The following is a 45,150-nucleotide window of genomic DNA, read 5'->3' as shown; positions in this document are numbered from 1 at the left end:
AGCGGCCGGCGGGGTCGGGGCACTCGATGAAGACGACGGAGTCGAGGTCGGCGGCCAGGCGGGCGGTGACGGGGGCGGGCTCGGCGTAGACGACGGCGCCGGCGAACATGCCGATCTTGCTCATGGCGACGAGCCGGGACGCCCAGTCGGGGTCGGAGGCGGGTCGACGAGCAGCACGGCCATGTCGGACTCCCGGGCGGCCTGCTCGGCGCCGAGGAGCACGCGGGCGAAGTACGGGTTGCGCACGTCGGGCACGGCCAGGGCGAGGACCTGGGGCCGGCCGCCGCGGAGGACGCGGGCGGGCCCGGAGGGCACGTAGCCGAGGGTGGCGGCGGTCTGCTCGACGAGGGCCCGGGTGCGCTCGGACACCCGCCCGGCGGCCCGGCCGGAGAACACGAGCGACACCGTGGTCTGCGAGACGCCGGCGGCCCGGGCCACGTCGACGCTGGTCACGGACCTGCGCCTGGTCATTGGCCAACCCTCCCTTGACGACTCGTGCTAGCTTGCCGCGTACTACGTAGTACCCATGATAACGCACACACAGTGTGAGGACCCGCCATGACGGCCACCCGGATCGACTGGACGCGAGAGCACTGCCGGCTGCTGCAAGGGATTCGGGAGGAGTTCGAGCGGACCTGCCCGTTCGAGCGGCTGGTGATCGGCACTGGCATCCACATCGAGGCCAAGACCGTCGCCCTGCTGACGACCCTGCGCGCGGGCGGCGCGGAGGTGGTGGCCACCGGCAATCTGAACAGCACCCAGCCCGAGGCGGTGGAGGTCTTGCGGACCGAGGGTGTCACGGTGATCGGCGAGCCGACCAAGGACCAGCACGAGCACCGTGGCTACCAGCGGCAGATCCTGGCCGCCCGGCCCGACCTGATCCTGGACAACGGCGGCGACTTGTTCGCCCAGTACCTCGACGACCCGTACCCGGGCCTGCTGGGCGGCACCGAAGAGACCACGTCGGGGCGTATGCGGCTGAACCCGGTGCGGCAGCGGCTGAACCGGCCGATCCTGGTGATCAACGACAGCCCGATCAAGCAGTTCGCCGAGAACGAGCACGCGGTCGGCCAGAGCACGCTGGAATCGTTGCTACGCCTGACGAATCGCGCCACCAACGGCCAACGGGTGACGGTTTTCGGCTATGGCGCCTGCGGCCGCGGCGTGGCGGACAACTTCCGGGGCGCGCACGCCAAAGTCTCCGTGGTCGAGATCGACCCGGTTACGCGGCTGCGGGCGCACCTGGACGGCTTCGACACGCCACCCCGCGACCAGGCCGTCGCCGACGCCGACGTGATCATCACCGTCACGGGTGCCCGGCACCTGATCACCGCCGCCGATCTGCCGCTGCTGCGTGACGGCGTGATCCTGGCCAACGCCGGGCACTTCCCGGTCGAGATCGACGCCGACGGGCTCCTCCGGGCGGCCACCACCGTCCGCGAGTACCAGGACGACCTGGCGACGATCAAGCTCGCGGACGGCCGTCGGATCCACCTCGTCGCCCGCGGCCACATGTTCAACCTCGCGGGCCCGCGTGCCCTCGGCAACTCCATCGAGTCGATGGACCTCGGCTTCGCCCTGCAAGCCCGCTGCCTCGAAGCCGTGGCCACCGGCCGGGTCGACGCCGCGAGCTGCGTGGTGCCGGTGCCCGACGACATCGACGCCCAGGTGGCAAACGCTTACCTCGACGGCCGGTATCAGCCGCGGAACGCTCGACGGTAGGCGCCGGGGGAAGTACCGACCAGGGCCCGGAAACGGCGGCGCAGGTTGACCGCCGAGACGAGACCGACGCGAGCCGCGATCACCTCCACCGACAGGTCCGTGTCCTCCAGCAGGGCGCGGGCGGCGGCGACCCGGCGGGACAGCAGCCACGCGCCCGGGCTCGTGCCCAGTTGCTCGGCGAAGCGCCGGGCCAGCGTGCGTGGCGAGACGCTGAGGTACGCGGCCAGATCGCCGACGGACAACGAAGTCCCGAGACGCGCGCCGGCCCAGTCGACCAAGCCGTCCAACGCGTCTTCGGGTGGTACGGGTGGCGCGTACTGAACCTGACCGCCGTCACGGTGGGGCGGCATCACCATGTGCCGCGCGAGAAGGGCAGCGTATCCGGCACCATGATCCTTGCGTACGAGGTGCAGACACAGATCGATGCCCGCCCCCGCCCCGGCGCTGGTGGCCACGTCGCCGTGGTCCACGTACAGCGCGTCCGATTCCACCTGCACCAGGGGGAACTCCCGTTGCAACTGCTCGGCCCGTGCCCAATGCGTGGTGGCCGAGCGGCCATCCAACAAACCGGTACGGGCCAACGCGAACACGCCGGAGCAGATAGTGACCAGCCGAGCCCCGCGATCATGGGCCCGCAGCAGCGCGCGGCGCACTCGCGCCGACAGCGGAGCCTCCACCGGCGCCCAACCGGGGATGACGACGGTGTCCGCGGACGTGAGCGCCGACAGGCCCAGCGACACGGACATCGCGTACCCGGCCGATGTCGGCACGAGGCCGGGGTTCTCGGTGCAGACGTCGAACTCGTAGTGCTGTGGCACCCCGGCTCGGGCCGTGCCGAAGACCTCGGCGGCGCAGCCGAGTTCGAACGTCGACTGCACCGGCCGCGCCAGGGCCACCACGCGATGCATGGCAGAAAAGTACCCCATGGTGTCTTTCTCGACACTGGTCCGCCCCGGCCCCGGGCGGCACCGTGGACGTATGCATCCCGAGATCCTCGCCCAGGAGGGCTACTTCGCCGTCGACGTCAAGGAATCCCCCGCCCGCGAGCTCTTCCCCGGCATCCGGCTGCGTCCACTGTGGACGGGGCCGACCGGCGCGCACGCGAATGTGCTGGAGATGGACCCCGGCACGTCGTGGCCCCGCAGAGACGTCCACGAGCCCGGCCCGGAGGAGGTCTTCGTGGTCGCCGGCACGTTCAACGACGGGGCACGGGACTACCCGGCCGGGACGTTCCTGCATGCCCCGGCCGGATCGTGGCACGTGCCCTCGACCGCCACCGGCTGCACGCTGTTCCTGTTCTACCCGGCGGGTTAGTAGCGCACGTCCGAGGCCAACAGCGGCGGGTACACAGTGGACTCGACACCGTCCACAGTGGTACCGGCGAACTGGAGCATGGCCTGCGGGGCGCCGTGCATGGGGGCCGGGTAGTCGAGCACCGGCTCGGAAACCTCGTCCAGCGCACGGAGTTGCTCCGGCGACAGGGCGATGTCCAGCCCGGCCAGGTTGTCGGTGAGGTGCTCCAGCCGCCGCGCGCCGATGATCGGCACGACGGTGCCACGACGGGCACGGAGCCAGGCCAGCGACACGGCGGCGGACGTGGTGTCGAGGTCCTCGGCCACCGCGCGGACGGCCTCGATGACGTCGAACTCCTCGTCGGTGGGACCGTCGATGTAGGCGATGCGCTCGGAGTCGGCGACCATGGCCCCACGCCGGTACTTCCCGGACAGGAAGCCGTTCTTCAGCGGGCTCCACGGCGTCAGCGCCATGCCCTGGTCCAGGGCCAGCGGCGCCAGCTCGCCCTCGACGGTCCGGGCCAGCAGGGAGTACTCGACCTGCAACGCGATGATCGGCGACCACGCGCGCAGCAGCGCCATGGTCTGCGCCTGGGCGGTGACCCAGGCCGGTGTGTTGGAGAAGCCGATGTACCGGATCTTGCCGGCGGCCACGAGGTCGTCCAGCGCGCGCATGGTCTCCTCGATCGGCGTGTGCCGGTCCCAGTTGTGCATCCAGTACAGGTCGAGGTAGTCGGTGTTCAGCCGCCGCAGGCTCTCGTGCAGCTGCGCGATGATCGACGCCCGGCCGGCCCCGCCGCCGTTGGGGTCGCCGGGATACATGTTGCCGAAGAACTTCGAGGCCAGCACGACGCGCTGGCGACGGCCAGGGCGGGCCGCGAAGTAGTCGCCGAGGATCTTCTCGGAGTGGCCGTTGGCGTAGAAGTTGGCGGTGTCGATGAAGTTCCCGCCGTGCTCCAGGTAGGTGGACAGGATCTTCTCGGCCTCGTCGACGTCGCAGCCGGACGAGCCGGGATCGGTGCCGAAGGTCATCGCGCCCAGGGCGAAGGGGCTGACCCGCAGCCCGGAGCGGCCGAGGGTGACGTAGTGGTCGAGCGGCATGTGAGGCTCCCGATGGATCGCTGCTGTGACCGTTCCATCTCAACTCCCGACGACCCCCGGGCGGTAGGCCGATCCGACCCGGCTCTTGCCCGATCCTGCCGACTTCGCCTCGATCGGGTTGCCACCGCGGGCCGGGAATGCTGCCATGGTGGCATGGCGATTGACGAGATCCGGGACTTGATCGCCCGGCATGCCCGGCCGGACATGGAAAGCCCGATCCCCGGGCTGCGGGTGTCCAGTGTGGACAGCACCGAGGAGCACCACTCCCTGACCGAGCCGCTGCTGGTCGTGCTGGCGCAGGGAGGCAAGCGCCTGCTGCTCGGCGAGGAGGTGCACGAGTACCGCACGGGCGACTGCCTGGTGGTCAGCGCCGAGGTGCCGGTCAGCGGGCACTTCTTCGACATCAGCAAGGACAGGCCGGCCCTGGGCGTCGGCCTGACGCTGCGGCCGGAGGTCATCGCCCCGCTGCTGCTCACCGCCCCGGCCGACCGTCGTCCCGCGCCGGCCATCACCACCGGCAAGGCGGAACCGACGCTGCTCGACGCCGTGCTGAGAATGCTGCGGCTGCTCGACAGTCCGGCCGACGCGCGGGTGCTGGCCCCGCTGTACGAGCAGGAGATCCTCTGGCGGCTGCTGACCGGCCCGCACGGCCCGCTGATCCGGCAGATCGGGCTGGCCGACAGCGGGCTCTCCCTTGTCGGGCGGGCCATCCGCTGGATCCGGGAGAACTACGCCGAGCCGATCCGGGTCGCCGACCTGGCCCGGCTGGCCGGCATGAGCGAGTCGGCGTTCCACCGGCACTTCCGGTCCGTGACGACGATGAGCCCGATCCAGTACCGCAAGATCATCCGTCTCCAGGAGGCCCGGGCGCTGTTGGTCGCGCGGCCCGGCGACGTCGCCGGCGTCGGGCACCTCGTCGGCTACGACAGCCCGACCCAGTTCAGCCGCGAGTACCGGGAGCTGTTCGGCGCCCCGCCCGGCCAGGACGCGGCCCGGCTGCGGGCCGACACCGGCGCGTTCGGGCGACCGCAGCTGCCCTGACGGGTTAATCGGTGGACGGGGCCGGAATTGCCGGTTTCACTGGCCCGATGCGACTTCCCGACGGCTATCGGACCGAACGACCCACGGTGGCCGAGGTCGACGAGATCCTGGACCTGGTGCACGCCACCGAGGACGTCTACCTCGGCCACCGGGACTACGAGCGCAGCGAGGTCGTCGAGGCGCTGACCGGGCCCGGCATCGACCCGAACGCCGACTCGTGGCTGGTGCGCAACTCCGACGGGCGGCTGGTCGGCTGGGGGCAGCTCTACCCGTCGGGACCGTTCTGCGACGCCTACGCCCGGCCCGGCGAAGGCCCGGCGGTGCAGGCTTTTCTGATCGACCTGCTGCTGGACCGGGTGGTCGAGCGGGCCAACGGCAAGACGGTGGCCAAGGCCGGCGCGTTGCAGACCGAGGAGCAGTACATCGGCGTGCTCACCGACGCCGGCTTCGAGTTCGATCACCTCCAGGCGCGCATGGCCCGGCCGCTGGACGGCGACGAGCAGCCGCCCGGCCCGGTGCCCGGCTACACCGTGCGCCCGATGCGGCCCGAGGAGCTGGCGGCCGGCGGTGACGTGCTGCGCGCGGCCTTCGGCGACAAGCACGACTACGCCGCGACCCCCAGCCTGGTCCTCGCGGAATGCCTTGTGGCAGAAGCAAAATCCGGTGAGCTGGGCGGCGTGCTGTTGGGGTCGGAGCCGTCCGAGATCACGGGCGAGGGCTGGGTGAAGTGGCTCGGCGTCCACCCCGACCACCGCCGTCACGGACTGGCGGCGGCGCTGCTGGCCACCGCGATTGCCGCCAATGTCCGGCTGGGGCGGAAATCCGTCGGGCTCGGCGTGAACACGAACAGCCCGACCAAGGCCTTCGCCCTGTACGAGCGGCTGGGCTTCACCGTCGTGTACCAGGCCAACATCTACCGCAAGGACCTCGCGTCGCGCATGGCCGGAGCATGATAAAGGACCCCCCTGTCACGGCTCAGGAGAAGGTGAAGAAGTCCAGGTTCGCCACGCCCGGCGAGGAGCCGAGCGCCACCAGGTAGACGTCATGCTTGCCGGCGGTGGGGGCGATGGGGACGGACTGGTCGGTGTAGGTGTCGAAACCGCCGGTGTTCATGACGGTGATGGTGCCGAGCACCGGCCCGGTGAGGCTGTCCAGCCGGATCTGGAACTGGCGGCCGGCGTAGTTCGGGTCCTCGCCGACGCTGCCGTGGAACCAGGTGCGGCCCTGGCCGAAGTCGACGGCGGTGTACGTGGGCCCCCTTTGATTAAAGATGAAGCGAACTGACTTTCGATTTTGGCTATAGAGCCAAAGAGGCCGAGCGCTCACGCCTCTCAGGCACTGTTATATAGACAAGGGTGTGCAAGTGACCCTCTGATCGGCTTCGGTGAAGCGCCGCAGCTCAAAAGAAGGTCACTCGTGCCTATCTTAAAGCTGTATGAAACCGCCGAGGACAACACCGGTGCCGGCGGAATGCCGTGACACGCCGCTGTTGTTGGCGTAGCGCTCGGCCTGGACGGTGGTCTGGTCGCCGCCGGCCCCCGCCGACCACTTCGGAGCGCCGTACTGGTAGGCGCCGGCGCTGGGCTTGCGGTCGCGGTAGCCGTCGGTGGCCGGCGGCCGGACCACACCGGCGTTACGGGCCGGGGACCCGGCCTGGAGCGAGTAGTCATGGGCGGAAGCGTTGGTGAACAACGGATCCGTGGAGTACGGGATGTTGTTGGACTCGGTGATGCCGGCGTGCGCGTCGACGTCGCCGATGTTGTTGGCGAACTCGCTGTCGGAGTAGGTGCCGCCGAACAGGGAGATCACCTTCGGGTCGGTGCCCTCGGTGTTGTTGAAGACCTTGTTGCCCGTGGACGAGTCCCCGTTGAACAGGACGACGCCGTAGTTGTTGTTCCAGGCCACGTTGTCCAGCACGGTCGCGTTGTACGCGCCGTTGTCCAGGTAGATGCCGGGCGTCAGGTTGTTGTTGGGCGTGATCGCCGGGTCGTGCAGCAGGTTGTGGTCGATCACCGTGGTGGCCAGATTGTTGTGGCAGCACACGTAGATCGCGCCGCCGTCGTTGACCAGGTTGTTCCAGTCGGACAGGTCGTTGTACGAGATCTGCTCGCCGGGCACGGTCTGGCTGGCCATCTTGTCGTCGATGTTGACCGGGGTGCGGCCGACACCGGCCACCGTGTTGTGCGTGACCGTCTCATGTGGACCGGTGATGTTGATGCCGGAGGCGTAGCTGCCCATGTAGTCGGTGTGCAGGATGGTGTTGCCGGTGACGGTGTTGTGCGAGCCGCCGACCACCACCCCGTTGCCGGCGCTCCAGTCGATCATGCTGTTGCGCATGGTGTTGTCGGTGCCCATGAGCATCACGCCGGAGGTGCTCTCGCCGGCGGTCAGGAAGGCGCAGTCATCGGGGTTCTCCACCATGTTCGGGTCCGGCGCGATGTCGTCGTACGCCGACAGGTAGCGGCCGGTCAGGCCGTCGATGACGTCATGGGTGGAGGTGGCCGAGGTCTGCACAGCGGTGCCGCGCACGCCGAGGTTCTTCAGCGTGGTGTAGGACTTGCCGGACAGGTCGAAGCCCAGGTTGCGCTGCTTGGCCTCCACCGCGTGGCCGGTCGGGGAGTCGCCGTCCAGGGTCCACAGGTAGAGGGAACCGTTGCTGTAGAACCATTCGCCGGAGTGGCCGAGCAGTTCCAGGCGGCCGCTGAGCGAGTACGTCTCGACGCCGTTGGGGGCGAGGCCGACGCAACCGTGCCAGCCGGCGGCGGTGACGCTGCCGGGCGACGAGGCCGTGACGGTCTCGGTCTCGGTGATGAACCAGTTGCGGGCGGTCAGCCGTGCGCCGATCCAGTAGCCGTCGGGCTGGGTGAGGGCGCTGTCGGAGATGCTGTTGCTGGTGCCGCCCTGGGCCGTGCCCATGATCGGCCGCATGGGGTTGTTGCCCGGGTAGACCAGCGCCGCCTGGGCGCTCAGCGCGCCGTCGACGAAGACCTGGTTGCCGGGCAGTTTCGGGTCGAGCGTGACCGGCGCCCGGTAGATGTGGCCGGCGTTGACGCCCGAGGCGAAGGGGGAGCCGGGGAGGTGGCCGTCGGTGGCGGCCAGCGTGGCCAGGTCGGCCGGGGTGACCTGGGTCCAGCCGGTGACCGGGTCGGTGCCGTCGACGGTGACGGTCGCGCCGGGGGCGGCGGTGTAGGTGACGGGGGCGTTGGCGGTGCCGCTGTTGGCCGGGGTCACGGTCTCTCGGTACGTGCCGGCGGCGACCACGCAGGTGTCGCCGGCGGTCAGCACGGTGGCGCACTTCTGGATGTGCTGGAAGGGCTTGGCCGAGCTGCCGGCGTTGCTGTCCGCGCCGGTGGTGCTCACGTAGAAGGTGCGGCCGTGCTGGGCCGGCGCCGCGACGGCGGTCGCGCCGCCGAGCAGCAGGGTGGCGGCGACCAGGGACACCAGTCCCGACCTCGAGGGCGTCATTGCCGATCCAATCGGTAATCGATTAGTGGGCGGACCCTAACCAGGGCCGGTGGCCGCCGTCAATGCTCGGCCGCCGGACTCTGCCCAGGTAGACCGCCGTGGCGGGGTCCGGCCGGTCGCTATCGGTTATCGTTTGATCTCGTACCGACGATCAGGGGGAGGCGAGATGGCCTCGATGCCCGACGAGGCGCTGCCGCGGGTGCTGCTGTCCGACCAGGCCTACGAGGTGGTGCGCCGGTCGATCCTGGACGGCACGCTCGCGCCGGGAGACCGCATCGTCGAGTCCGAGATCGCCCGCCGCCTCGGGGTCAGCCAGGCGCCGGTTCGCGAGGCGGTGAAACGCCTGGCCCACGAGGGTCTGATCACCTCGATGCCGCGCCGCGGCAGCTACGTCACGCAGATCTCCACCGACGACGTCGACGACGCCCGCGAGGTGCGCGCGATGCTGGAGGAGGCGGCGGCCCGCGAGGCCGTGACCCACTTCGACGCGGCCGCCCGGCGGCGGCTGGAGGGCTTCGTCGACGGCATGCGCAAGGCGGCCGAATCCGAGGACTTAGCGGCGTTCCGGGCCGCCGACATGGGCTTTCACCGCACGGTGGTCGAGCTGTCGGGCAACGTCTACCTGCCCCGCCTGTGGGACGTGATGGAGTCGCGGCTGCTGAGCCTGCGGGTGGTCGGCGACCCCGGTTTCACCGGCAGCTGGGCCGAGATGGCCGAGTCCCACCAGGACCTCATCGAGCTGCTGGCCAGCGGGAACCGGGGCCGCGCGGCGGCGGCGTTCCATGATCACGCGGCCGGCATGGAGCGGCCGGGCCGTCCCAACCAGGACGGCTGAGCGCGGGTAACGGCTCCGTCACGGGGGCTTGACGGGCGGCGCTCACCGTCTTTCGATGGGGCATCGCTAATCGATAGACGATTGAAGGTGTCCCATGAGACGCACACACCGCGGTGTGCCGGCGGTCGCCACCCTGCTGTCGATCGTCCTGGTCGGGGCGGGCGCGTGCGGCGGCGGCTTCCAGCAGTCGGGCGAGTCCGGCTCCACCACCTCGGCCAAGCTGCGGGTGCTGGTCAACATCTCGCCGGTGCTGACCAAGCAGTTCTACGCGAACCTCGTGGCCCCGTACGAGAAGGCGCATCCGGGCGTCACCGTGACGATCGAGGCCCCGACCGCCGCCGACGTCAGCGCGACGCTCCAGCAGGAGCTGGCCGCCGGCTCCGCGCCCGACCTCGTCACCGGCAGCCTGTCCACGGCGATCGTGCCGCAGCTGAGCGAGCTGCCGGACGACTCGTGGGTCACCGACGCGCCCTACGCCGTGCAGTCCAAGGTCGGCGGCAAGATCTGGCAGGCCGGCAGCGGCACCCAGGTGCAGTCCGTCGTCTTCTACAACAAGACCGCGTTCGGCAAGGCCGGCATCTCCGCGCCGCCCAGGACGTTCGACGAGTTCACCGCCGACCTGGTCAAGCTCAAGGCCGCCGGCTACGTGCCGACGCAGACCGCGGGCGACTGGGTCACCGGGGCGCAGGTGCAGATGATGGCCAACCCCAACGTGCTCAACACGAAGCCGGACTGGTTCGCCCAGCGGGACAAGAAGTCCGTCACCTTCGCCGACAGCAACTGGACCAAGGTGCTGGACGTGTACCAGGGCTGGGTCACCCAGGGGCTGACGCCGGCCAACGCCATGGGCCTGAAGTACCAGGACTCCATCGACCAGTTCGTGGCCGGCAAGTCCGGCACGTACATCATGGGCAGCTGGCTCGTGCCCACTCTGGACAGTGCGAAGCTTCCTTTTGACGCCGACGTGTTCCCGATGCCGACCTTCGACGGCTCGCCCGCGCCGCTGGCCGGCGGCCCGTCGATCCCGTGGTCGATCCTGAAGTCCTCGAAGAACCAGGCGGCCGCGCTGGACCTGGTGAAGTACCTGGTCAGCGACAAGACCGCGGTCACGGCCGAGCTGGCCGCCGAGGGCAACTTCCGCACCGGCTTCGACTACCAGGCCTCGGCGCTGAACAAGGAGATCGGCAAGATCGTGGCCGACGCCAAGACCACCGTGGTGGCCTCGGCCGGGCAGGGCGACAACTCCGCGCCCACCGGTTTCGGCGACGAGGTCAACAAGCTGGTGCAGGGCCTGTACGTGGGGGAGACGTCGCCGAAGGTGATCTCCGCCCTGGACGACTGGTACACCGCCAATGCGAAGTAGCGCGCAGCGGGCGTTGATGCTGGCGCCGGCGTTGGCGCTGCTGTCGGTGTTCATGCTGGTGCCCATCGCCATCGCTGGCTACCTCAGCTTCACCGACTGGGACGGGCTCAGCCCCACTCCCGGTCCGGTGGGCTGGGCCAACTACGAGCGGCTGCTGTCTGATGTGGACGTTCAGCACGCCGCCGTGGTGACCGCCGTGATCACCGTCGTCGGCACCGTCGGCTGCAACGCCGCCGGCCTCGGGTTGGCGCTGTTGCTCAACCGCCGCAACCGTTTCACCAGCCTGTTGCGGGCCGTGGTGTTCTACCCGTACGTGGTCGGGCCGATCATCATCGGCTTCCTGTGGTCGGCCATCCTCGGCGCCGACGGGGCCATCGCCAACGCGCTGATCCCGTTGCCGTTCCTGTCCGACCCCGCGTGGGCGGTCGGCAGCATCACGTTCGTCGTGGTGTGGTCCCAGTTCGGTGTGAACGTGGTGCTGTATCTGGCCGGCTTGCAGACCGTGCCGGCCAGTCTGCTCGAAGCGGCCACTGTGGACGGTGCGAGCCGGTGGCAGACCTTCCGGGCCGTGACCTGGCCCGTGCTGGCGCCGTCGGTGACCGTGAACATCGTGCTGGTGCTGGTGGGGCTGCTCAGGGTGTACGAGATCGTGTTGGCGCTGACCGGCGGCGGCCCGGCCGGGCGGACCAGCACCTTCGCGTTCCTGATCCTGTCGAGTTCCTTCCGTAGCAACCAGTTGGGTTACGGGGCGGCGCAGGCGATCACGCTGATGGTGGTGATCGGGGCGCTGGCCCTGGGCGTGACCGCGTTGCGGCAGCGCGCGGAGCGGGCGGTGGCGGCATGAACCTCACCCGTCGCCTCGTGCTCCTGCCCGTGGTGTTCCTGATGGTGGTGCCGGCGTACCTGCTGGTGGTCAACTCCTTCAAGTCGCAGCAGGACATCACCCAGGACCCGTTCGGCATCCCGCTGCCGCGGCTGTCGGTCGAGTACCTGGTCAACGCGCTGAACTCGCCGGACTTCTCGCTCATCAAGGCCTACACCGTGACGGCGTTGTTCGCGGTGGGCGTGAACCTGCTCTCGCTGCTGGTGAGCGGACCGGCGGCGTACGTGATCGCCCGGGGTACGAAGGTCGGGCACCGGGCGCTGCTGGTGCTGTTCCTGGTCGGCATGTTCATTCCGGGGCAGGTGCTGGTGATTCCGGTGATCTACGTGCTCAAGACGCTGGGCTTGATGGGCACGGTGCCGGGATTCCTGCTGTTCGAGACCACGCTGACGCTGCCGATCTCGATGTTCCTCTACGTGTCGTACATCAAGACGGTGCCGCGGGAGTTGGACGAGGCGGCGCGGATGGACGGCGCGGGGCCGCTCACCACGTTCTGGCGCATCATCTTCCCGCTGATGAAGCCGGCGGTGGTGACGGCGATCGTGCTGCACACCATCGGCGTGTGGACCGACTTCGTGAACCCGCAGATCATCCTCGGGCCGGCGTCGAGCCTCTACACCGTGACGACCAGCGTGTACGCGGCGATCGGCAAGTACTCCACCGACTTCACCGTGGTGTACCCGAACCTGCTGGTGGCGGTGGTGCCGGTGATGGCGTTCTTCGTGTTCCTGCAACGGAACATCGTCTCCGGCCTGACGACGGGAGCGACGAAGGGATGAGCGCCACCACCGTGACGGCGACGACGCCGGTGGTCCAGCCGCCGCGCTGGGCGCTGTTGCAGCGCGAGCTGTTCGCGCTGATGGACGAGGGCTGGCGGCGGTTCGAGCAGCTGTACTGCGCGCCCGACGGCTCGCTGGTCTACGCCGGGCGGACCTTCGGCCGTGACGGCGTTGACGATTTCTACGAACCGTTCTTCAACTGGCCCATGCTCTATCTGCTCGGCGGGGCCGACGACCTGCTCGACGCGTGCAAGCGGCACTGGCACGGCGTGACCGCGCAGCTGACCGACCGCGGGCTGCTGACCAACGAGTTCGAGGACGGCTACGACTGGTTCCACCAGGGCGAGTCGCTGCTGTTCTTCTACACGCTGTGCGCGGCCGATCCGGAGTACTTCCGGTCGCGGGCCCTGCGGTTCGCCGACCTGTTCCTGCCGGACTCGCCGGTGCACAACTACGACGGGCAGCGGCGGATGATGCGCGCGCCGCACGTGGGGGCCCTCGGCCCGCGCCCTGGGCTCGGCGAGGACCGGCCGTTCTCGGCCGCCAACACCGGAATGCGCAAGTACGGCCTGCCGCTGCGGGACGTTCGCGGCATCCTCGACTGGGCCGACCTCGCGCAACCCCTGCTGGCGCAACGCATGGCCGACGCCATGAACGAGCGCCTCGGCGTCGGCGACGTGCCGCTGAACCTGGCCAGCACCTCGCTGGTCACCAATGCCTGGCTGTACGACCATGATCTCCGCTACTCCACCTTCGTCAAGTCCTATGTAGACGCCTGGTCCGAGCGGACCGTCGACGGCCTGCTGGCCGACAACGTCGGCCCCGGCGGCGCCGTCGGCGAGATGCACGACGGCCGGTGGTACGGCGGCCACTACGGCTGGACCTGGCCGCACGGCCTGTACAGCGTGCTGGCGCCGGCCCTCATCGGGGCGGCCAACGCGGTCGTGGTCAGCGGCAAGGACGCCCCGCTTTCCCTGCCGCGCAACATGATCCACAAGATCTTGGGTCATGCTCGGCGGGCGGCCATGGATCCCGGCGATGCCACCTTCCTCGACCACTGGCGGGATCGGCTGGGCGACGGCGTTGACGAGCGCCTGCTGCTGGTGCCGTACCGGCGGGACGACAGCGGGTGGTTCGACTTTCAGCCGTTGCCGCCGGCTTACCCGGCCTGGCTGTGGTGGCTGACCCGCAGCGCCGAGGACCGCAGCCTGATCGACTACCTCGTAGCCGACTCCGGCTACGACTGGGAGACCGTTAGGGATTTCCGTGAGAAGGAGGAAGGCGGCCATGAGCCGCCGTGGCTGACCTACCTGCTCGGCGACAACCCGGACTGGCCGGAGGAAGCCCTGGAGATGGCGCTTCGTCAAGTGCGCCACCAACTCCGGCTCATGGAGGAACACCCGACGCCGCCGCCGGACGACGACATCCACTGGTGGCAGGGCCTCAATCCTGTTGTCACCGAGGTGCTGACCCAGCTCGTCGCCGGGGCGCCGCAGATGCTGTACAACGGCGGCCTCCCGTACACCCAACTCCGCTGGGACGACCACCTCCGCGACCGGCCCGGCCTGCCCGACGGCGTCGCCGTGCTGGTCGAGCACCTCGACGGCTCGACCGTCACCGTGCAGGTGGTCAATCTCGGCGCCATGCAACAACTTCTGCGCCTCACCGGCGGCGGCTACGGCGAACACCCGTTGACCGAGCTGTCGGCCGACGGCGTCACCGTGCCCGTCGACGAATCCCTGCTGGTGGACCTGCCGCCGCGCACCCGTATCCGCATGCGGTTGCGGTTTAAGCGATTCGGCCGGCGGCCCCGCCATCAAACGAGAGGACTGCAATGAGCTGGCCCCTGCCGGTGCGCGGCCCCGGCTACCACCGCGCCGACCCCGAGGTCATGGCCGCCCTCGCGCCCGTGAGCAGCGCGACCGCCTGCGCCCAGCTGCACAAGGACGGCATCACCCGCACCTTCGTCCAGGGCCCCAAGCCCTTGAGCCCCGGACAGCGGATCGTCGGTTCCAGCGTGACACTCCAGTTCATGCCCCAGCGGGAGGACATCGCCAGCGGCGTCGCCCAGGAGTACGTCGAGCGGACCACCGCGCTGTGGGCCGTGCTGGAAACCGTGCAGCCCGGCGATGTCCTTGTCGTGCAGGCCTACGGCTCCGCGTACACCGGCTGCCTCGGCGACATGCTCGTCCGCTACTTCAAACGCCGCGGCGGCGCCGGCATCATCGTCGACGGCCGCATCCGCGACGCCCCTCGCGTGCGCAAGCTCGGCGTGCCCATCTGGTGCACCGGCGTGACCCCGCACTACGCCTCGCAGTCCGAGCTCTTCCCTTGGGCCTACGACGTTCCCGTCGCCGTCGGCGGCGTCCTGTGCCTGCCCGGCGACGTCGTCGTCGCCGATGACGACGGCGCCGTCGTCGTGCCCCAGCGCAGCGCCGAGGGCCTCGCCCGGCACGCCGGCGACCACGAGGAGTGGGAGGTGTTCAGCCGCATGAGGATCGACCAGGGGGCGACCCTCAGCGACTACTACCCCCTCACCTCCGACAGCCGCGCCGAGTACGAGGCGTGGCGGGACAGCCGTGACACCATGGAGCAATGACGCCGCGCCCCCAGCAACGCGAGTCACGCTCTCGGGCGGGCGAGTCCCGTCCTCGGGCCCACCCACTCACGCAACCACGCTGGTAAATGCCCGAGGGCGGAACTCGCCCCGGTGCCCGAGAGCGTGACTCGCGGGGGTTCCCCGCCGGCCCCAGGATCCCTTGCACGCAGAGGAGATCCATGGCGTCAGCGGCCTCGACGGTCCCGACTTCCCGCCGCCCACCGTCGACGTCGACCCCCGGACGGCGCTCCGGTTGGCGTCGGACGTGCTCCGGGAACCGACCACGATCATCGCCACCGGCCCGCTCACCAACGGTTTTGATCGTTAAAACACTACAACCATTCTTTAGAAGTGCTGTGTGCAAGTTGACGGTTGGAGATACATTGAGAATGTAATGGACCGTAGTGACGTACCTCCTGCCGCTCCGAACCATAGCCTCAACCATTGTCATCATAAAAGAGCCCGGAATTTTCCCTCCTATTATGTCAGCGAGTAGGAATGCCCTTTCCTTAAACGCACCGGTTAACTCGCAGCCCCTCCGTGGGAATCGCGGTGAGGCAATTATCAAACGAACCGTCGGACACATGCCGCTTCTTAGCACAGCGAAAAACGAAGTCATCGTTTCCCTACCTCCACTTGCTCACGCTTCACGCGGCATCAATGGGCGGCTCCACCGGCCGCGGCAACATGGCCCCGCTGGCCGAGTTCAACATCCTCGCCGACCCCGAGGCCGCCGACCTCGTCTTCCGCTCCGGGCTGCCCATCACCATGTGCGGCCTCGACGTCACCCACCAAGCCCTGGCCACGCCTCAGATCCTGCGGCGCATCACCGAGATCGGCACCCCGCTGGCCCAGATCTGCCACGACTTGCTGACCTACTTCACCGACACCTACCGCGTGCACTTCGGCTTCGAGGCCCCGCCCGTGCACGACCCCGTCGCCGTCGCCGCCGTCATCGACCCCACGCTCATCTCCGCCCGCCCGCTCAACGTCGAGATCGAGCTCACCGGCACCCACACGCGTGGCGCCACTGTCGTCGACCTCGACCGCGTGACCGGCCGCAAGCCCAATGCCCTGGTGGCGACCGGCCTGGACGTGGACCGCTTCTGGGACCTGATGATCGGCGCTGTCAGGCGGTAGCCAGAAGGCCCGAGAGCGGGACTCACGGGAGTTCCCCGCCCACCCCACTCCCGGCCCGCACCCCTGCCCGAAACCGTGTTTCGGTGTGCCCGAGAGCGTGACTCGCGGGGGTTATTCGCTGAGCAGGCCCTTGCGGAGGTCGACGAGGGTGCGGGCCAGCAGCCGGGAGACGTGCATCTGGGAGATGCCGATGCGGTCGGCGATCTGGGTCTGGGTGAGGTTGCCGAAGAAGCGGAGCAGGATGATGGTGCGCTCCCGCTCGGGCAGCTGCTGCAGAAGGGGTTGCAGGGCCTCACGGTTCTCGACGCCCATGAGCTCGGGGTCGTCGTCGCCGAGGGCGTCGCCCAGGGACACGGACTTGTCGGTGCCGACGAGGAGCTCGTCGAGGGAGGAGCTGCGGTAGGCGTTGGACGCCTCCAGGCCCTCGTACACCTCGTCCTTGCTGATGCCGAGATGGGTGGCGAGCTCGCTGGGTGTGGGGGCGCGGCCCAGGTGCTGGGAGAGCTCGTTGGTGGCGCCGGTGATGGCCAGGTGCAGCTCCTTGAGCCGCCGGGGCACGCGCACTGACCAGCTGGTGTCACGGAAGTGCCGGCGCACCTCGCCCATGATCGTGGGCACGGCGAAGGACAGGAAGTCGCTGCCGCGTGTGGGGTCGAAGCGGTCGATGGCGCTGATCAGGCCGACGGTGGCGACCTGAACGAGGTCGTCGTGCGGCTCGCCGCGCTGCCCGAAGCGGCGGGCGATGTGCTGGGCCACCGGCAGGAACTCGGTGACCAGGCGGTCGCGCAGCTCGGTCCGACGGGGGTCGCCGACGGGTGTCTCGGCCAGTTCGACCAACACCGGATCCAGGTGCGCGTAGTCACTGGACGCGCGTTCTGAGGACTGGGTCACAGGCCCACCTCGCTGGCGTTCGGCGGGTCTGCGACCCAGGTCCCTGTGTTGAATGGTTCCCTCGCAAGCTCGGTCACAGGCCCACCACGTCGTCGGCTCGCTTCTTCAACAGATCGAACCGCAGCACGTGGGCGCCGTCGGGGCCGGGCACGACCCAGGTGTTGACGGCGTCGGTGAGCGCGGTCAGCACCCGCCAGCCGAAGCTCTCCCGGCTGGGCGGCTGGGTGGAGCCGGTGCGGGACTCGGCGGAGAAGTGGATCTGGTCGGACTCGACGGCGAAGCGGCAGACCAGCTCCCCGTCGGGCACGGAGCGGGAGATCAGCTCCGAGCAGGCCTCGTCCACGGCCATCTTGAGATCGGAGATCGCGTCCAACGTGAAGTCGGCGCGCATCGCCAGGTCGGCGGCGACCGCCCGGACGACCGAGAGGTGCGCGGGCGATGCGGCGATGCGCACCTCCACGTCGGCCCCGGACGCGGGCTTCTCGCTGGTGGTGGTGCTGGGCTCGTGCTCGCTCCTGTCACCTCGGTGCGGTCGACGTCTACCTCGGCCATTCTTCCCCCTGTTTTGCTAGCCGGGCGCGCCGACCGCGTCGTCCCGGCTGGGAAACGTGGTCAACACCTCAGTGAGCCCGGTGATCTCCAACGGCCGTCGCACCGACCGGCCGCCCGCGACGAGGCGCAGCTCCACCTGTCGCCGCTGGGCCTCGTGCGAGGTCTCGACCAGCACGGCCAGCCCGGCCGAGCCGAGGAAGCCGACCCCGGACAGGTCGATCACCAACACGTGGCATTCGTCGAGCTCCGCCATCACCACGCCGCGCAGGGCCGGCGCGGTGAGCATGTCCACCTCCCCGCTGACGGTGGCCACGACCACGCCCTCGGCGGGCCGGTCCACCACCACCTCGATGGGGAGCGCGCTGCTGTTCTCGGTCACGGTCAGGCCACTGTCCTCACGTCCACGGAATGGGAGCTGCCGGGGCATCGTCACCGACGAAGACGCGGCGGCTGGCTGCTCAACCGCTGCGCTGGACACCGTACGGAGCGGCCGAGAGCCGCACAAGCCGGGATCGTCGATGATCATCCGAGAGCCTGCCACGTCAGCCGGGCGGCCCGCACAGCGGGCGGCGGCGGCACCGTGGTCGGGCCCGCGTTCGGCTCCTGGTCGCCGACGGGCGCGCCGCCGACCACCTCGACCAGCCCGGCGGCAAGATCGCGTAGCTTGACGTTGAAGTGCTGGCTGGCCCGCACCAGCGTGCGGAACGCCGCCCCGGCGTCGCCGCCGACCCGGCCCATGACCAAACCCTTGGCCTGCTCGATGAGCCGACGGGTCTGCACCATCTGCACCATCTGGTCGGCGCGCAGCACCTCGTCCGCGCAGAACTCGACGACGGCCGCGGCGGTGGCCAGCAGGGGCTCGACCTGGTCGATGACCCGGAGGTCGTCCTCCTTGGGCTCGTGGTCGGTGTACACCGACAGCACCGAAGGTCCGTCGTGGGTCCAGCTGCCCGGCACGGCGGTGACCCACGTGATGCCGTCCGGTAGCGCCTCGACCACGGTCTCCTCGCCGCTCGCGGCGGCCACGACCGGGCCTTCGCCGCGCTGCCACTGCTCGCCGTCGTGGTCAACGGCCGAGCCCAGGGCGCGCAGGCTGCGCGAGTTGGTGCTCACCCCGGCTCCGTCGCAGCCGGGCACGCACTCGACCAGGTGTCTGAGCAGCCGGTCGAGCAGTTCGGGGCCGAATCTCACCTCGTCCACGGGCCCCGGATACCCGGTCGGGGGAGATCGTCAAACCCGGGGTTTGGGTAGGCGGCGTTCGGGTACCAGATGGCGGACGACAAATACGTACTCAGCAGGAGGCGCACATGGCCGACGTGCACCGGCTACCCATCCCGGTCTCGGAGAACTGGGACTGGCAGCGTCTCGGCGCCTGCCGCGGCGCCAACAGCTCCGTCTTCTTCCATCCGGACAGCGAGCGGGGCTCCGCGCGGCAGGCCCGTGAGGCCACGGCCAAGCGTATCTGCCATTCGTGCCCCGTGCGCGCCGAGTGCCTCCGGCATGCCATCCAGGTGCAGGAGCCCTACGGCATCTGGGGCGGCATGGGCGAGAACGAACGCCGCGCCGTCATCTCGGCCACCCGCAGGCGCATCAAGACCCGCGCCAGCTAGGCCACCACTGTCACCGATTCGGGCGCACCCGGGGACTTCGAGCTGAACAGCACGGTTCCCGGGGCGTCCACGTGTGTGCTGCCGAGGTTGCAGACGACCCGCAGGCCGCCGCGGTGCAGGGTGACGACCCGGCGGTCCTCGTCGAGGTCGACGGCGAACTGGTGCAGCCGGGGGTCCGACAGCTCGGGGTGCTTGCGCCGCAAGGCGATCAGGGCCCGGTAGGTGGCCAGCACCTCGCTGTCGGCGGCCTCCTCCCAGCGCAGCTTGGACCGCTCGAAGGTGGCCGGATCCATCGGGTCCGGCACGTCCTGCGCCGCCCAGCCGTGGTCGGCGAACTCCTTGCGGCGGCCGGTGCGCACGGCGTCGGCCAGCTTCGGGTCCGGGAACGAGGCGAAGAACTGCCACGGCGTCGACGCCGCCCACTCCTCGCCCATGAAGATCATCGGCGTGTACGGGGAGCAGAGCACGATCGCCACCCCGCAGGCCAGCAGGCCGGGGGAGACGGTGGCGGACAACCGGTCGCCGGTGGCGCGATTGCCGATCTGGTCGTGGTTCTGGAGGTAGCCGAGGAACCGGTGGCCCTGCGTGGTGAGCGTGTTCACCGGCCGGCCGTGGTGGCGGCCGCGGAACTCCGACCAGGTGCCGGCATGCAGGAAAACCCCGGTCAGCGTGGCCGCAAGCGCTTGCAGCGAGCCGAAGTCCCCGTAGTAGCCGGTGGTCTCCCCGGTCAGCGTGGAGTGCAGGCAGTGGTGCAGGTCGTCGCTCCACTGGGCGTGCAGGCCGTAGCCGCCGGCCTCTCGGGGGGTGACGAGCTTGGGGTCGTTCAGGTCCGACTCGGCGATGAGCGTGAGCGGACGGCGCACGTGGGCGGAGAGAGCGTCCACTTCGGACGACAGCTCCTCCAGCAGGTGCGTGGCCCGGCGGTCGGACAGCGCGTGCACGGCGTCGAGGCGCAGGCCGTCGACGTGGAAGTCGCGCAACCAGCTCAGGGCGTTGTCCAGCACGTACCGGCGCACCTCGTCGGACTGCGGGCCGTCGAGGTTGAGGGTCGGACCCCAGATCGTCTCGCCGGCGAAGTACGGCCCGAAGCGGTCGAGGTAGGCGCCGGACGGCCCGAGGTGGTTGTAGACCACGTCCAGCAGCACGGCCAGACCCCGGTTGTGGCAGGCGTCGACGAACCGCTTGAAGCCGTCCGGGCCGCCGTACGGGTCGTGGGTCGCGTACCAGAGCACGCCGTCGTAGCCCCAGCCGTGCGGGCCGTCGAAAGCGTTGACCGGCAACACTTCCACGAAGTCGACGCCGAGGTCGACGAGGTGGTCGAGCTTGCCGACGGCCGCGTCGAAGGTGCCCTCGGGCGTGAACGTGCCGATGTGCAGCTCGTACACGATGCCGCCGGGCAGCTGCCGGCCCGTCCACGCGGAATCCGTCCACTCGAACGCCGAGTGGTCGTAGCGCCGGGATCGGGCGTGCACGCCGTCGGGCTGCCAGCGGGAACGGGGATCGGGCAGCTCGTCGTCCGAGTCGTCGAGCTGGAAGGCGTAGTCCGGCGCGGCGTCGGGCACCTCGGCCCGCCACCAGCCGTCGTCGGCCCGGGTCATCTCGTGGACGGACGGTCCATTGTGGACGCGAACGCGGGAGCGGTCCGGGGCCCACACGGAGAACTCGGTCACGAACGCACCACCAAGGCAACCGGATACTGCGACAACAGGTCGGACAGCAGGGGAGCTTCGCTCGTGGATCGGCCGGTGATCACGTCGGTCCACTCCCCGGCGGGCAACGGAAGCACGGTATCGCGCCAACCCCCGGCCGACGCCAGGCCGATCGGCAGTCTCGTGCACACTGCGACAAGTCGGTCGCCACGGGAGAACGCCAGCGCGTGCTCGGCCGCCGGGCCCTGGGCCGGCACCGGCCGGTAGCCCTGGAACAGCTCGGGCCGTTCCCGCCGCAGTCGCAGCACTCGCGTCGTGACCAGGAGTTTCGCCGCGCCGGACGCGTCGATCTCCGGGAGCCAGCCGTCGTCGATCCGGGCCAGCAGCGCCGCCCGCTGCTCGAAGTCCACCGGCCGCCGGTTGTCCGGGTCAACCAGCGAGAAGTCCCACAGCTCGGTGCCCTGGTACACGTCCGGCACGCCCGGGCCGGCCAGTTGAACCAGCTTCTGCCCCAAGGAGTTCGACCAACCGGCCGGCGTGATCGTGTCGACCAGCGCGGTCACCTCGGCCATCAGCGCCGCGTCGCCCAACACGTCGTCCGGCCAGGCCGCGATGGCCTTGTCGACCTCGGGGTTGCCGTCCACCCAGGACGTGGCGATCTTGGCTTCCTTGGCCGCCTTGGCCAGGTAGTCCCGCAGCCGGTCGGCGCTGATCGGATACGCGCCGACCAGCGTCTGCCACGCCAGGCGGGTCAGCGAACGCTCGGGCAGCGGCCGCTTCTCCGACCACCGGGCGAACGCGGTCTCGAACTCCACCTCGGACAGCACCGCCAGCCGGGCGCGGACGTCCTCGGCCCGTTTGGTGTCGTGAGTGGACAGCGCCGTCATCGTCTCCGGCGACCCGGCCTCGCGCGCCTGCATCGCCACGTGGAACTCGGTCGGCGGCACGCCGAACCGGGACGGGTCGCTGCCGACCTCGTTCAGGGCCACGAAACGGTTGTAGCGGTAGAAAGCCGTGTCCTCGACGCCCTTGGCCATCACCATGCCGGACGTCTGCTGCACGCGGGTGGCCAGCTCGCCGTGCGGGTCGGCCATCATCAGCCGGGCGATCTCCGCGCACCGCGGATTCCCCGAGGCGGCCTGCTCCAGCGAGGCCCGGCCCGCCGGCAGATAGCTGCGGTAGACCGGGAACATGGACAGCAGCTCGATGACGGCTTCCTCGTCGTCGAAGGGCAGCAACGCGTTGATGCGCCGCACCTCCGCGCGCAGCAGCGTCCTCGCCGCCGTCGTCTTGCACCGGTTTTCCAGGAACTGCAGCGATCCCGCGTTCGGCGGCTCGCCGCTCGGATCGATGAACAGGCCGCAGATCTCGCGCATGGCGTCGTACCCGGTGGTGCCGGCGACCGGCCACGACACCGGCAGCGACTCGCCGACGGCCAGGATCTTCTCGGCCACGATCCACGTGTCCGGGGCCGCGTCCCGCAGCCGGCGCAGGTAGCCGCCGGGGTCGGACAGGCCGTCCGGGTGGTCGATGCGCAGGCCGTCGACGCCCCAGCTCAGCACGTGGGCGTGGGTGGCCTCGAACACCTCGGGGTCCTCGACCCGCACCGCGGTCAGGGTGTTGATGTCGAAGAACCGCCGGTAGTTCAGGTCGGTGTTGGCCGTCCGCCAGTGCACCAGGCGGTAGTGCTGGCGCTCGTGCACCTCCTGCGGCGTGCCGCCCTCGGTGCCCGGCGCGATCGGGAACATCTGCTCGTAGTAGACGAGCCGTTCCCCGTCCAGGCGCAGCTCTTCGAGGCCGTGCTCGTCGCCGAGCACCGGCACCAGGATCGGCCCGTGCGACCAGTCGATGTCGAACTTGGCGGCGTGTTCGGATTCCTGGCCGTAGCGCAGGACGTCCCACCACCACGGGTTGGCCTGCGGCACCGAGATGCCCACATGGTTGGGCACGATGTCGACGACGAAGCCCAGGCCCAGCTCGCGCAGCCGGTCGTGCAGCGCCTGCCGCCCCACCTCGCCGCCGAGCCCGGCCGACGTCGACGTGGGATCGGTGACGTCGTAGCCGTGCGTGGAGCCGGGCGTGGCCTGGAGCAGCGGGGAGGCGTACAGGGCGCCGACACCGAGCCGTCGCAGGTAGCCGGCGACCTGCATGGCCTGCGCGAAACCCATGCCGGGCCCGAACTGGATCCGGTACGTGGACGAGGGAATCATTCGGCACTCCGTTGCAGGACGACCAGCGACCGGGCCGGGATGGGCAACGTGGCGCCGCCCTCCAACTCGGTGCTCGGCGGCTCGTGCGCCCCGACGGACGTGTCCACCACGACCCGCCAGTTGCTGCCGTAGTCGCCGCCCGGGATCCGGAAGTCGACGGCCTCGTGCCAGGCGTTGAAGCACAGCAGGAACGAGTCGTCGGTGACCCACTCGCCGCGCCGGTCCAGCTCGTCCATGGCGTCGCCGTTGAGGAAGACGCCGACCGCCCGGCCGAAGTCGGTGTCCCAGTCGGCCTCGGTCATCTCCTCGCCGTCCGGGTTGAACCAGGCGATGTCGCGGCGGTCGTCGCCCTTGCGCAGCGGGCGGCCCTGGAAGAACTTGCGTCGCCGGAACACCGGGTGCTCGGCCCGCAGCGCCGCCATCCGGCCGGTGAACTCGACCAGGTCGGCGTTGTCCTTGGCCAGCGACCAGTCGATCCAGGAGGTCTCGTTGTCCTGGCAGTACACGTTGTTGTTGCCCTGCTGGGTCCGGCCCAGCTCGTCGCCGTGCAACAGCATCGGCACGCCCTGCGACAGGAACAGGGTGGCGATGAAGTTGCGCCGCTGCTTGGCTCGCAGCGCCAGCACCCCGGGATCCTCGGTCGGGCCCTCGGCCCCGCAGTTCCAGGACCGGTTGTCTCCTGCCCCGTCGTTGCCGTCCTCGCCGTTGGCCTCGTTGTGCTTGTCGTTGTACGATACCAGGTCGTTGAGTGTGAAGCCGTCGTGCGCGGTGACGAAGTTGATCGAGGCGAACGGCCGGCGGCCGTCGTCCTGGTACAGGTCGGAGGAACCGGTGATGCGAGAGGCGAACTCGCCCAGCGTGCCGGCCTCGCCGCGCCAGAAGTCCCTCACGGTGTCCCGGTACTTGCCGTTCCACTCCGTCCACAGTGGAGGGAAGTTCCCCACCTGGTAGCCACCGGGGCCGACGTCCCACGGCTCGGCGATCAGCTTGACCTGGCTCACCACCGGGTCCTGCTGCACGATGTCGAAGAACGCCGACAGCCGGTCCACGTCGTAGAACTCACGGGCCAGGGTGGCCGCCAGGTCGAAGCGGAAACCGTCCACGTGCATTTCGGTCACCCAGTACCGCAGCGAGTCCATGATCAGCTGCAGCGTGTGCGGATTGCGGGCGTTGAGCGAGTTCCCGGTGCCGGTGTAGTCCATGTAGTACTGGGGGTCGTCGTCGACCAGCCGGTAGTAGGCGGCGTTGTCGATGCCCCGCATGGACAGCGTCGGGCCCATCTGGTTGCCCTCGGCCGTGTGGTTGTAGACCACGTCCAGGACGACCTCGATGCCGGCGTCGTGCAGCGAGCGCACCATCGCCTTGAACTCCTGTACCTGGTTGCCCAGCGCGCCCTGCGAGGCGTAGCGGTTGTGCGGGGCCAGGAAGGCGATCGTGTTGTAGCCCCAGTAGTTGGTCAGGCCACGCTGCGTGAGGTGGTGGTCGTCGATGAACTGGTGCACCGGCATCAGCTCGACCGCCGTCACCCCGAGCCGCGTGAAGTGCTCGATCATCACCGGGTGGGCCAGCCCCGAGTAGGTGCCGCGCAGGTCCTCGGGGATGAACGGGTGGTTGATCGTGGTGCCGCGGACGTGCGCCTCGTAGATCACCGTCTCGTGGTACGGCGTGCGCGGGCGGCGGTCCTCGGCCCAGTCGAAGAACGGGTTGATCACCACCGACTTGGGCAGGTGCGGCGCCGAGTCGGCGTCGTTGCGCTCGTCCGGGCGGTCGAAGCGGTAGCCGAACAGCGACTCGTCCCAGTCCACGACGCCGTCCAGCGCCTTGGCGTACGGGTCGATCAGCAGCTTGTTCGGGTTGCAGCGCAGGCCGTTGGCCGGCTCGTACGGGCCGTGCACGCGGTAGCCGTAGCGCTGGCCGGGGCCGATGCCCGGCAGGTAGCCGTGGTGCACGAAGCCGTCGACCTCGGGCAGACGCACCACCGTCTCCGTGCCGTCCGCCTCGAACAGACACAGGTCGACGTACTCGGCCACCTCCGAGAACAGCGCGAAGTTCGTGCCGGCGCCGTCGTAGGAGGCGCCGAGCGGGTAGGAAGTGCCCGGCCACGGACGCATTGCCGCTCCTTCCAGCGTGTGCCGGACGATCAAATCATCCGGGCGGTGACCGGGCTACTGAACCACGAAAGTGGAAGTGTGGGTCGGGTGGGTGACGACACGGCGCGGTACGACCATCTGGCCGGTGAGTGGTGGCGGCCCGATGGCGCCTTCGCCATGCTGCACTGGCTCGCGGCGGCCCGGGGAGCGCTGGTGCCACTCGCGGGGCGACCTGGGGCGTTGCTCGTCGATCTCGGCTGCGGCGGCGGCCTGCTCGCGCCCCACATCGCCGGCCTCGGCTACACCCATGTCGGCGTGGACATGGCCGCCAGCGCCCTGCGCCAGGCCCGGGCACACGGCGTTGTGCCGATCAAGGGTGATGTGCTTCACCTACCTTTGGGTGACGGGTGCGCCGACGTCGTCGTGGCGGGGGAGATCCTGGAGCACGTCACCGACCTGGACGCCGCCGTGACGGAGGCCTGCCGAGTGCTGCGGCCGGGTGGGCTCCTCGTCCTGGACACCCTGGCCGACACGGCGATCGCCCGGTTCCTGGCCATCACCGTGGCGGAGCGGGTGCCCGGGGTGCCGCGGGGCATCCACGACCCGGCGCTGTTCGTGAACCGGCGGCGGCTGGTGCTGCTGTGCGCCCGGGCCGGTGTGCCGCTCTCGTTACGGGGTATTCGTCCGTCCGTGCCGCAGCTGGTCCGGTGGCTGCCGCGTCGGAGGGGCAGAGTGGAGATCGTGCCGTCGGCGTCGACGGCAGTCCTGTTCCAGGGCCGTGGGATTAAGGAGGCGGGATGACCGCCGTATCGATCGCCGGCATGGGCCGGGCGCTGCCGGCCGCCGTGTCGCAGCAGGAGCTGTGGGACGGCTACTTCCGTGGCCACGTCGACTCGCCCGGCTTCGGGTCCCGCATCTTCTCCAACTCGGGCGTGGTGCGGCGGCATGCCGTGGTGAATCCGCTGGTCGAGGACGTGTCCGGGTGGTCGACGGGGCAGCGGATGCGCCGCTACGCCCTGGAGGCCGTGCCGTTGGGCTCCCTGGCCGTCTCCGCGGCGCTGGCCGACGCCGGCGCGGCGGCCTCGGAGGTCGGCCTGTTCGCCGTCGCCTCGTGCACCGGCTACGCCAGCCCCGGCGTGGACGTGCACGTGGCCGCCGAGCTGGGGATGCCCTCCGACCTGCGGCGACTCGTGTTCGGGCACATGGGCTGCTACGCCGCCATCCCCGCCCTGGGCGCGGTGGCCGACTACGTTGCCGCCCACTCTCGTCCGGCGGTGCTGCTCAACGTGGAGCTCACCTCGCTGCACGTCCAACCCGACCTGTCCCGGGACCAGGTCGTGGCTCACGCCCTGTTCAGCGACGCCGCCGTGGCCACCGTGCTCACTCCGGGCAGCGGGCTGGAGGTCGTGGACCTGGTGGCCGTGACCGATCCGGGAACGTCCGACCACATGACCTGGGACGTCACCGACCTCGGCTTTCGCATGGGCCTGTCGCCCAAGGTGCCCGATGTGCTGGCCGTGCACCTGCGGCCCGCGGTCGAGGAGCTGCTCCGGCGCAACGGCGTCACCTCCGTCGCCGGCTGGGCCGTGCATCCCGGCGGTCCGCGGATCCTGGAGACCGTCGAGGAGGTGTTGCGGCTGCCTTCCGACGCCCTCGACGCCTCCCGGGCCGTGCTGGCCGAGCACGGCAACTGCTCCTCGGCCACCGTGCTGCTGGTGTTGCAGCGGTTGCTGCCCGCCGACGGGCACGTCGTGCTGTTGGCCTTCGGCCCCGGGCTGACCCTCTACGCCATGCTGCTGCGGGGCAGGCTCCACCAGTAGCGGCCGACGATCAGCTCCTCGAGCTGGACAAGGTGGCCGGCGACCGTCTCCGGCTCTTCGGCCAGGGCGATGCGGAGATCGGAGACGACGAAGTTCGCCTCCCGCAGCTCGCATCCGGCCCGCAGCACGTCCTTCGACAGCGCCGTCCGATCGGCGACGAGGTCGAGCACGTCCGTCGCGTGCCGGCCGCTGAAGCGGATCAGGAAGAACCAGTCGTCCAGCGGCTCGCCGAAGCGGGCCCACTCGAAGTCCAGCAGCGCCGTGACGGCGTCGCCGTCGGCCAACCAGTTGTCCCAGAAGCAATCCGCGTGCACGGGGACCGTGGTCATGGCCCGCGCCGGGGCGTTCTCGGCGATGGCGTTCAGGCCGTCCAGCACGTGACGTGGCACGGCGTCCTTGACGCGGTCGATCTCTTGCTCGAAGGCCTCCCTGGTGGTGAAGCCGCCGTGGTCAAGCGTTTCGCTCAGCGTGGGCACCACCTCGGCCGGCGGCGTCCAGTCGTGCAACTGCTCCAGCCGCTGGATGGCCTGCCCGGCCAGCCCGCGCGCGGTCCTGGCGTCGATGGCCTCCATGCTGGGCGATGTCCCCGGCATCCGGGCGTAACAGGCGTAGTCGACGTTGTCGTGCACGCCGCTGACCAGCAGCGGGGCCGCGACACCGGCCGGCAGGTGCCGGGTGAGCGTGGCCTCCCGGCTCAGCCTGGTGTGGCGGTCGCAGAGCTTCACCACGACGTCTGAGCCCAGAAAGACCAGATTGGACAGGCTCCTGGCCTTGATCAGCGAGCCGGGGTCGCGGCCGAGCGCGGCGGCCGCGATGGTGCGGGGATCCAGGTTCATCCGAAGCTTTCGTTGAAGGCGGCCAGGTTCGGTGCCCCCAGGACCGCGAAGACGATGTGCTCGAAGTGCCTATTCTCGTCCATCGCGGCCCGGAACGCCTGCGAAACGGTGATCGGGTCGTTGGCGAAGACCCCGCATCCCCAGGCCCCCAGCACGAGGCGCGTGTGGCCGTTGGCCGCCGCGACCTGGAGCACGCGCGCCGCCCGGCGGTGCAGGATCGCCGGGATTTCCTTGGCCCGTCGGGGTTGGTTGCGCACGACGGCCCCTCGGTTCGGCGCCGCGGCCGTGAGGAAGGAGGCCGTGTACGGCTCGATGAGGTCGCCCTGGTCGTCGCGGAAGACCGGCACGTCGGGGGAGTGGATCACCCGGTCGCTGTAGGCGAGGTCCTCGTGGGCGCGGTGGTGGGCGTAGAAGTCGCCGGCCTTGAGCAAATACGGGTACAGCGCCGAGCTGCGGGCGATGCCCTCCTCCTGCGCCCGCGCCCCGTTCAGGAAGCCGCCGCCCGGATTCCGGGCCGACGCGAACACCAGCGCCGCCGGATTCTCCAGCCGCCGGGCCGCTTCCAGCGTCGACTCGCCCGTGACCTCGACGCGGGGAAGTTCTTGCCGCTGCGGCGGCAGGTTCAGGGGCTCGTCCGGCTCGTACAGTGTGGTCTGTTCGGGTACGACCCGGATCTCGGTGCGGCCGGTCTTGGTCTCGTACCAGCCCCGGTCGCAGATGGCGACGGTGTCGCGGGCGATCGCCCTCAGTCTCTCGTTCATGTCCCGATCAGTGTGAAGGCCCGGCGCAAGCGGGTATCCGCCCGCGCCGGGCCCCGCCGGGTCAGCCCACGACCTGCCAGTGGTTGTACTGGTTGACCATCTTGTAGGTGCGGCTGGAGCACTTGTAGGCCGCGTCGCCCGAGTCGAAGCGGGTGTCCGAGTTGCCGGGGGCCGCCGCCGTCCAGGTGCTGCCCAGCCTCACCTGGATGTTGTTGGCCGAGAACGTCTTGCCGGCCATGTCCGCGCAGGCGTAGCTCTGGCCGTTGCTCTGCAGCTCCGAGTACAGCTCGTTGACGTCCCAGCCGGTCGTGCCGGCCTGGGTGCTGCCCGAGGACGTGTAGAGCTTGTCGTAGGCCTTGGTGCTGTAGTTGTAGAGGTAGGCCACCCAGGTGCTGCCCGTCGTCTTCACGATCTGCGTGGTGTACGCGCCGCCGCTCGTGTACTTGCTCACGAACGACGCGTTGATCGCCACCGAGGCCTCGAAGTCGATGTGGTTGCACCAGTCCCACGCCTCGACCGCCTGCGTGGAATTGGTGTACACCGTCGTCACCTCGATGCACGAGCCGCCCGCCGGGTACAGCGTCGGCGTGTAGATCGTGGTGCCGCCGTTGGTCGGCTTCACCGCCGTGCTCACGCTCTGCGCCGCCGACGCGCCCTGGTTGTTGCCCGTGTTGATGAACGCCGTGCCCGCCGACGGGTGGATCGTCGCCGGCGCCGCCACCGCGTGCCCGCTCAGCCGCCGGCCCAGCAGGCCTTCGTGCGCCGTCAGGAACGACTCCTTCTGCTGCGCCGTCGCCTGCCGCACCGCGTCTCCGCGCTGCACGCCCGCCACGTCCGCCTGTGCCGTCCGGCTTGTTGCCGCGCCGGCCATCGGCGCCATCAGCGCCACCGCCGTGCACGCCACCAGACCGGCGCCGATGCGCCGGAAAATACTCGCTCGCATAGATGATGTCCGCTCGTCGCAGGGTTACGAGTGGCACCCGACGCTACCGACGCTTTTTCCGATGCGAACCGGCCGGAAGTCCTGTCCGCCGGCCAGAAAATCAACAGTGAACGGGCATCTCGGACTACCGTGCCGCTCATGACCACCAAGCGGGACACCGCCGCCGCCGTGCTGGCCGCCAAGGCCCGGCTGGGCCTCACCTGGCAGCAGCTCGCCAATGCCCTCGACGCGCCCTTGGCCTGGGTCACCTCGGCCCTGCTCGGGCAGCATCCGTTGAGCGCCGAGCAGGCCGAGACCGTCGCCCAGATCCTCGAACTCGGCCCCGAGGACGTCGCCGCCCTCGTCGCCCAGCCCACTCGCGGCGCCCTGGACACGCCCGTGCCCACCGACCCCACCATCTACCGCTTCTACGAGGTGCTCCAGGTCTACGGGCCGACCATCAAGGAGCTGATCCACGAGAAGTTCGGCGACGGCATCATGAGCGCCATCAACTTCAAGATCGACGTCGACCGCCGCGAGGACCCGGGCGGCGAGCGGGTCGTCGTCACCCTCGACGGCAAGTTCCTCAAGTACCAGTGGGGCTACCAATGGGACTGAGGCTCGGTCAGGACCACGGTCCCGGAACCGGTCCGGCTGCTCCCGGGACCGTCACCGGTCAGAGCCGACGACCCTGCTCGGTTCGTCCAGCCACCACCACTGTCCGTCCGGCGTCACCGTGAGACCGAGGCGCTCCCAGCCCGGTTCGCCCCAGTCGCGCCACGTCCGGTAGGCCCGCTCGACTTCCGCCCAGAGCGGCGTCGGGCCGGCCTCCCGCACACCGCCGTCCCCCACCTCACACCACGAGCCGTCCGGCGCCCGCAGCATCGACGCCGTCGGCTCTCGCGTGGCCGGGTCCAGCACGTAGCCGTACCGGATTTCCTTCGGCAGCCCCAGGCCGGCCAGGAACCAGACCTCTCGATGGTCGTCCCACGGCCGCCGCGGTGCCGTCGTCGTCCGCTGCCGTTCGCCCGCCGCCTTCGGGCTCTCGACCGTCTTGACGGTCTGGACGTCGTGCCGCATCCCCATGAACGCCGCCCACCGCTTCGTGAACCGGCCTTCCAGGCGGTCTTCGTGCCTGGTCAGGAGCACCAGGTTGCCCGCCCCGGTATTGACCTTCACGTCCACCAGCACCTTGCCGCCCTCGGCCACCTGCCCGATCCAGGCGCTCGGAACGCTCGGCACCGCGCACGTGGCGATGATCCGGTCGTACGCCCGTGCTCCGGCCATCCCCCGATGCCGTCCTTCGCCGCCAGCCGCGGTCGACACCCGAACTCCGCCAGCCTCTTCTCGGCCGTCGCGACCAGCCTCGGGTCCACGTCCACCGAGTACACCCGCTCATCCCCGAGCCTGTTGGCCAGCAGCGCCGCGTTGTACCCCGTGCCCGTGCCGATCTCCAGCACCCGGTGCCCGTCCCGGACGTCCAGCTCCTCCAGCATCCGCACCATCAGATCCGGCTTCGTGCTCGACGACACCGGCCGGCCGTCCCCGTCCAGCTCCGTCACCAGCGTTGTCGTCGAGTACGCCAGCCCGCTCTCCACCGTGTCGACCTCTTCCCAGCCGCCGTCCTCGCGCTGCCGGTACGCCCTCGGCACCAGCACATGCCTCGGCGTCCCCGCCACCGCCGCCGCCCAGGCCGCATCCGTCAGATCCCCCGCTTCCCCCAGCCGCCCCGCCAGCCCCGCCGCTTCCCGCCGCCAGTCCACGTCCATCACCGGCCCGCCCCCGCCAGCAGGTCTGCGAGCTGAGCCGTCAACGGCGCACCAGTGGCGTTCTCCACGAACCCATACTGGCCGGTGGGATTGATCTCCAACAGCACCCACTCACCGGATGGTGTGATGACGAAGTCCAGCGCCCCGTACACCAGTCCGAACTCGGCCATCAGCAGCCGGGTCGCCGACACCACCTCAGCCGGCGGCGTTACCGGCGCGTACGACAGGGCCGAATAGTCGATTCGATAGTCGACGTGCGTGGCCGCAGTGCCGGCCGTGATCGCCGCTGCGGAGATGTGCTCGCCGATCACGATCACCCGCGCTTCGCGGGCCTTGGGCACCCACCGCTGGAACAAGTGCGTGGTGTGTTCGATGCCGCGCAGGTCCGCGAGGTCCGCCTCGGTCACTCGACTGGTGTACACGTTCTTGCGGACGCCCTCCTCGTCAATGGCCATGCCTCCGACCAGCTTGGTCACGGTCGCACCGCTTCGGGTGAACGTTCTCGCGGGGACCGGGTCGTTGGTGATCACCGTCCGCGGTACGGCGAGACCGCAACGCGCCGCGCGGACGAGTTGGACCGGCTTGTACGCGGCGTCCGCCACGCGGCTCGGATGGTTGCACCACAACGCCGGAAGCGATGCCAACACACCGCCGGAAGCGATGCCAACACACCGCCGAGTCCGTATTTGGCCTCGACGCGGGCGTGCTGAGCCTCAGCAGCGGTCAGCTGCGTCGGCATGCGGTACGCCTCCGGCGAGCGATACCAGACGGCATGCACCGCTTCCAGCTCGAGACATCCGTGTGGCGTGTGCACGACGCCACGCCACCGACCGTCGTCCAGCTCAGCGGCAACCCTGACTTGGCCAGGGAACCAAGCGGTGTTGAGACGGAAGACCTCCGCTCCACGTTCTTCCAGCGCGCCAACCATTCGATCCGCGGTCGGGTCGAAGTCCCGCGCCAAGATGAGGACGGTCATGCCGCCGTCCCGGGCTCGTCGGGACAGAAGTCGTAGCGCCAGTCCTCCGACTTGCCTTCGTCGCCGTCCAGGTCGGACACGGATTCCGCGCTCGGGTCGGCCGCCAGCACGTCGGTCAGCCGTCGTCCGTCCCCGAGTACCGCGACCTGGAGGCGGTGGTCGTACCGCCAGACGCCGACACGAACGCCGGGAGAACCAGCCGTCGCCGCGCGTAGGTTCCACGGCCGGACGCCGATCGCCGACGGTGCGTGGCGCGCGACCGGCAGGCCGGCGGCCCGGCCCAGCCCGAACTGTGCGGAGTGCGAGGCGATCGGGTCGTCGGCGAACCCCTTCGGGTACATGAGATCCCTCCATCGGTCAGGTGATCAGGTACGAGACTGAGCAGACCAGCGGTAGGGGGCGTGCGACTAGTAGATTGTCGCGGCTAACTCTTGGGGTATAGGTGGCGGAGTTTGACGCGTGCGTCGTCGGTGGTGAACTGCCAGCGGACCTGGCGTTGCTCGGTGTTGATGGCGTGTTGCCAGGCGGCGAGTTCGGCGTTGAGCGTGTCGAGGTCGTTGATGCGGCGGTCGAGGCATTGCCGCGACAGCGTGGACAACTCGATCTCGGCGATGTTGAGCCAGGACCCGTGTTTGGGGGTGTGGTGAATCTCCAGGCGCTGGGCCAGGGCGAAGGCCTCGTCGGGTGCGAAGGCCTCGTAGAGCGAGGCGATGCCGTGGGTGTTGAGATTGTCCATGACCAGCACCACGGTCTCGGCGTCGGGATAGTCGACGGTCAGTAGTTGTTTGAGCTGCTCAGCCCAATCGATCTTGGTCCGCCGGGCCAGGGCGTGGACACGGCGCCACCCTTGCAGGGGCTCGACCCACACGAAGATCGAGCAGGTGCCACAGCGGACGTATTCGCTGTCCTCGCAAGCGTTCTGGCCTGGCCGGGCGGGGAGCGGGTCGCGGACGTGGCCAAGTAGCTGGAAGGGTTTCTCGTCCATGCACACGACCGGGCGGGCGGGGTCGTGCGGCCGGGCGTAGACCGCCAGCACGTCCTCCATGCGGGCGGCGAACTCCGCGTTCGCCCGTGGCGGGATGTTCCAGCACTTCCTCAGATGAGGGCGCAGTTCCGTTTTTTTAGGACCCGGCCGATGGTGGAGTGATCCAGGTTCGGGATGTCCTCGGTGAGTTCGACGTGTTTTTCCAGCAGCCGCAACGACCACCGGGCATGCCCCGCGGGCGGCTGGGAGCACGCCAGGGCAATCAGCCGGGCCTCCACCTCGCCGGTCACCGGGGACGGCACCGGTGGAAGGTCACGCTTCTTCCGCGAGATCGTGGCAAGGACATCGCCACCGGTCTCAGCGAACCGCCTGGCAACCAGCCGCAGCATCTCGCCCGAGACCCCGAGTCGGGCCGCGATCACGTCCTTCGGATCGGGCTCGCCCACCGAGGTGTCCAGCGCGAGCAGCACCCGTGCCCGCCTGATCGTCGATGCCGGATGCACACCCGTGGTGGTCAGCCGGCTCAACTCTTCACGATCCCGCGCCGACAACGTGACCGGCCGCTTCATCAGTGAGGCCATGGCAAAGTCCTTGTCCGGCAGGGAAAGGGACCTGCCGGACAACAGCCTCCCAGTCACAGGCACCACAACTAAGCAGCGACACGCTACTAGGCTGAGCGTTTGCTCACGGTGGGTTCACGCCCGCTCACGAATCGGGGGGCACCAGGTGCCGGTCGACGGCGACAAGGCTGACGGGTTCGCGGTGGAACTCGCCCGCTGGCGTGATGTGCGTGGGCTGTCCCGGACCGCGCTGGCCAGGCAGATGGGCTACGACCGGTCGTACGTGTCCAAGGTCGAGTCGGGCTCCGAGCGTGCGTCCAGGGAATTCGCTGTGCAGGCCGAAGCCGTGCTGCGGGCTGGCGGAGCCCTCCGAGCAGCGTTCCGTCAGCAGGAAACGACTCGAGCCGGCAGCAGACAGCGTCCCGTACAAGAACCGGCCGACAACACCGGGCCGGGCACGCTGGTCGTCGACCACGACGACGCCATGTTGCGCTATGACGGCCACAGCTACCGGCTGACGCATCGGCGCCGGCTGGTCAACGGCGGCCGTGACCCGATCGCCCGTTATCTGATCCGCATATCGGTCGACCGGTACCCGGGTGATCCGGAACGGTCCAACCTGCTCTACGCCGACGACCCGTTGTCCTGGTCCGAGCTGGACCTCAAGGCGTGGCACGGCGACGGCCGTGGCGAGCCGATGACCTGGAGCGCGCATCACGACCGGAACGAGTTCAAGGAAGTGTGGCTGCACTTCTCCGGTCCGACCGGCCATTTTCCGCTCTGCCCGGGCGAGTCGACGTGGATCGAGTACGAGTTCACGGTGCGGGATGAGCACTGGGGCCACTGGTTCCAGCGCGCCGTCAGGCTGCCGACCAACAGGCTGTCCGTCCGGCTCGACTTTCCGGCCGAGCTCTCGCCGGCGGTGTGGGGCCTGCATACGTCGATGACCGCCGACGCGATGCCGCTGCCGACGGCCGTCGACCGATTCGTCGAAAACGGGCGTGCGATGTTCGCCTGGTCCTGCGAACAGCCACCGCTGCACGCCCGGTATCGGCTCGAGTGGGATTTCCGAGCCCGTCAGGTTGCCGAGCTTGTTGTGCGGCCCAGTGAGGCGATGGCGGCGCTGGGGGTCGTTCAGGACGGGGATCCGCTGCTGCGGCAGGTTGCGAGAAGGTTCGACCTGCCGACGGAGGCGGAGGATGCGCGACGGGTGGTGGCGGCGTTGCGGTCGGCGTGTGAGCGGATCGGGCAGGCGCACCCGTTCGGCAAGGGGATGGGGCTGGCGGCGTCGCAGATCGGGGTGGACCGGGCGGCGGTGCTGGTGCTGCCGCCTGGGGTGGGAGAGTCGGTCACGCTGCTGAACCCGGTGATCGTGGAGACCAGTACGGACACCGATGAGCAGTACGAGGGCTGCCTGAGCTTCTTCGACGTGCGATGCCTGACGCCGAGGCCGCTGAGGATCCACGTCGAACACGAGGATGTGTCGGGGGACAAGCGCATCACGGTGTTCGAGCGGGGCCTGGCCCGGCTCGTGGCGCACGAGGTGGATCACCTGCACGGTGTGCTGTGTCGGGATCATCTGCCGCCGGGTCGGGAGCCGATCCCGGTCGAGCAGTATCGGGGCACGGGAACGGGCTGGCATTACGCCGACCGGGACTGATTCCCGGTGTGGCCGGGTACGTGCTCCCTGGTGGGTGGGACGGGGCTGATCGGGATCCACAACGACAACATCAGGCTGCTGGGCATGGCGGCTGCTGGCGGAGAGCTACCCGAGCCCGAACCTCAACTGGAACTGGTAACTAGGACTCTTCTAGTTAGGACTAGAAATGATGGCTGAGCTCGGTTCATCGGCACTGCGCACGGACACGGCCAGCAGCTAGAGCAGCTCCAGGGCCAGCTCGCGGGCGGTGTCGACGTCCACGGCCACCCGCACGAGGGAACTCTCCGGCACGCCGCCGGGCAGGTCCCCGACCACCACGTGCGGAATCCCGGCCAGCAGGGCCAGCAGGTGCCCGTTCAGGTCGTCGGTCACCAGCACCCGCCCGCCGCCGAGCACGGTCAACGCGTACTGGACGTGCGCCTTGGCCAGCGGCACGAAGGTGGCGGACAACGCACGCCACGTCCGGCGGGCGAACTCGGGGTCACGGAAGGCCCGGGCACGGAGCTCGGCGTTGGCCTTGGCGGCCACGCGCTGCCGGGGCGTGTAGCCCGCCTCGGGCGAACCCCAGGTCACGACCCGGCTGCTCACGCCCGCGGGCGGCGGGCCGGGGCACTGCCACAGCACGTCGACTTCGACGCTGCCCAGCCGCGGTAACGCCCCCAGCGCCAGCGCCAGATGCGGCGCCTTCAGGTCGGCCAGAGGCACGACCGGCGCCTCCAGCCCGACCTTCACGCCGCCGGCCAGCAGCAGCGGCCCCTCGACGGCGTCGGTGGCCAGCGTCTCCCCGAGGCACTGGTACGCCACGCGCACGCCCAGCCGGCGCAGCGCGATCCGGGTGCCCAGCCACGCGGCGGGCTCGCCGGGGGAGTCGGGGTCGGGGAAGTGCACCAGGGAGACTCGGCGGGACTCGCCGACGGCGGCGCGGAGGCCGTCGTCGATGGCCGTGTTCAGCGAGCGGAGCAGCGTGCTGTCGGGATGCGGCACCAGCAGATCATGGCAGGCCCGCCGGTCACCTAGACTGGAGGGGAGAGAAAACCACGCGCGTGTCCGAACCGCGGGTGACTACCCTGAGAAACCAAATGGGATCGCTACCGGTGACTGCTGCCCCCTTCGAACTGCCCCAGCTGATGCTGCGCGACGAGCATCGGCTGCGTCGGCGCGTCGACGGCGCCAACAAGATCCGTGACGAGGCGAAGCGCCGCGCCGCGCTGGAGCAGATCGACGACGAGGTGCTGGCCGCGCAGGCCAAGCTGGCCGCCCGGGTGGCGGCGGTGCCGCGCATCAGCTACCCGGAGGAACTGCCGGTCAGCCAGCGCCGGCAGGACATCCTGGACGTGATCCGCGACAACCAGGTCGTGATCGTGGCCGGCGAGACCGGCTCCGGCAAGACGACCCAGCTGCCCAAGATCTGCCTGGAGCTGGGCCGGGGCGTGCGCGGCGTGATAGGTCACACCCAGCCGCGCCGGATCGCCGCCCGCACGGTGGCCGAGCGGGTGGCCGAGGAGCTGCACACCGAGCTGGGCCAGGTGGTGGGCTACAAGGTCCGCTTCACCGACCAGGTCGGCGACGAGACGCTGGTCAAGCTCATGACCGACGGCATCCTGCTGGCCGAGATCCAGAGCGACCGGCTGCTGTCCCGCTACGACACGCTGATCATCGACGAGGCGCACGAGCGCAGCCTGAACATCGACTTCATCATGGGCTACGTCAAGCAGCTGCTGCCGCGCCGCCCCGACCTCAAGGTGATCATCACCTCGGCCACGATCGACCCGGAGCGGTTCTCCCGGCACTTCGGCGACGCCCCGATCGTCGAGGTCTCGGGCCGCACCTACCCGGTGGAGACCCGCTACCGGCCGATCATCGACCCCGAGGACCCGGACGCCGACCCGGACCGCGACCAGGTGCAGGCCATTCTCGACGCGGTGGACGAGCTCCAGGCCGAGGGCCCGGGCGACATCCTGGTGTTCCTGTCCGGTGAGCGGGAGATCCGCGACACCGCGGACGCACTGTCCAAACAGGACCTGAGGAACACCGAGATCCTGCCCCTGTACGCCCGGCTCTCGGTCGGCGAGCAGCATCGCGTGTTCCAGCGCCACACCGGCCGCCGCGTCGTGCTGTCCACCAACGTCGCCGAGACCTCCCTGACGGTGCCCGGCATCAAGTACGTGATCGACCCGGGCAACGCCCGCATCTCCCGCTACAGCCACCGGCTCAAGGTGCAGCGGCTGCCGATCGAGGCCATCTCGCAGGCCTCGGCCAACCAACGCAAGGGCCGCTGCGGCCGGGTCTCCGAGGGCATCTGCATCCGGCTCTACTCGGAGGAGGACTTCGAGAGCAGGCCGGAGTTCACCGATCCCGAGATCCTGCGCACCAACCTGGCCTCGGTCATCCTCCAGATGATCGCCGCCGGCCTCGGCGACATCGCGGCCTTCCCGTTCATCGACCCGCCGGACCGCCGCAACATCAACGACGGCATCGGCCTGCTGCAGGAGCTGGGCGCCCTCGAGAAGGACAAGCTGACGGCCATCGGCCGCCGGCTGGCCCAGCTGCCGGTCGACCCCCGGCTGGCCCGCATGGTCGTCGCCGCCGAGGAGAACGGCTGTGTGCGCGAGGTCATGGTGATCGCCGCCGCACTGTCCATTCAGGACCCGCGCGAGCGGCCGACCGAGCAGCAGGAGCAGGCCCAGCAGCAGCACGCCCGGTTCCGGGACCCGGACAGCGACTTCATCAGCTTCCTGAACCTGTGGAACTACCTGCGGGAGCAGCAGAAAGAGCTGTCCTCCAACCAGTTCCGCAAGATGTGCCGGGCGGAGTTCCTGAACTACCTGCGGGTCCGCGAGTGGCAGGACATCTACGCCCAGCTGCGCCAGGTGGTCAAGGGCCAGGGCGTGTCGCTCAACGGCGGCGAGATCGACACCCGCGGCATCCACGTGTCGCTGCTGACCGGCCTGCTGTCGCACCTGGGCATGAAGGACGTCGTCACGAAGGGCGTGCCGCGCAAGGGACCCAGCGAGTACCTCGGCGCGCGCGGCGCCAAGTTCGCGATCTTCCCCGGCTCCGCGCTGTCCCGCCAGCAGCCGCAGTGGGTGATGGCCGCCGAACTGGTGGAGACCTCCCGGCTGTGGGCCCGGGTGGTGGCCAAGATCGAGCCGGAGTGGGCCGAGAAGCTCGGCGCGCACCTGGTCAAGCGCAACTACAGCGAACCGCACTGGGAAGCCAAGCAGGGCGCGGTGATCGCCACCGAGAAGGTCACCCTGTACGGCCTGCCGATCGTCGCCGCGCGGCGGATCAACTACGGCCGCATCGACCCCGAGGTGAGCCGCGAGCTGTTCATCCGGCACGCCCTGGTCGAGGGCGAGTGGCGCACCAGCCACCAGTTCTTCCACCACAACCGCAAGCTGCTCGACGACGTGGAGAAGCTGGAGGACCGGGTCCGCCGGCGCAACATCAAGGTCGACGACGAGACCCTGTTCGACTTCTACGACAAGCGGGTCGGCGCGGAAGTCGTTTCGGTGCGGCACTTCGACACCTGGTGGAAGAAGACCCGCCGGGAAGACCCGGAGCTGCTGACGTTCGACCCGGACATGCTGATCAACTCCCATGCGGACGGCGTCACCGCGGCCGACTACCCGGACCACTGGACCCAGGGCGGCGTCGAGCTGCCGCTGACCTACCGGTTCGAGCCGGGGCAGCGCGCCGACGGCGTTACCGTGCGGGTGCCGTTGCCGGTGCTCGGGCAGGTCGACGGCGACGGCCTGGCCTGGCAGATCCCGGGCCTGCGGCTGGAGCTGGTCACCTCGCTGATCAAGTCGCTGCCCAAGCAGATCCGCCGCAACTTCGTGCCCGCCCCGACCTTCGCCAAGGCCGTGGTGGACCGTCTGGGCCCGAACGACCAGCACGTGCTGGAGTCGGTGGAACGCGAGCTGGGCGCGTTGTCCGGCGTGACGATCCCGCGCGAGGCGTGGCAGCTGGACCAGGTGCCCGACCACCTCAAGACCACCTTCCACGTGGTCGACGAGCGGGACCGGACCCTGGCCGAGGGCAAGAACCTGGCGGCGATCAAGGAGGACCTGCGGGCCACCATGCGCGCCGCCCTGTCCGCCGCCCCCAACGACATCGAGCGCACGGGCGTCACGACCTGGGACTTCGGCACGGTGCCGCGCACGCACCGGCAGGCCGTCGCCGGCTACGAGGTCACCACGTATCCGTCGCTGGTCGACCGCGGCGACCACGTGGACGTGAAGCTGCTGGACAGCGCCGCCCAGCAGCGGGCGGCCATGGTGCTGGGCACCCGGCGCCTGCTGCTGCTCCAGCTGCCCTCGCCGGTGAAGATGGTCGTCCGCAGCCTCACCAACGACGCCAAGCTGACCCTGAGCCGCAATCCGCACGGCGGCGTGCCGGCGCTGCTCAACGACTGCATCGCCACGGCCGTGGACAAGCTCGTCGCCGACGGCGGCGGGCCCGTGTTCGACCAGGCCGGCTTCGAGAAGCTGCTGGCCCGGGCCCGGGCCGGGCTGAACGAGACCGTGCTGGACGTGGTCAACCGGGTGCGGCGGGTCCTCAACGCCGCGCAGGACGTGGAGCGGCAGCTGGCGGCGGCCAAGTTCGCCCCGGACGCCTCGGTCAAGGACATCCGGGCCCAGCTGCGCGGCCTGGTCCACGCCGATTTCGCGGCCGAGGTCGGCTACCAGCGGCTGGCGGACGTCGAGCGCTACCTCAAGGCGATCGAGCGGCGGCTGGAGAAGCTGCCGGAGAACCCGCAGCGGGACGTGCAGCGCACCGAGGAGATCGCCGAGATCAACGCCGAGTACCGGACGCTGCTGGACGCGGTGCCACCGGGCGAGCCGGTGGAGAAGCCGCTGCGCACGATCGGCTGGATGATCCAGGAGCTGCGGGTCAGCTACTTCGCGCAGACCCTGGGCACCGCCTACCCGGTCTCCGAGAAGCGGATCTACAAGGCGATGGACGAGCTGTGAGCGAGCTTGCGAGCGAGCCATCGAGCACGGCGAGCCTGCTCGCAGATACTCCGGGCGCTAGCGAGGAGGTTCTGTGAGCGAGCTTGCGAGCGAGCCATCGAGCACGGCGAGCCTGCTCGCAGATACTCCGGGCGCTAGCGAGGAGGTTCTGTGAGCGAGCTTGCGAGCGAGCCATCGAGCACGGCGAGCCTGCTCGCAGATACTCCGGGCGCTAGCGAGGAGGTTCTGTGAGCGAGCTTGCGAGCGAGCCATCGAGCACGGCGAGCCTGCTCGCAGATACTCCGAGCGCTAGCGAGGAGGTTCTGTGAGCAACGCATCGGGGTCCTGCGGCGTCTAGCGGTGCGATGTCCTTCGACGAGTTCGTGCATGAGCACCAGCAGGCGCTGGTCCGCTACGCCACGCTGTTGTGTGGCGGGCAGGGCGACGCCGAGGACCTGGTGCAGGAGGTGCTGATCCGGGTCTTCCCGCGCTGGGAGACGCTGGAGGGCAACCGCCACGCCTATGTGCGGCGGGCCGTGACCAACGAGTTCCTGTCGTGGCGGCGGCGCTGGAGCACCCGCAACATCAGGTTCACGGCCGAGGTCCCGGAGGTCGGGGTCGAGGTCGGCTGGGACGAGCCGGACCAGCGCCTGGCCCGTGAGCTGCGAAAACTGCCCCGGCAGCAACGAGCGGCGGTCGTGCTGCGTTATTACGAGGACCTCACCGACACGGAGATCGCCTCGGTGCTGGGCTGCCGGGAGGGCACCGTTCGGGCCCACGTCAGCCGGGGCCTGGCGGCGCTGCGGTCGGTGCTGGGGTCGTCGGAACGGGTGTGGAGGGGCCATGAGTGACGAGGAGGACGAGCTGCGGCGGCTGCTGGCGGCTCGGGCCGACCGGGTACACTCCACCCTGTCCGGCCCGGCCATCCGGGCCCGCGCCTCGACCCGGCGGCCGCTGCGCCGGTTCGCGCCGGTGTTGACGGCCGCGGCCGTGCTGGGGGTCGTCGTGGTGAGCCTGGTGTTGTTGCAGCGCGGCGATTCGCCGCCGGTGCAGCAGCTGCCGCCGGCCGTCCCCGTGTCCACCACGACGTTGCCGTCGCCGACGTCCACAGTGGTCACGACGCCGACCACGACCACCAAGCACAACCAGAACGACACGAGCGCGCCGGCCAGCACGACCAAGACGACCGTGACCACGGTGACGACCATCGAGCGCTGAGAATTTCGGCGGTCGCTGCAACAGATCCGGCTCGGGCCGCATGGAAGTGGTGTCAGATCCGAAATCGAGAGGACACCCCATGCGTATCCCCGCTGTGCTGCGGTCCCGGAAGGCCATCGTGGTGGCGGCGGTCGCCGTCGGCGTGCTGGGGGCCGGCACGGCCGCCATGGCGGCGACCTCGGCGTCCGGCGGCTCGCCGTCGCCGACCACGACCACCAGCCCGGCCACGTCGATCCCGGTGACGTCGCAGCCGACGGAGACCACCAAGACCGCCGAGCCGACGTCGTCGCCGGCCTACCCGACGACGACGACGACCAAGCTCGCCTCGCCGAGCTCAACCACGACGTACCCGACGGAGACGACCAGGACCACGACGTACCCGACGGAGACCACCACGACCAAGACGCACGAGCCGCAGTCGTCGCCGGCCTACCCGACCACGACCGTCAAGAACCACTGATCTCCCCGAAGCTCCGGACGACCCCGGTCTCCCAGCCGGGGTCGCCGGTCTCGGCGAACCGCACCCACGCCGCGTTCATCTCCTTGGCCAGCTCCGGCGGCGGCTGGGTCCCGACCAGCGCTTCCGCGCTCGGCAACGTGTCGAAGACGAACGGCAGCTCCAGGCCGTGGCACGCGCCGAGCCGGCCGTCGAACTGCGGCGACCGCCAGTCGAAGCGGTACCGGTGGGCTTGGCCGGGGTGCTCCTCGGCCAGCCGGCGGGCGCCGTCGGCGAACACCAGATCGGTCATGGCGGCGATGAACACCTCGCCGGTCGGCTTCTCGCCGAGTCCGTACCGGGCAAGGATTTCCGCCGCGTCCGACCGCGTCGCGCCGAGGATCCCGAGCGCCTGTTGGTCGGTGATCACGTCGATCAGCCCGCTGGGCGCGAAGTAGAGCCGCATCTCCTCGGCGTTGTGGCCGGTGATCAGGTCCACGTCGGGGTTGAGGTTCTCGCGGGCGTTGGTCGGCAGCACGTCGTCGCCCAGCACCGGCAGGAACGGGGCGAAGGCGTAGCCCGGGTCGAAACCGTTGCCGTCGCGGAGGTCTGGCCCCTGGCCGGGCGTCGTGACCGCCGTCTGCGCCTCCTGGAGCTGTTGTGTGGACAGCTGCCGGAACGCCTCGGCGGTCGCCGGCACGCCCAGCCTCTCGGCCACCTTGTCCACCAGCAGCCGGGCGTTTTCCGGCGCGCGAACCATGTCCGGGTGGCCGGACTCCACGATCGCCCGTCGGAACAGGCCACGGGCCAGCGGCGAGCCCAGTAGGCACGCGATGCTCATGCCGCCGGCCGACTCGCCGAACACCGTGACGTTGTCGGGGTCGCCGCCGAACGCGGACGCGTTGTCCCGCACCCAGTGCAGCGCCGCGATCTGGTCACGCAGGCCGAGGTTGGTGTCACCGCCGTGCAGCGGAAGGAAACCGTCGATGCCGAGGCGGTAGTTGATCGTCACGAGGACCACGCCGCGACGGGCGAAGGCCATGCCGTCGTAGACCGCGGCCGATCCCGTGCCGTAGACGAAAGCGCCGCCGTGGATGAACACCATCACCGGCAGGCCGCCGGCCGACGGGTCGGGGGAGTGGACGTCGACGGTCAGGAAGTCGCCGCCCTGCGGGCTGTCGCCGCCGAGAATGGCGCCCAGGTCGAGGCCCGGCAGCTTGTGGACGGTCTGCGGCGCGATCGGCCCGCGCTGCGTGGCATCCCGTTCACCGTCCCATGTGGACGGTTGCGGCTTCGCGAAGCGCAGCGCGCCTTCGGGGGCCGCCGCGTAGGGCACGGACCGGAAGCGGTGGATGCCGTCCACGATCTCGCCGCGGACGCGGCCGGAACTGGTGCTGATCACGCTCACGCGAATACCTTCCCAGGGTTGAGGATTCCGTGCGGGTCGAGCGCCTTCTTCACGGCGCGGTGCATGTCCAGCACCGCCGGGCTGAGCTCTTGGACCAGGCCCGGTCGCTTGAGCAGGCCGACGCCGTGCTCGCCGGTCACCGTGCCGCCGAGTCGGAGCGCGTCGCCGATGATGTCCTCGAACGCCGCCTGCGCCCGAGCGCGGGCGCTGTCGTCGTCGAGCGGCGTGATCAGCAGCGGGTGCAGGTTGCCGTCACCGACGTGCGCCACGTTGGCGATCAGGATGTCGTGCTTGCGGGCCGCCGCCTCGATCCGGCCCAGCATCTCGGCGATCCTGTGGGTCGGCACGCACACGTCCTCCGTGAGCACCGGGCCCAGCCGCTCCAGCGCCGGATAGGCCAGGCGGCGGGCCGAGAACAGGGCGTCCGCCTCCTCCTGGTCCGTGGACATCGCCGCCCAGGTCGCGCCGGCCTGCTCGAAGCACCGGAGCATGGTCGTCGCCTCGCCGTCGCCGGGCGTGTCCGTGCGGCCGAGCAGCACCACCTCCGCCTCCGCCGACAGCCCCATGTTCTTCCAGGCGTCGACGGCCTTGAGGCAGTGCTTGTCCACCAGCTCCAGCGCCGACGGCACCACACCCGCCGCGACGACCGCCGCCGCGGCCGCGCCGGCCTGGACGATCGAGTCGAAGTAGCCGGCGACCGTGGTTTCCGCCGTTCGCTTCGCCTTCAGCCGCACGGTGATCTCCGTGATCACGCCCAGCGTGCCCTCGCTGCCGACCATCAGGCCGGCCAGGTCGTAGCCGGCCACGCCCTTCGCCGTCCGGCGGCCGAGGCGGACGATCTCGCCCGTGCCCGTGACCACCTGCATGCCCAGCACGTAGTCACGGGTCACGCCGTACTTCACGCAGCACACGCCGCCGGCGTTGGTCGCCACGTTGCCGCCGATCGTCGACCAGGGCGAACTGGCCGGATCCGGCGGGTACCAGAGGCTCTGCTCGGCCGCGGCGGCCCGGAGGTCGTCGTTGACCACGCCCGGCTCCACCACGGCCAGCCGCTCGACCGGGTCGATCTCCTTGATCCGGTTCAGCTGGTCCATGGCGATGAGGACACAGCCGTCGACCGCGTTCGCCCCGCCCGACAGGCCGGTGCCCGCGCCCCTCGTCACCAGCGGCGTCCCGTGTTCGATGCACACCCGCACGGCCGCCTGCACGTCTTCGGCCCCGCGCGGCCGCACCATCGCCCTCGGCAGCTCGTACGGGGCCTATTCGGCCTCGTCGTGGGCGTAGCTCCGGAGCACGTCCGGGTCCGTCACCACCCGGTCCGCCGGCAGCGCCGCGCGTAGGTCGTCGATCAGCACGCCCTCCAGGCTAATCCCGGAGCCGCCCCAGGGCGCTGCCCGAAAGCGCGTGGTCAGGCCGGCCGGTCGAGCACCGTTCGCCAGGCCTTCTCCAGCTCCGCCAGGGTCGCCTCGCCGACGCTGCGCCAGGCGATCACGAAGTCCGGCCGCACCAGGGTCGCGCCTTCCTTGGCGATGCCGTACTTGTCGAAGAACTCGGGCTCCTCGATCACGTGCACGTCGATCGGCAGCTCGGTCTCCTTGTTCTCCGGATTGCCGGTCAGCAGA

At 69.9% G+C, this 45,150-nt stretch carries 43 protein-coding genes and 3 pseudogenes; 21 read left to right on the top strand and 25 right to left on the bottom strand.

Going from position 1 to position 45,150, the window contains the following annotated elements; all coding sequences use genetic code 11:
• Positions 1-120 precede the first annotated feature (120 nt).
• Complete coding sequence (locus KUTG_RS09885) at positions 121-471, bottom strand: LacI family DNA-binding transcriptional regulator (protein WP_084579120.1); 351 nt, start codon at positions 469-471, stop codon at positions 121-123.
• 87 nt (positions 472-558) lie between these two features.
• On the opposite strand from KUTG_RS09885, the gene KUTG_RS09880 reads away from it, so the two are divergent.
• Positions 559-1,722, top strand: coding sequence for an adenosylhomocysteinase (locus KUTG_RS09880; protein WP_043716462.1), 1,164 nt, complete (start codon positions 559-561; stop codon positions 1,720-1,722).
• Here KUTG_RS09880 and KUTG_RS09875 read toward each other — a convergent pair.
• Complete coding sequence (locus KUTG_RS09875) at positions 1,698-2,630, bottom strand: GlxA family transcriptional regulator (protein ID WP_043716460.1); 933 nt, start codon at positions 2,628-2,630, stop codon at positions 1,698-1,700. The genes KUTG_RS09880 and KUTG_RS09875 overlap by 25 nt on opposite strands.
• A gap of 70 nt (positions 2,631-2,700) precedes the next feature.
• On the opposite strand from KUTG_RS09875, the gene KUTG_RS09870 reads away from it, so the two are divergent.
• The gene (locus KUTG_RS09870; protein ID WP_043716458.1) at positions 2,701-3,036 is read left to right on the top strand and encodes a cupin domain-containing protein; all 336 of its coding nucleotides are present in this window, start codon (positions 2,701-2,703) and stop codon (positions 3,034-3,036) included.
• Here the strand turns inward: KUTG_RS09870 and KUTG_RS09865 are convergent.
• Complete coding sequence (locus tag KUTG_RS09865; protein WP_043716456.1) at positions 3,033-4,115, bottom strand: aldo/keto reductase; 1,083 nt, start codon at positions 4,113-4,115, stop codon at positions 3,033-3,035. The two genes, KUTG_RS09870 and KUTG_RS09865, sit on opposite strands and share 4 nt — an antisense overlap.
• Before the next feature lie 153 nt (positions 4,116-4,268).
• Between KUTG_RS09865 and KUTG_RS09860 the strand changes: the two genes are divergently transcribed.
• On the top strand, positions 4,269-5,156 hold the full coding sequence (locus KUTG_RS09860; protein WP_043716455.1) for an AraC family transcriptional regulator: 888 nt from the start codon (positions 4,269-4,271) through the stop codon (positions 5,154-5,156).
• 47 nt (positions 5,157-5,203) lie between these two features.
• On the top strand, positions 5,204-6,109 hold the full coding sequence (locus KUTG_RS09855) for a GNAT family N-acetyltransferase (protein WP_043716454.1): 906 nt from the start codon (positions 5,204-5,206) through the stop codon (positions 6,107-6,109).
• 22 nt (positions 6,110-6,131) lie between these two features.
• On the opposite strand, the gene KUTG_RS09850 is transcribed toward KUTG_RS09855, so the two are convergent.
• Positions 6,132-6,482 (bottom strand): carbohydrate-binding protein, encoded by a 351-nt coding sequence (locus KUTG_RS09850; RefSeq protein ID WP_043716452.1) that lies wholly within the window; start codon positions 6,480-6,482, stop codon positions 6,132-6,134.
• A 99-nt stretch (positions 6,483-6,581) separates the two neighbouring features.
• Positions 6,582-8,597 (bottom strand): right-handed parallel beta-helix repeat-containing protein, encoded by a 2,016-nt coding sequence (locus KUTG_RS09845; protein ID WP_052394282.1) that lies wholly within the window; start codon positions 8,595-8,597, stop codon positions 6,582-6,584.
• A gap of 190 nt (positions 8,598-8,787) precedes the next feature.
• Here KUTG_RS09845 and KUTG_RS09840 point away from each other — a divergent pair, with 190 nt between their 5' ends.
• The 8 genes from KUTG_RS09840 to KUTG_RS09810 all read left to right on the top strand — a co-directional run bounded on the left by KUTG_RS09840 (position 8,788) and on the right by KUTG_RS09810 (position 16,220).
• Complete coding sequence (locus KUTG_RS09840) at positions 8,788-9,456, top strand: GntR family transcriptional regulator (RefSeq protein WP_043716450.1); 669 nt, start codon at positions 8,788-8,790, stop codon at positions 9,454-9,456.
• 94 nt (positions 9,457-9,550) lie between these two features.
• Entirely contained in the window at positions 9,551-10,819 is a 1,269-nt protein-coding gene (locus tag KUTG_RS09835) for an ABC transporter substrate-binding protein (protein ID WP_043716449.1), read from the top strand.
• On the top strand, positions 10,809-11,663 hold the full coding sequence (locus KUTG_RS09830; RefSeq protein WP_043716447.1) for a carbohydrate ABC transporter permease: 855 nt from the start codon (positions 10,809-10,811) through the stop codon (positions 11,661-11,663). Before KUTG_RS09835 ends, KUTG_RS09830 begins: the two co-directional genes overlap by 11 nt.
• Positions 11,660-12,481, top strand: coding sequence for a carbohydrate ABC transporter permease (locus tag KUTG_RS09825; protein WP_043716446.1), 822 nt, complete (start codon positions 11,660-11,662; stop codon positions 12,479-12,481). Before KUTG_RS09830 ends, KUTG_RS09825 begins: the two co-directional genes overlap by 4 nt.
• Positions 12,478-14,319, top strand: a complete 1,842-nt coding sequence (locus tag KUTG_RS09820; RefSeq protein WP_043716444.1) for a hypothetical protein — start codon at positions 12,478-12,480, stop codon at positions 14,317-14,319. The genes KUTG_RS09825 and KUTG_RS09820 overlap by 4 nt, the downstream gene beginning before the upstream one ends.
• Positions 14,316-15,080, top strand: coding sequence for an RraA family protein (locus KUTG_RS09815; RefSeq protein ID WP_043716443.1), 765 nt, complete (start codon positions 14,316-14,318; stop codon positions 15,078-15,080). The genes KUTG_RS09820 and KUTG_RS09815 overlap by 4 nt, the downstream gene beginning before the upstream one ends.
• 160 nt (positions 15,081-15,240) lie before the next feature.
• On the top strand, positions 15,241-15,408 hold the full coding sequence (locus tag KUTG_RS58230; RefSeq protein WP_157494439.1) for a hypothetical protein: 168 nt from the start codon (positions 15,241-15,243) through the stop codon (positions 15,406-15,408).
• Positions 15,409-15,740: 332 nt separating this feature from the next.
• Positions 15,741-16,220, top strand: coding sequence for a nucleoside hydrolase (locus tag KUTG_RS09810; protein WP_043716442.1), 480 nt, complete (start codon positions 15,741-15,743; stop codon positions 16,218-16,220).
• A gap of 111 nt (positions 16,221-16,331) precedes the next feature.
• On the opposite strand, the gene KUTG_RS09805 is transcribed toward KUTG_RS09810, so the two are convergent.
• The 4 genes from KUTG_RS09805 to KUTG_RS53200 all read right to left on the bottom strand — a co-directional run bounded on the left by KUTG_RS09805 (position 16,332) and on the right by KUTG_RS53200 (position 18,863).
• Complete coding sequence (locus KUTG_RS09805; protein ID WP_043716441.1) at positions 16,332-17,111, bottom strand: SigB/SigF/SigG family RNA polymerase sigma factor; 780 nt, start codon at positions 17,109-17,111, stop codon at positions 16,332-16,334.
• A gap of 73 nt (positions 17,112-17,184) precedes the next feature.
• Positions 17,185-17,565 carry an ATP-binding protein gene (locus tag KUTG_RS09800; RefSeq protein ID WP_232240737.1) on the bottom strand — a complete coding sequence of 127 codons (381 nt, stop codon included), beginning with the start codon at positions 17,563-17,565 and terminating at the stop codon, positions 17,185-17,187.
• A gap of 114 nt (positions 17,566-17,679) precedes the next feature.
• Positions 17,680-18,042: an STAS domain-containing protein gene (locus tag KUTG_RS09795; RefSeq protein ID WP_232240736.1), complete on the bottom strand. Its 363-nt coding sequence runs from the start codon at positions 18,040-18,042 to the stop codon at positions 17,680-17,682.
• Positions 18,043-18,185: 143 nt separating this feature from the next.
• Complete coding sequence (locus tag KUTG_RS53200; RefSeq protein ID WP_052394280.1) at positions 18,186-18,863, bottom strand: ANTAR domain-containing protein; 678 nt, start codon at positions 18,861-18,863, stop codon at positions 18,186-18,188.
• A gap of 107 nt (positions 18,864-18,970) precedes the next feature.
• Between KUTG_RS53200 and KUTG_RS09785 the strand changes: the two genes are divergently transcribed.
• Positions 18,971-19,273, top strand: coding sequence for a WhiB family transcriptional regulator (locus KUTG_RS09785; protein ID WP_043716439.1), 303 nt, complete (start codon positions 18,971-18,973; stop codon positions 19,271-19,273).
• Here the strand turns inward: KUTG_RS09785 and treZ are convergent.
• From treZ to glgX, 3 genes are read right to left on the bottom strand one after another with little or no spacing between them, the layout of a single operon-like run.
• Positions 19,270-20,943 (bottom strand): malto-oligosyltrehalose trehalohydrolase, encoded by a 1,674-nt coding sequence (gene treZ / locus KUTG_RS09780; protein WP_043716437.1) that lies wholly within the window; start codon positions 20,941-20,943, stop codon positions 19,270-19,272. The genes KUTG_RS09785 and treZ overlap by 4 nt on opposite strands.
• Positions 20,940-23,132: a malto-oligosyltrehalose synthase gene (gene treY, locus KUTG_RS09775; RefSeq protein WP_043716436.1), complete on the bottom strand. Its 2,193-nt coding sequence runs from the start codon at positions 23,130-23,132 to the stop codon at positions 20,940-20,942. Before treY ends, treZ begins: the two co-directional genes overlap by 4 nt.
• On the bottom strand, positions 23,129-25,243 hold the full coding sequence (gene glgX, locus KUTG_RS09770) for a glycogen debranching protein GlgX (protein ID WP_043716435.1): 2,115 nt from the start codon (positions 25,241-25,243) through the stop codon (positions 23,129-23,131). Before glgX ends, treY begins: the two co-directional genes overlap by 4 nt.
• Before the next feature lie 87 nt (positions 25,244-25,330).
• Between glgX and KUTG_RS09765 the strand changes: the two genes are divergently transcribed.
• Together KUTG_RS09765 and KUTG_RS09760 are read left to right on the top strand one after the other, a co-directional pair.
• Positions 25,331-26,023, top strand: coding sequence for a methyltransferase domain-containing protein (locus KUTG_RS09765; RefSeq protein ID WP_232240735.1), 693 nt, complete (start codon positions 25,331-25,333; stop codon positions 26,021-26,023).
• Positions 26,020-27,042: a type III polyketide synthase gene (locus KUTG_RS09760; RefSeq protein WP_043716432.1), complete on the top strand. Its 1,023-nt coding sequence runs from the start codon at positions 26,020-26,022 to the stop codon at positions 27,040-27,042. The genes KUTG_RS09765 and KUTG_RS09760 overlap by 4 nt, the downstream gene beginning before the upstream one ends.
• Here the strand turns inward: KUTG_RS09760 and KUTG_RS09755 are convergent.
• From KUTG_RS09755 to KUTG_RS09745, 3 genes are all read right to left on the bottom strand, one after another.
• Positions 27,006-27,878, bottom strand: coding sequence for a phosphotransferase (locus KUTG_RS09755; protein ID WP_043716431.1), 873 nt, complete (start codon positions 27,876-27,878; stop codon positions 27,006-27,008). The genes KUTG_RS09760 and KUTG_RS09755 overlap by 37 nt on opposite strands.
• On the bottom strand, positions 27,875-28,639 hold the full coding sequence (locus KUTG_RS09750; protein ID WP_043716430.1) for a TIGR02452 family protein: 765 nt from the start codon (positions 28,637-28,639) through the stop codon (positions 27,875-27,877). The genes KUTG_RS09755 and KUTG_RS09750 overlap by 4 nt, the downstream gene beginning before the upstream one ends.
• Positions 28,640-28,700: 61 nt before the next feature.
• Positions 28,701-29,582, bottom strand: coding sequence for a hypothetical protein (locus KUTG_RS09745; protein WP_043716429.1), 882 nt, complete (start codon positions 29,580-29,582; stop codon positions 28,701-28,703).
• A gap of 138 nt (positions 29,583-29,720) precedes the next feature.
• On the opposite strand from KUTG_RS09745, the gene cynS reads away from it, so the two are divergent.
• A complete protein-coding gene (gene cynS / locus KUTG_RS09740) occupies positions 29,721-30,179 on the top strand; it encodes a cyanase (RefSeq protein ID WP_043716427.1) in 459 nt (152 codons plus the stop codon).
• Positions 30,180-30,230: 51 nt separating this feature from the next.
• On the opposite strand, the pseudogene KUTG_RS09735 reads toward cynS, so the two are convergent.
• From KUTG_RS09735 to KUTG_RS60960, 6 genes and pseudogenes are all read right to left on the bottom strand, one after another.
• Positions 30,231-31,057: pseudogene (locus KUTG_RS09735) on the bottom strand (methyltransferase domain-containing protein).
• Positions 31,058-31,329: 272 nt separating this feature from the next.
• Positions 31,330-31,806 (bottom strand): hypothetical protein, encoded by a 477-nt coding sequence (locus KUTG_RS63360; RefSeq protein ID WP_232240734.1) that lies wholly within the window; start codon positions 31,804-31,806, stop codon positions 31,330-31,332.
• Positions 31,807-31,856: 50 nt separating this feature from the next.
• Positions 31,857-32,258, bottom strand: a complete 402-nt coding sequence (locus tag KUTG_RS66075; RefSeq protein WP_369794628.1) for an MvdC/MvdD family ATP grasp protein — start codon at positions 32,256-32,258, stop codon at positions 31,857-31,859.
• A gap of 44 nt (positions 32,259-32,302) precedes the next feature.
• Positions 32,303-32,647, bottom strand: coding sequence for a hypothetical protein (locus tag KUTG_RS09725; protein WP_043716426.1), 345 nt, complete (start codon positions 32,645-32,647; stop codon positions 32,303-32,305).
• Positions 32,648-32,730: 83 nt separating this feature from the next.
• Complete coding sequence (locus KUTG_RS58225) at positions 32,731-33,513, bottom strand: IS630 family transposase (RefSeq protein ID WP_198047082.1); 783 nt, start codon at positions 33,511-33,513, stop codon at positions 32,731-32,733.
• Entirely contained in the window at positions 33,402-33,761 is a 360-nt protein-coding gene (locus KUTG_RS60960) for a helix-turn-helix domain-containing protein (protein WP_198047081.1), read from the bottom strand. The genes KUTG_RS58225 and KUTG_RS60960 overlap by 112 nt, the downstream gene beginning before the upstream one ends.
• Between KUTG_RS60960 and KUTG_RS09710 the strand changes: the two genes are divergently transcribed.
• Positions 33,742-35,511, top strand: coding sequence for a peptide deformylase (locus tag KUTG_RS09710; protein ID WP_232240733.1), 1,770 nt, complete (start codon positions 33,742-33,744; stop codon positions 35,509-35,511). The genes KUTG_RS60960 and KUTG_RS09710 overlap by 20 nt on opposite strands.
• Before the next feature lie 216 nt (positions 35,512-35,727).
• On the opposite strand, the gene KUTG_RS09705 is transcribed toward KUTG_RS09710, so the two are convergent.
• Positions 35,728-36,495: a hypothetical protein gene (locus KUTG_RS09705; RefSeq protein WP_043716424.1), complete on the bottom strand. Its 768-nt coding sequence runs from the start codon at positions 36,493-36,495 to the stop codon at positions 35,728-35,730.
• A gap of 95 nt (positions 36,496-36,590) precedes the next feature.
• Between KUTG_RS09705 and hrpA the strand changes: the two genes are divergently transcribed.
• From hrpA to KUTG_RS09685, 4 genes are all read left to right on the top strand, one after another.
• On the top strand, positions 36,591-40,487 hold the full coding sequence (hrpA, locus tag KUTG_RS09700) for an ATP-dependent RNA helicase HrpA (protein WP_052394279.1): 3,897 nt from the start codon (positions 36,591-36,593) through the stop codon (positions 40,485-40,487).
• 344 nt (positions 40,488-40,831) lie between these two features.
• Complete coding sequence (locus tag KUTG_RS09695; RefSeq protein WP_043716423.1) at positions 40,832-41,317, top strand: SigE family RNA polymerase sigma factor; 486 nt, start codon at positions 40,832-40,834, stop codon at positions 41,315-41,317.
• A complete protein-coding gene (locus KUTG_RS09690; protein WP_043716422.1) occupies positions 41,310-41,684 on the top strand; it encodes a hypothetical protein in 375 nt (124 codons plus the stop codon). Before KUTG_RS09695 ends, KUTG_RS09690 begins: the two co-directional genes overlap by 8 nt.
• Positions 41,685-41,763: 79 nt before the next feature.
• Positions 41,764-42,144: a hypothetical protein gene (locus tag KUTG_RS09685; protein WP_157494438.1), complete on the top strand. Its 381-nt coding sequence runs from the start codon at positions 41,764-41,766 to the stop codon at positions 42,142-42,144.
• On the opposite strand, the gene KUTG_RS09680 is transcribed toward KUTG_RS09685, so the two are convergent.
• The 3 genes and pseudogenes from KUTG_RS09680 to KUTG_RS60955 form a co-directional block, all read right to left on the bottom strand.
• A complete protein-coding gene (locus KUTG_RS09680; RefSeq protein ID WP_232240732.1) occupies positions 42,131-43,528 on the bottom strand; it encodes a carboxylesterase/lipase family protein in 1,398 nt (465 codons plus the stop codon). The two genes, KUTG_RS09685 and KUTG_RS09680, sit on opposite strands and share 14 nt — an antisense overlap.
• Positions 43,525-44,883, bottom strand: a pseudogene (locus KUTG_RS09675) (FAD-binding oxidoreductase). Before KUTG_RS09675 ends, KUTG_RS09680 begins: the two are co-directional and overlap by 4 nt.
• A gap of 53 nt (positions 44,884-44,936) precedes the next feature.
• A pseudogene (locus KUTG_RS60955) lies at positions 44,937-45,150 on the bottom strand (hypothetical protein); the annotation flags it as partial.

This window comes from Kutzneria sp. 744, assembly GCF_000568255.1.
GTDB lineage: Bacteria > Actinomycetota > Actinomycetes > Mycobacteriales > Pseudonocardiaceae > Kutzneria.
Note: the sequence above shows the minus strand (reverse complement) of the source record. Positions and strands in the feature narration are given on the sequence as shown.

Coding starts and splice junctions, on each gene's coding strand:
- KUTG_RS09880 (WP_043716462.1), top strand. CDS start 559: ATGACGGCCACCCGGATCGACTGGACGCGAGAGCACTGCCGGCTGCTG.
- KUTG_RS09830 (WP_043716447.1), top strand. CDS start 10,809: ATGCGAAGTAGCGCGCAGCGGGCGTTGATGCTGGCGCCGGCGTTGGCG.
- KUTG_RS09685 (WP_157494438.1), top strand. CDS start 41,764: ATGCGTATCCCCGCTGTGCTGCGGTCCCGGAAGGCCATCGTGGTGGCG.
- KUTG_RS09725 (WP_043716426.1), bottom strand. CDS start 32,647: ATGTACCCGAAGGGGTTCGCCGACGACCCGATCGCCTCGCACTCCGCA.
- KUTG_RS09875 (WP_043716460.1), bottom strand. CDS start 2,630: ATGCATCGCGTGGTGGCCCTGGCGCGGCCGGTGCAGTCGACGTTCGAA.
- KUTG_RS09835 (WP_043716449.1), top strand. CDS start 9,551: ATGAGACGCACACACCGCGGTGTGCCGGCGGTCGCCACCCTGCTGTCG.
- KUTG_RS09820 (WP_043716444.1), top strand. CDS start 12,478: ATGAGCGCCACCACCGTGACGGCGACGACGCCGGTGGTCCAGCCGCCG.
- KUTG_RS09750 (WP_043716430.1), bottom strand. CDS start 28,639: ATGAACGAGAGACTGAGGGCGATCGCCCGCGACACCGTCGCCATCTGC.
- KUTG_RS09870 (WP_043716458.1), top strand. CDS start 2,701: ATGCATCCCGAGATCCTCGCCCAGGAGGGCTACTTCGCCGTCGACGTC.
- treY (WP_043716436.1), bottom strand. CDS start 23,132: ATGATTCCCTCGTCCACGTACCGGATCCAGTTCGGGCCCGGCATGGGT.
- KUTG_RS09885 (WP_084579120.1), bottom strand. CDS start 471: ATGACCAGGCGCAGGTCCGTGACCAGCGTCGACGTGGCCCGGGCCGCC.
- glgX (WP_043716435.1), bottom strand. CDS start 25,243: ATGCGTCCGTGGCCGGGCACTTCCTACCCGCTCGGCGCCTCCTACGAC.
- KUTG_RS66075 (WP_369794628.1), bottom strand. CDS start 32,258: ATGGTTGGCGCGCTGGAAGAACGTGGAGCGGAGGTCTTCCGTCTCAAC.
- KUTG_RS09695 (WP_043716423.1), top strand. CDS start 40,832: ATGTCCTTCGACGAGTTCGTGCATGAGCACCAGCAGGCGCTGGTCCGC.
- KUTG_RS09785 (WP_043716439.1), top strand. CDS start 18,971: ATGGCCGACGTGCACCGGCTACCCATCCCGGTCTCGGAGAACTGGGAC.
- hrpA (WP_052394279.1), top strand. CDS start 36,591: ATGGGATCGCTACCGGTGACTGCTGCCCCCTTCGAACTGCCCCAGCTG.
- KUTG_RS09755 (WP_043716431.1), bottom strand. CDS start 27,878: ATGAACCTGGATCCCCGCACCATCGCGGCCGCCGCGCTCGGCCGCGAC.
- KUTG_RS09815 (WP_043716443.1), top strand. CDS start 14,316: ATGAGCTGGCCCCTGCCGGTGCGCGGCCCCGGCTACCACCGCGCCGAC.
- KUTG_RS09745 (WP_043716429.1), bottom strand. CDS start 29,582: ATGCGAGCGAGTATTTTCCGGCGCATCGGCGCCGGTCTGGTGGCGTGC.
- KUTG_RS09865 (WP_043716456.1), bottom strand. CDS start 4,115: ATGCCGCTCGACCACTACGTCACCCTCGGCCGCTCCGGGCTGCGGGTC.
- KUTG_RS09810 (WP_043716442.1), top strand. CDS start 15,741: ATGGGCGGCTCCACCGGCCGCGGCAACATGGCCCCGCTGGCCGAGTTC.
- KUTG_RS09860 (WP_043716455.1), top strand. CDS start 4,269: ATGGCGATTGACGAGATCCGGGACTTGATCGCCCGGCATGCCCGGCCG.
- KUTG_RS09760 (WP_043716432.1), top strand. CDS start 26,020: ATGACCGCCGTATCGATCGCCGGCATGGGCCGGGCGCTGCCGGCCGCC.
- KUTG_RS09840 (WP_043716450.1), top strand. CDS start 8,788: ATGGCCTCGATGCCCGACGAGGCGCTGCCGCGGGTGCTGCTGTCCGAC.
- KUTG_RS09825 (WP_043716446.1), top strand. CDS start 11,660: ATGAACCTCACCCGTCGCCTCGTGCTCCTGCCCGTGGTGTTCCTGATG.
- cynS (WP_043716427.1), top strand. CDS start 29,721: ATGACCACCAAGCGGGACACCGCCGCCGCCGTGCTGGCCGCCAAGGCC.
- KUTG_RS09690 (WP_043716422.1), top strand. CDS start 41,310: ATGAGTGACGAGGAGGACGAGCTGCGGCGGCTGCTGGCGGCTCGGGCC.
- KUTG_RS09855 (WP_043716454.1), top strand. CDS start 5,204: ATGCGACTTCCCGACGGCTATCGGACCGAACGACCCACGGTGGCCGAG.